The sequence below is a fragment of the Pseudomonas sp. SWRI99 genome (assembly GCF_014270125.1).
Lineage (GTDB): Bacteria > Pseudomonadota > Gammaproteobacteria > Pseudomonadales > Pseudomonadaceae > Aquipseudomonas > Aquipseudomonas hamedanensis.
Genome location: NZ_JABWQR010000036.1, coordinates 1 through 57671, shown reverse-complemented (window position 1 = coordinate 57671; position 57671 = coordinate 1). Strand labels below are relative to the sequence as shown.

The 57671-nt window shown below is 61.8% G+C and carries 51 protein-coding genes and 1 tRNA gene (1 of these 52 running past the window's edge); 37 read left to right on the top strand and 15 right to left on the bottom strand.

From position 1 onward, the window contains the following. The 10 genes from HU743_RS24085 to HU743_RS24040 form a co-directional block, all read left to right on the top strand. On the top strand, positions 1-717 hold the 3' portion of the coding sequence (locus HU743_RS24085) for an ABC transporter ATP-binding protein (protein WP_186632243.1). Its footprint begins 144 nt before the window's first position; only the last 717 of its 861 coding nucleotides appear in the window; its start codon lies off the left edge, out of view; it ends in the stop codon at positions 715-717. A gap of 20 nt (positions 718-737) precedes the next feature. After that, complete coding sequence (locus HU743_RS24080) at positions 738-1604, top strand: ABC transporter permease (protein WP_186651636.1); 867 nt, start codon at positions 738-740, stop codon at positions 1602-1604. Positions 1605-1713: 109 nt separating this feature from the next. Continuing rightward, positions 1714-2553 carry a hypothetical protein gene (locus HU743_RS24075; RefSeq protein ID WP_346656536.1) on the top strand — a complete coding sequence of 280 codons (840 nt, stop codon included), beginning with the start codon at positions 1714-1716 and terminating at the stop codon, positions 2551-2553. 72 nt (positions 2554-2625) lie between these two features. Beyond that, the gene (locus tag HU743_RS24070; protein ID WP_186548686.1) at positions 2626-3543 is read left to right on the top strand and encodes a LysR family transcriptional regulator; all 918 of its coding nucleotides are present in this window, start codon (positions 2626-2628) and stop codon (positions 3541-3543) included. 222 nt (positions 3544-3765) lie between these two features. Then, on the top strand, positions 3766-5304 hold the full coding sequence (locus tag HU743_RS24065) for an MFS transporter (RefSeq protein ID WP_186651634.1): 1539 nt from the start codon (positions 3766-3768) through the stop codon (positions 5302-5304). Positions 5305-5330: 26 nt separating this feature from the next. After that, positions 5331-6401 (top strand): HlyD family secretion protein, encoded by a 1071-nt coding sequence (locus HU743_RS24060; protein WP_186623810.1) that lies wholly within the window; start codon positions 5331-5333, stop codon positions 6399-6401. Continuing rightward, on the top strand, positions 6398-7978 hold the full coding sequence (locus tag HU743_RS24055) for an efflux transporter outer membrane subunit (RefSeq protein WP_186651632.1): 1581 nt from the start codon (positions 6398-6400) through the stop codon (positions 7976-7978). The genes HU743_RS24060 and HU743_RS24055 overlap by 4 nt, the downstream gene beginning before the upstream one ends. Positions 7979-8052: 74 nt before the next feature. Then, complete coding sequence (locus tag HU743_RS24050) at positions 8053-8292, top strand: DUF2789 domain-containing protein (RefSeq protein ID WP_186651630.1); 240 nt, start codon at positions 8053-8055, stop codon at positions 8290-8292. A 37-nt stretch (positions 8293-8329) separates the two neighbouring features. Next, positions 8330-8575 carry a type II toxin-antitoxin system Phd/YefM family antitoxin gene (locus HU743_RS24045; RefSeq protein ID WP_186651628.1) on the top strand — a complete coding sequence of 82 codons (246 nt, stop codon included), beginning with the start codon at positions 8330-8332 and terminating at the stop codon, positions 8573-8575. Next, positions 8565-8846, top strand: coding sequence for a type II toxin-antitoxin system RelE/ParE family toxin (locus tag HU743_RS24040; RefSeq protein ID WP_186651625.1), 282 nt, complete (start codon positions 8565-8567; stop codon positions 8844-8846). The genes HU743_RS24045 and HU743_RS24040 overlap by 11 nt, the downstream gene beginning before the upstream one ends. Positions 8847-8857: 11 nt before the next feature. Here the strand turns inward: HU743_RS24040 and HU743_RS24035 are convergent, their stop codons facing one another. Then, positions 8858-9100: an antitoxin of toxin-antitoxin stability system gene (locus HU743_RS24035; protein ID WP_186651623.1), complete on the bottom strand. Its 243-nt coding sequence runs from the start codon at positions 9098-9100 to the stop codon at positions 8858-8860. A 189-nt stretch (positions 9101-9289) separates the two neighbouring features. On the opposite strand from HU743_RS24035, the gene HU743_RS24030 reads away from it, so the two are divergent. The 11 genes from HU743_RS24030 to pgaD all read left to right on the top strand — a co-directional run bounded on the left by HU743_RS24030 (position 9290) and on the right by pgaD (position 23472). Further along, complete coding sequence (locus HU743_RS24030) at positions 9290-9718, top strand: MarR family transcriptional regulator (protein WP_186548673.1); 429 nt, start codon at positions 9290-9292, stop codon at positions 9716-9718. After that, on the top strand, positions 9715-11778 hold the full coding sequence (locus HU743_RS24025) for an FUSC family protein (RefSeq protein WP_186651621.1): 2064 nt from the start codon (positions 9715-9717) through the stop codon (positions 11776-11778). Before HU743_RS24030 ends, HU743_RS24025 begins: the two co-directional genes overlap by 4 nt. Next, positions 11775-11984, top strand: coding sequence for a DUF1656 domain-containing protein (locus tag HU743_RS24020; protein WP_027611129.1), 210 nt, complete (start codon positions 11775-11777; stop codon positions 11982-11984). The genes HU743_RS24025 and HU743_RS24020 overlap by 4 nt, the downstream gene beginning before the upstream one ends. Further along, on the top strand, positions 11981-12868 hold the full coding sequence (locus tag HU743_RS24015) for an HlyD family secretion protein (RefSeq protein WP_186651619.1): 888 nt from the start codon (positions 11981-11983) through the stop codon (positions 12866-12868). The genes HU743_RS24020 and HU743_RS24015 overlap by 4 nt, the downstream gene beginning before the upstream one ends. Next, positions 12865-14307, top strand: coding sequence for a TolC family protein (locus tag HU743_RS24010; RefSeq protein ID WP_186651617.1), 1443 nt, complete (start codon positions 12865-12867; stop codon positions 14305-14307). The genes HU743_RS24015 and HU743_RS24010 overlap by 4 nt, the downstream gene beginning before the upstream one ends. A 93-nt stretch (positions 14308-14400) precedes the next feature. After that, positions 14401-15036: an NADH:ubiquinone oxidoreductase subunit N gene (locus HU743_RS24005; RefSeq protein ID WP_186548665.1), complete on the top strand. Its 636-nt coding sequence runs from the start codon at positions 14401-14403 to the stop codon at positions 15034-15036. Positions 15037-15329: 293 nt separating this feature from the next. After that, positions 15330-16835 carry a YdgA family protein gene (locus HU743_RS24000; RefSeq protein ID WP_186632211.1) on the top strand — a complete coding sequence of 502 codons (1506 nt, stop codon included), beginning with the start codon at positions 15330-15332 and terminating at the stop codon, positions 16833-16835. A gap of 259 nt (positions 16836-17094) precedes the next feature. Beyond that, on the top strand, positions 17095-19575 hold the full coding sequence (gene pgaA / locus HU743_RS23995; protein WP_186651615.1) for a poly-beta-1,6 N-acetyl-D-glucosamine export porin PgaA: 2481 nt from the start codon (positions 17095-17097) through the stop codon (positions 19573-19575). Between the two features lie 12 nt (positions 19576-19587). Then, the gene (gene pgaB, locus HU743_RS23990; protein WP_186651613.1) at positions 19588-21585 is read left to right on the top strand and encodes a poly-beta-1,6-N-acetyl-D-glucosamine N-deacetylase PgaB; all 1998 of its coding nucleotides are present in this window, start codon (positions 19588-19590) and stop codon (positions 21583-21585) included. Position 21586: 1 nt separating this feature from the next. Next, positions 21587-22942, top strand: a complete 1356-nt coding sequence (gene pgaC / locus HU743_RS23985) for a poly-beta-1,6-N-acetyl-D-glucosamine synthase (RefSeq protein WP_186651611.1) — start codon at positions 21587-21589, stop codon at positions 22940-22942. Continuing rightward, positions 22939-23472, top strand: coding sequence for a poly-beta-1,6-N-acetyl-D-glucosamine biosynthesis protein PgaD (gene pgaD, locus HU743_RS23980; RefSeq protein WP_186651609.1), 534 nt, complete (start codon positions 22939-22941; stop codon positions 23470-23472). Before pgaC ends, pgaD begins: the two co-directional genes overlap by 4 nt. 34 nt (positions 23473-23506) lie before the next feature. Here the strand turns inward: pgaD and HU743_RS23975 are convergent, their stop codons facing one another. Next, complete coding sequence (locus HU743_RS23975) at positions 23507-25030, bottom strand: apoptosis inducing factor family protein (RefSeq protein WP_186651607.1); 1524 nt, start codon at positions 25028-25030, stop codon at positions 23507-23509. Positions 25031-25172: 142 nt separating this feature from the next. Here HU743_RS23975 and HU743_RS23970 point away from each other — a divergent pair, with 142 nt between their 5' ends. Both HU743_RS23970 and HU743_RS23965 read left to right on the top strand, forming a co-directional pair. After that, on the top strand, positions 25173-25733 hold the full coding sequence (locus HU743_RS23970) for a YbhB/YbcL family Raf kinase inhibitor-like protein (protein WP_186548649.1): 561 nt from the start codon (positions 25173-25175) through the stop codon (positions 25731-25733). Positions 25734-26175: 442 nt separating this feature from the next. After that, positions 26176-27597 carry a PLP-dependent aminotransferase family protein gene (locus tag HU743_RS23965; protein ID WP_186548647.1) on the top strand — a complete coding sequence of 474 codons (1422 nt, stop codon included), beginning with the start codon at positions 26176-26178 and terminating at the stop codon, positions 27595-27597. Here the strand turns inward: HU743_RS23965 and panB are convergent. From panB to HU743_RS23920, 9 genes are all read right to left on the bottom strand, one after another. Further along, positions 27582-28400, bottom strand: coding sequence for a 3-methyl-2-oxobutanoate hydroxymethyltransferase (gene panB, locus HU743_RS23960; RefSeq protein WP_186651605.1), 819 nt, complete (start codon positions 28398-28400; stop codon positions 27582-27584). The genes HU743_RS23965 and panB overlap by 16 nt on opposite strands. Positions 28401-28443: 43 nt before the next feature. Next, a complete protein-coding gene (locus HU743_RS23955; protein ID WP_186651603.1) occupies positions 28444-29697 on the bottom strand; it encodes an ATP-grasp domain-containing protein in 1254 nt (417 codons plus the stop codon). Continuing rightward, complete coding sequence (locus HU743_RS23950) at positions 29678-30937, bottom strand: methylaspartate mutase (protein WP_186651601.1); 1260 nt, start codon at positions 30935-30937, stop codon at positions 29678-29680. Before HU743_RS23950 ends, HU743_RS23955 begins: the two co-directional genes overlap by 20 nt. A gap of 2 nt (positions 30938-30939) precedes the next feature. After that, entirely contained in the window at positions 30940-32436 is a 1497-nt protein-coding gene (locus HU743_RS23945) for a hypothetical protein (protein ID WP_186651599.1), read from the bottom strand. Then, entirely contained in the window at positions 32433-33671 is a 1239-nt protein-coding gene (locus tag HU743_RS23940; RefSeq protein WP_186651597.1) for an ATP-grasp domain-containing protein, read from the bottom strand. Before HU743_RS23940 ends, HU743_RS23945 begins: the two co-directional genes overlap by 4 nt. 42 nt (positions 33672-33713) lie before the next feature. After that, entirely contained in the window at positions 33714-34169 is a 456-nt protein-coding gene (locus HU743_RS23935; protein ID WP_186651595.1) for a cobalamin B12-binding domain-containing protein, read from the bottom strand. After that, on the bottom strand, positions 34166-35410 hold the full coding sequence (locus HU743_RS23930; RefSeq protein WP_186651593.1) for an MFS transporter: 1245 nt from the start codon (positions 35408-35410) through the stop codon (positions 34166-34168). The genes HU743_RS23935 and HU743_RS23930 overlap by 4 nt, the downstream gene beginning before the upstream one ends. Beyond that, positions 35403-36473, bottom strand: coding sequence for an LLM class flavin-dependent oxidoreductase (locus HU743_RS23925; RefSeq protein ID WP_186619372.1), 1071 nt, complete (start codon positions 36471-36473; stop codon positions 35403-35405). The genes HU743_RS23930 and HU743_RS23925 overlap by 8 nt, the downstream gene beginning before the upstream one ends. Before the next feature lie 65 nt (positions 36474-36538). Beyond that, complete coding sequence (locus tag HU743_RS23920; RefSeq protein WP_186548626.1) at positions 36539-37468, bottom strand: asparagine synthetase A; 930 nt, start codon at positions 37466-37468, stop codon at positions 36539-36541. 238 nt (positions 37469-37706) lie between these two features. Between HU743_RS23920 and HU743_RS23915 the strand changes: the two genes are divergently transcribed. The 4 genes from HU743_RS23915 to HU743_RS23900 all read left to right on the top strand — a co-directional run bounded on the left by HU743_RS23915 (position 37707) and on the right by HU743_RS23900 (position 42190). Then, positions 37707-39020: an MFS transporter gene (locus HU743_RS23915; RefSeq protein WP_186619374.1), complete on the top strand. Its 1314-nt coding sequence runs from the start codon at positions 37707-37709 to the stop codon at positions 39018-39020. Positions 39021-39068: 48 nt separating this feature from the next. Beyond that, positions 39069-40463, top strand: a complete 1395-nt coding sequence (locus HU743_RS23910) for an amidase (protein ID WP_186651592.1) — start codon at positions 39069-39071, stop codon at positions 40461-40463. 75 nt (positions 40464-40538) lie between these two features. Then, entirely contained in the window at positions 40539-41897 is a 1359-nt protein-coding gene (locus HU743_RS23905; protein WP_186651589.1) for an OprD family outer membrane porin, read from the top strand. A gap of 29 nt (positions 41898-41926) precedes the next feature. Beyond that, positions 41927-42190: a hypothetical protein gene (locus tag HU743_RS23900; RefSeq protein ID WP_186619377.1), complete on the top strand. Its 264-nt coding sequence runs from the start codon at positions 41927-41929 to the stop codon at positions 42188-42190. Between the two features lie 71 nt (positions 42191-42261). Here HU743_RS23900 and HU743_RS23895 read toward each other — a convergent pair. Further along, positions 42262-42338 (bottom strand) — tRNA-Arg (locus tag HU743_RS23895). 432 nt (positions 42339-42770) lie between these two features. Here HU743_RS23895 and gabD point away from each other — a divergent pair. The 3 genes from gabD (at position 42771) to HU743_RS23880 (ending at position 47022) form a co-directional block, all read left to right on the top strand. Continuing rightward, positions 42771-44213 carry an NADP-dependent succinate-semialdehyde dehydrogenase gene (gene gabD / locus HU743_RS23890; protein ID WP_186548616.1) on the top strand — a complete coding sequence of 481 codons (1443 nt, stop codon included), beginning with the start codon at positions 42771-42773 and terminating at the stop codon, positions 44211-44213. 184 nt (positions 44214-44397) lie between these two features. Further along, positions 44398-45675 (top strand): 4-aminobutyrate--2-oxoglutarate transaminase, encoded by a 1278-nt coding sequence (gene gabT / locus HU743_RS23885; protein ID WP_186548613.1) that lies wholly within the window; start codon positions 44398-44400, stop codon positions 45673-45675. Positions 45676-45810: 135 nt separating this feature from the next. Then, positions 45811-47022: a response regulator gene (locus tag HU743_RS23880; protein WP_186548611.1), complete on the top strand. Its 1212-nt coding sequence runs from the start codon at positions 45811-45813 to the stop codon at positions 47020-47022. A gap of 123 nt (positions 47023-47145) precedes the next feature. Here HU743_RS23880 and HU743_RS23875 read toward each other — a convergent pair whose 3' ends face one another. Next, positions 47146-48135: a sensor domain-containing diguanylate cyclase gene (locus tag HU743_RS23875; protein ID WP_186651588.1), complete on the bottom strand. Its 990-nt coding sequence runs from the start codon at positions 48133-48135 to the stop codon at positions 47146-47148. A 238-nt stretch (positions 48136-48373) separates the two neighbouring features. After that, positions 48374-49552 carry a delta-9 fatty acid desaturase DesA gene (gene desA / locus HU743_RS23870; RefSeq protein WP_186548607.1) on the bottom strand — a complete coding sequence of 393 codons (1179 nt, stop codon included), beginning with the start codon at positions 49550-49552 and terminating at the stop codon, positions 48374-48376. 146 nt (positions 49553-49698) lie between these two features. On the opposite strand from desA, the gene dibA reads away from it, so the two are divergent. From dibA to HU743_RS23840, 6 genes are all read left to right on the top strand, one after another. Then, the gene (gene dibA, locus HU743_RS23865; protein WP_186651586.1) at positions 49699-51618 is read left to right on the top strand and encodes a phosphodiesterase DibA; all 1920 of its coding nucleotides are present in this window, start codon (positions 49699-49701) and stop codon (positions 51616-51618) included. A 293-nt stretch (positions 51619-51911) separates the two neighbouring features. Beyond that, positions 51912-52094, top strand: a complete 183-nt coding sequence (gene oscA / locus HU743_RS23860; protein WP_186548605.1) for a sulfur starvation response protein OscA — start codon at positions 51912-51914, stop codon at positions 52092-52094. Positions 52095-52255: 161 nt separating this feature from the next. Then, on the top strand, positions 52256-53269 hold the full coding sequence (locus tag HU743_RS23855) for a sulfate ABC transporter substrate-binding protein (protein ID WP_186651584.1): 1014 nt from the start codon (positions 52256-52258) through the stop codon (positions 53267-53269). A gap of 173 nt (positions 53270-53442) precedes the next feature. Continuing rightward, positions 53443-54261 (top strand): sulfate ABC transporter permease subunit CysT, encoded by an 819-nt coding sequence (gene cysT / locus HU743_RS23850; RefSeq protein ID WP_007917680.1) that lies wholly within the window; start codon positions 53443-53445, stop codon positions 54259-54261. 12 nt (positions 54262-54273) lie between these two features. Next, on the top strand, positions 54274-55146 hold the full coding sequence (cysW, locus tag HU743_RS23845) for a sulfate ABC transporter permease subunit CysW (protein ID WP_007917679.1): 873 nt from the start codon (positions 54274-54276) through the stop codon (positions 55144-55146). A 3-nt stretch (positions 55147-55149) separates the two neighbouring features. Then, a complete protein-coding gene (locus HU743_RS23840) occupies positions 55150-56139 on the top strand; it encodes a sulfate ABC transporter ATP-binding protein (RefSeq protein ID WP_186651582.1) in 990 nt (329 codons plus the stop codon). Between the two features lie 156 nt (positions 56140-56295). On the opposite strand, the gene HU743_RS23835 is transcribed toward HU743_RS23840, so the two are convergent. Then, entirely contained in the window at positions 56296-56823 is a 528-nt protein-coding gene (locus HU743_RS23835; protein WP_186651580.1) for an Mpo1-like protein, read from the bottom strand. A gap of 84 nt (positions 56824-56907) precedes the next feature. Here HU743_RS23835 and HU743_RS23830 point away from each other — a divergent pair, with 84 nt between their 5' ends. Beyond that, complete coding sequence (locus HU743_RS23830) at positions 56908-57585, top strand: Crp/Fnr family transcriptional regulator (protein WP_186651578.1); 678 nt, start codon at positions 56908-56910, stop codon at positions 57583-57585. Positions 57586-57671 lie beyond the last annotated feature (86 nt).

Sequence of the window (57671 nt, the reverse complement as noted above, 5' to 3'; positions counted from 1 at the left end):
CCGGCCGACCGCTATGTGTTGCTCGGCCCGTCCGGTTGCGGGAAATCCACATTGCTCAAAGCGGTCGCCGGGTTCATCCAGCCCTGCGAAGGCGAAATCCGCCTGCAAGGCCAGCGCGTCGATGCGCCCGGGCCGGACCGGATCGTGGTGTTCCAGGAATTCGATCAATTGCCACCGTGGAAAACCGTGAAGCAGAACGTGATGTTTCCGCTGCTCGCCTCGCGCACCTTGAACAAAAAAGACGCGGAACACCGTGCGCTGCACTATCTGGAAAAGGTCGGCCTGGCGGCGTTCGCCGACGCCTACCCGCACACCTTGTCCGGCGGCATGAAAGCGCGGGTGGCGATCGCTCGGGCGCTGGCGATGCAGCCGAAAATTCTGTTGATGGACGAACCCTTCGCCGCCCTCGACGCGCTGACGCGACGCAAGATGCAGGAGGAGTTGCTGCTGCTTTGGGAGGAAGTGCGCTTCACGTTGCTCTTCGTCACCCATTCGATTGAAGAAGCGCTGGTGGTGGGCAATCGCATTCTTCTGCTGTCGCCGCATCCGGGCCGGGTGCGCGCCGAAGTGCACAGCCATCAATACGATCTGCACAGCCTCGGCGGCGTGGCGTTTCAGGAATCGGCGCGCAGAATTCATCGTCTGCTGTTCGATGAAGGTCAGTCGCCGGAGACCGAGCGTGACCATGACTTCAACGATATTCGCATCGCCTATTGAGCGGCCGAGAGGATTACCCGATGAGCCATTCACCCTCCGTGCGTGAAGAATTCGAAACCGTGCTCGAGCCGCTGACCGCAGTGCCGGTCGAGCGCGAATTACCGCTCGGCACGCGGTTGTGGCAACAGGGCTGGCTGCGCAAAAGCCTGATCCTGATCGTATTGGCGATCGTCTGGGAAGTGGTCGCGCGGATTCAGAACAACGATCTGATGCTGCCGAGCTTTCTGCAAACCGCCCACGCCTTGTTCGACGGCCTGCTCAGTGGCGAGCTGTTGGCCAAGGTGTGGATATCGCTGGTGGTGCTGATCAAGGGGTACTTGATCGGCATTGTTCTGGCGTTTGCCTTGACCACCCTGGCAGTGTCGACGCAGTTGGGACGCGATCTGTTGAGCACGATGACCTCGATGTTCAATCCGTTGCCGGCGATTGCCCTGTTGCCGCTGGCCCTGCTGTGGTTTGGTCTGGGGCAGAACAGCCTGATTTTCGTGCTGGTGCATTCGGTGTTGTGGGCGCTGGCGCTCAATACTTATGCCGGTTTTCTCGGCGTCTCCGAAACCCTGCGCATGGCCGGGCGCAACTACGGACTCAAGGGGCTGCGGCTGGTGCTGTTCGTCCTGATCCCGGCGGCGCTGCCATCGATTCTCGCGGGGCTGAAGATTGGCTGGGCGTTTGCCTGGCGCACGTTGATTGCCGCCGAATTGGTGTTTGGCGCGACCAGTGGCAAGGGTGGGTTGGGCTGGTACATCTTCCAGAATCGCAATGAGCTGTACACCGACAAGGTGTTTGCCGGGTTGGCGGTGGTGATTCTGATTGGTTTGCTGGTGGAGAATCTGGTGTTTGCCACCCTTGAGCGGGTGACGGTGAAGCGGTGGGGTATGCAGTGCTAAGCCGAATCACTGGCGGGAAATGTCTCGCGATGTCTTTTCAGGCCGTAAAGTTTGATCCCTTGTGGCCGTTAAATCGGCATCAGCGACAACAATTCACAGGGGCTTGTCAGTGGGTCGATCCAAAAGTAAAGAGCCGCAACAAGGCGTTGTGGGCTGGGTTCTAGCACTATCGGTGGCACTTCTCATAGTCGCAATTATGATCGCCAACAGTGACGGGCTAACACCAGAGTTGTTTTTGTCTGTGATGTGCCTTTCTATGGGAGCAGCGCTTTTTGCTATTGCTTTGCTGATTGAACAAAGAATTCTGCGACCTCTAGTCAATTACGCTTCCGCTGCTGTTTTTTGGATAATTTTGATTGGAGTTGCAACCTTCTTCGCCAGAAGAAACGCGTTAAGTGACATAAACAGCATCTTTGCATTCGATGCATCGGCGCTGCCAATGACACTGTCAGCCGGTATAGCCTTTCATCTTGTGTACTTTTTGTTTTGGCCGCTGGTTATAGGCGCATTTATAAGCGCTGTCTATTGCATCGGTGCCTGGCGGGGCAGTGAGCCGGAGGGAGCTATCGGGGCTGGAGTGATTTGCTTGATGACATGCATAATTGCGTTTTTGGTTAACCAATGGTTTTCGGATGCAGCCCGGCGCGAACAAATTTTGTATAGGGTTGCGCACATGACGGATTTCAGTTCCAAGTTCAATTGTGCCGGCATTGACCCCGAAAAATTCCAAGTGCTTTTTGTCGGACCTGAGCAGCGCCGCATCTCGGTAGCGCCCATTATTCCGGAGACCATTCTTTTCTTTGGCAAGCGACCTCCTGTGCTCCTTCAGACCGTCACGCTGCCTGACAAAAAAAGCCTGGAACTTCGTGATTGCCTGCCAATTACCACGGATTCGCCTGATCCCGTTGCTGATCGTATCGACGAAATACACTTTGAGATAAAGCCCTAGCGTTGATCTTCGTAAACGTGGCTTTGCTAGCATTACGCTAAGATCAATCCTGATCAGCAATGAGTGCTTTGCATGCAACTCCCGGACATGAACCTTCTGGTCGCCCTCGATGCCTTGCTCGACGAGGGCAGTGTGGTCGGTGCGGCGCGGCGGATGAACCTCAGCCCGGCGGCGATGAGCCGCACGCTGACGCGCATCCGCGAAGCCATCGGCGATCCGATCCTGGTACGCGCCGGACGCGGTCTGGTGCCGACTCCCAAAGCTTTGGAATTGCGCGAACAAGTGCGCGACGTGGTCGAGCAGGCGGCGCTGCTGTTTCGTTCGGCCGACAGCGTGGAGCTGGGGACGTTGCGGCGGCGTTTCAGCATTCGCGCCAACGACTTTTTCATCGGTGTCTACGGCGGCAAGTTGTTCGACACCCTTGATCAACTGGCACCGCACTGCGAGCTGCGCTTCGTCCCCGAAGGCGATGGCGACGACGAGGCACTGCGCGAAGGACGGATCGACCTGAGCGTGAGCAATACCCGTCCCGTCACGCCGGAAGTGAAAATCCAGAATCTGTTCTCCACTCACTTCGTCGGGCTTGTGCGCGAAGATCACCCGTTGCTCGACGGCGAAATCACCGCTGAGCGCTACGCCGGGTTCTCGCATATCAGCATGTCGCGCCGGGGTATCGCCCGCGGACCTATTGATACGGCATTGAATGCTTTGGGGCTGGAGCGGCGGGTGGCAGTGATTGCGCCGAGTTTTCATGCGGCGATGTTCGCCTTGCCGGACTCCGACCTGATCCTGCCGGTGCCCAAGGAGGCGCTGCTCAGCGTACGACGGCTGGGTCTGAAGCTGCGCTCATTCGACCTGCCGATCCCGCTGCCGATGCTGATGCTGACCCAGGCCTGGCACCCGCGTTTCGACAAGGACCCGGCCCACCGCTGGCTGCGCGAAACGCTCAAGGCCTGCTGCGATGAGACATGGCTGGCGGCACAACCCTGATCCGAATTTCACACAAATCCCCTGTAGGAGTGAGCTTGCTCGCGATAGCGTTGTGTCAGCCTCTAAACATATCGACTGATGCACCGCTATCGCGAGCAAGCTCACTCCTACAGGGGATAACTGTTGTGTCTGATGCACTTATAACCTGCCAATAAGTCAATTTTCGTCAGCACTAAGCCCCACTAAAATGCTCCGGTATTTCACCCCCCGGAGTTTTCATTCATGACATCCCTGACGGTCACGGCACCCCTCGCCGCGGCCAGCCCGGCGACGGCGACCACGCCCCCGGTGTTCGGGGCGCGGATCATCATCGGTCTGGTCGGCGTGCTGTTGGCCGTGCTGGTCTCGGGCCTCAACGAGATGGTCACCAAAGTCGCGCTGGCCGATATACGTGGCGCGCTACACATCGGCTACGACGAAGGGACCTGGCTGGTCGCGAGCTACACCGCCACATCGGTCGCGGCCATGGCCTTTGCGCCGTGGTGTTCGGTGACCTTCTCGCTCCGTCGCTTCACCCTCTGCGCAATCGGCCTGTTTACCGCGCTCGGCGTCCTGTGTCCGTTCGCCCCGAATTACGAAAGTCTGCTGTTGATGCGCATCCTCCAAGGTCTGGCCGGCGGTGCGTTGCCGCCGATGCTAATGACCGTCGCGCTGCGCTTTTTGCCGGCAAACATCAAACTGTACGGACTGGCCGGCTACGCACTGACCGCAACGTTCGGCCCTGGCCTCGGCACGCCGCTGGCCGGTCTGTGGACCGAGTATGTCGGCTGGCAATGGACCTTCTGGCAGATCATCGTGCCGTGCCTGACCGCTATGGTCGCCGTCGCCTACGGCTTGCCGCAGGATCCGCTGCGGCTGGAGCGGCTGAAGTCGTTCAACTGGAAAGGCCTGCTGCTGGGCTTTCCAGCGATCTGCATGCTGGTGATTGGCCTGTTACAAGGCAATCGGCTGGACTGGTTCGAATCGAACCTGATCTGCGGACTGCTCGGCGCCGGTTCGCTGCTGCTGGTGGCTTTCATGATCAATGAATGGTCGCAGCCGATTCCGTTTTTCAAATTGCAGATGCTCGGCATTCGCAATCTGTCGTTCGCGCTGATCACCTTGGCCGGGGTGCTGGTCGTGCTGCTGGCGGTGGTGCTGATTCCATCGAGTTATCTGGCTCAGGTGCAAGGTTATCGCCCGGCGCAAACCGCGCCGATCATGCTCATCGCTGCGTTGCCGCAATTGCTTGCGCTGCCGCTGGTGGCGGCGCTGTGTAACTTGCGCTGGGTCGATTGCCGCTGGGTGCTCGGGATCGGGTTGAGCATGCTGGCGCTGTCCTGTCTGGGCGGTTCGCACCTGACGTCGGCGTGGATCCGTGACGATTTTTACGTGCTGCAGTGGCTGCAGATTTTCGGTCAGCCGATGGCGGTGTTACCGCTGCTGATGCTGTCGACCGGCAGCATCACGCCGCTGGATGGCCCCTTCGCGTCGGCGTGGTTCAACACTGTGAAAGGCCTCGCTGCGGTGGTCGCCACTGGGGTGATCGAAGCGCTGACCACCGCGCGCCTGCATTTCCATTCGACGATGCTGGTCGACAGCCTCGGCAACTCGCCGCTGGCCGACCACAGCGATCCGGGCCTTGCCCATCGCCTGCACGAACAGGCCGTGGTGCTGACTTCTTCCGATCTCTACGTGTGCATGGCCGGCGTCGCGGTGACGCTGATCCTGCTGATTTTCTGGCTGCCGACGCGGATTTATCCGCCGCGCGCGCCGACCTGATTGCTGCACTGAAACAGAAGGTTTTTATGACGACTCAATCCAAACAAAAACTCGCGGTGGCCGTGGCTGCCGCGCTGGCGGTCGGCGTGCTGGTGTACCTGGCAATGCCCGGGCTGTTCGGCAAACGCACCGAGCAAACCACCAATGACGCCTTTGTTTCGGCCGACTACACCCTCGTCGTGCCGCGCGTGGCCGGGTTCATCAAGCAGGTGCTGGTCGAAGATAACCAGCAAGTGAAGGCCGGGCAGTTGCTGGCGCTGATCGATGACCGTGACTTGCGTGCGGCAGCCGAAGCGGCGGATGCGCAAACCCTGGTGGCGCGGGCGCAGTTGCAGAACGCCAACGCGACCCTGGAACGGCAGGCATCGCTGATCGCCCAGGCGCAGGCTTCGGTGGTCTCGGCCAAGGCAGAAATGGCCTTCGCTCAGCAGGAATTGAACCGCTACAACCACCTCGCCGGTGTTGGCGCCGGTACGGTGCAGAACGCACAGCAGGCACGCACGCGAATTGATCAGGCCTCGGCACGCCTCGACACGGCAACGGCGAAACTGGCGGCCGAGCGCAAGCAGGTAGAGATCCTTACTGCCCAGCGCAACGCCGCCGAAGGCAATCTGAAACACGCGCAGGCGGCGCTGGAAATCGCCAGTTTCAACCTGTCCTATACGCGCATTACCGCACCGCAAGACGGCATGGTCGGCGAGCGCGCGGTGCGTGTCGGTGCCTATGTGACGCCGGGCAGCAAACTGTTGGCGGTGGTGCCGTTGCAGCAGGCCTATGTGGTTGCCAATTTTCAGGAAACCCAATTGACCGATGTGCAGCCGGGGCAGGACGTGCAAGTGCGTGTCGACAGCCTCGGCGGCGAAGCCTTGAGTGGCCGCGTCGAGAGCGTCGCGCCGGCAACGGGGGTGACTTTCGCAGCGGTGAAACCGGACAACGCCACCGGTAACTTCACCAAGGTGGTGCAGCGCATCCCGGTGAAAATCGTGCTGGAACCGGGGCAGCCACTGGCCGAGCGCTTGCGGGTAGGGATGTCGGTGGAGGCGAGCATTGATACGGCGAGTTCAGCGGCGTCCGGGCGCGAGGTGACGCAGCGATGAACCTGGGCAAAAACCTGTGGCGAGGGAGCTTGCTCCCGCTGGGCTGCGAAGTAGCTCCAAAAATCGCGAGTGCTGCGCACTCGAGCGGGAGCAAGCTCCCTCGCCACACAGGCCTGTTTCATTCTCTTGTTGTGGTGAGCTTTTTCGGCCTCAGCGCCTGCACCGTCGGCCCCGACTTCCAGAAACCCGAGGCCACGCAACCTGCCGACTGGGCTAAACCGGCCCGGTCGGCCCCCAGCCAGGCCGTCAGCGAACCGCTGAACGAACACTGGTGGGAAACGTTCCACGATCCGCAGCTTTCCGCGCTCACCCAACGCGCACTGAGCAACAACCTCGACCTGCAACTGGCCAGCAGCCGCCTGCAACAAAGCCGCGCTGCACGCCAAGTGATCACCGCCGAGCGTTACCCAAACAGCGCCGCCACCGGCAGCTACGGGCATAAACGCAACAGTGGCGAGGGCCTGAACGATCCGTCCGGGCATAACGGCGATTCCGCTTTCAACCTGTGGGACGCTGGCTTTTCGGCCTCTTGGGAGCTGGACTTCTGGGGCCGTGTGCGCCGTGAAACCGAAGCCGCCGACGCCAATCTCGAAGTGGCGGAAAACGATCGTCGCGGTGTGTTGCTCACGGTGCTCGCCGACACCGCGCAAAACTACATCCAGTTGCGCGGCGTACAGAACACTCGCGCCGTCACCGAGCAGAACCTCGACGTTGCCCGGCACAGCATGAAACTCTCGCAGTTGCGTCTGGCCGATGGCGTGGCGACCGATCTCGACGTCGCCGAAGCTGCCGCGCAAGTCGCTGCCATTGAGGCACGCCTGCCGGCACTTGAGCAGCGTCAGGCGCAACTGATCAACGCGATCAGTCTGTTGATGGGTGAACCACCGCAGGCCTTGGCGAAAGAGTTATCCACAGACGCGGCGGTGCCGCAGTCGCCGCTGGAAGTCGCTATCGGCCTGCCTTCGCAACTGGCCGAGCGGCGCCCGGATATCCGCCAGGCCGAAGCGCGCCTGCACGCCGCCACCGCCAACATCGGCGTAGCCAAGGGTGATTTTTATCCGCGCATCACCCTGTCCGGCAACCTCGGTTCGCAGGCGATGCAGCTCAGCGACTTCGGTTCCTGGGGCTCGCGCGCCTTTGCCATCGGTCCGCAGCTCAGCCTGCCGTTGTTCGACGGCGGACGCCTGCGCGGCATGCTGCAACTGCGTGAAGCCCAGCAACAGGAAGCGGCCATCGCCTACCAGCAAACCGTGCTGCGCGCCTGGCATGAAATCGACGACCAGTTGACCGCCTACAACGCCAGTCAGCGCCGTCGCGACAGCCTCGCCGAAGCCGTGCGCCAGAACCAGATCGCCCTGCGCACCGCGCAACAGCAATACGTCGAAGGCGTGGTCGATTTCGTCAACGTCCTAACCGTGCAGAGCGCCTTGCTCGCCACGCAGGAACAATGGGTGGAAAGCTCAACCGGCGTTTCCCTGGCGATGGTCGGTTTGTATAAGGCGCTGGGCGGCGGATGGCAGTCGGTCTATCCAGCAGCGCAACTGGCCGCAGGCTCGCCGGACGTCGCCAAACCCTGAACCCGCAGCGAAGCTATGATCAACTCCACTGCAGCAAACGGCGTAACGCCGGCCCGATTCCAGAGGAGTTGATCATGGAAAATCCGCAGCACAGCCTCCCGGCCCTGTTCAAACAGCTCGGCCTCCCTGACGACCCGATCAGCATCGACCAGTTCATCGCCAGCCATTCCCCGCTCAAGCCGGAATTGCACTTGGCTGACGCTTTTTTCTGGTCGGAAAGACAGGCGAAATTTTTGCGCGAGGAGATTCTTGAGGATGCGGATTGGGCAGTGGTAGTGGATCAATTGAATGTGATGTTGCACAGGAGGGCATAATTAGACCAAAATCACGTCCTAATTTGAGGTCATTATTATGCAAAACGTTCTCGCCGATATGGCTGTCAGTGTTTCTGAACTAAAGAAAAATCCTACTGCTGTGTTGAACGGTGCGCACGGTGGTGCCGTCGCTGTCCTCAACCACAATCGCGTCATGGGCTATATGGTGCCGGCCGAAGTTTACGAAGCAATGATGGAGCGGCTTGATGATCTCGAGCTGGCTGACATTGTTCGTTCGCGCCTTCACGAAACGCCCATTTCGGTAAGCCTGGATGACTTATAAGCTTGAGTTTCTGCCGTCTGCGCACAAGGAGTGGGACAAGCTGGGTCATACGGTGCGGGAGCAGTTCAAAAAGAAGCTGGGTGAGAGGCTGAAGCTTCCCAGAATCCCGGCTGACGCTCTCCACGGCATGCCGGACTGCTACAAAATCAAACTTAAAGCCTCAGGGTATCGGTTGGTGTATCAGGTCATCGATGAACGCGTCGTGGTTTCCGTGCTAGCGGTTGGCAAGCGTGAGCGCAGCGGCGTTTACGAAGCAGCCAAGAAGCGTTAGGCGAGGCCAGCTCACGCTGTTTTAGCAAGTCTGCGTTTGGCAGCAAACGCTGATTCCACACCATCACTGGTCAAGCCGTCGCCAGCGCGTACGAATTCCCGAGCGATTTCGACTTTGCGTTGCAGGAAGGCCTCGTATTCGTGCGCCGCTGGCATGATCAGTGAAACCGGCCAGTCTGCCGCGTTCAGTTCTACCATGTTCTCTTCTCTGAACTCTAAATCCCGCTTCGGTGTAAAAACCGCCTGCTTTGACATTTCCCGCTCCAGATAAAGTGAGGGCGATTGCTTTTCCTAGTATCTGCTAGAAAGTCTTTAGAACAGCCGGGCGACAAGTGGTGAGAATTGTTTCAAAACTTGACTGAAATTCCCCTCCAATGCGATATTGATAGTTAGCAAACTAACAGTGTCCGTTATCCCGTGTCCGATCCCCTCGACAGTCTCCAGATGAACATCAGCAGTGCCATGGTGGTGGCCGCCCGGCATTGGCGGAAGATCTGCCAGACCACGCTGGTCAATTATGGAATTTCCGAAGCCTGCGCCGTTCCATTGTTGATGATCGGGCGCTTGGGCGAGGGCGTGCGTCAGGTGCAGGTGGCGCAAGCGGCTGGGATGGAGAGTCCGTCGCTGGTGCGTCTGCTTGATCAGCTGTGCCAGGCCGGTTACGTCCGTCGCACTGAAGATGCCCAGGATCGTCGCGCCAAGTGCCTGAGCCTGACCGATACCGGCCGCGAGCTGGTGCAGGCGGTGGAGGCGGAACTGGTGCGCTTGCGCCATGAAGTGCTGGAAGGCATCGAGCGCAGTGATCTGGAGGCTACGCTTCGGGTACTCAGGGCTTTTGAGGCGGCGAGTTCGCCGGTGGTGGTCAATTCGTGAACGGTTTTTTCACTGGCATGCCGCCGGCCCGTGACTGGTTTTACGGGGTCCGTACTTTTGCAGCGTCGATGATTGCGCTGTACATCGCCCTGCTCATGCAAATGCCGCGTCCGTATTGGGCGATGGCCACGGTGTACATCGTCTCCAGCCCGTTTCTCGGCCCGACCAGCTCCAAAGCACTCTACCGCGCGGCGGGTACTTTTCTGGGTGCTGCGGCAGCGGTGCTGTTCGTGCCGATGTTTGTGCAGAGCCCGTATGTGCTGGTGGTGGTCATCGCCTTGTGGACCGGCATCTTGTTGTTCATGTCCCTGCACCTGCGCACCGCCAACAGCTACGCGCTGATGCTGGCCGGTTACACGTTGCCGCTGATTGCCCTGCCGGTGGTCGATAATCCGCTGGCGGTGTGGGACGTGGCCGAGGCGCGCACCGAAGAGATTTTCCTTGGCATCGCTGTTGCCGCCGTGGTCGGCGCGATGTTCTGGCCGCGGCGCCTGGCGCCGGTGTTCAACGATGCGGTGAGCAAGTGGTTCGCCGATGCGACGAGCTACAGCCTGAAGTTTCTCAGCCGCGACGTGCAGCCGGAAGAAGTCACCGCGCTGCGCATGGCCATGGTCGCCAATTTCAACAGCCTCGAACTGATGATCGGCCAGTTGCCCCACGAAGGCGCGCGGCCGCAAACCGTGCGCAACACCAAGGAACTGCGCGGGCGGATGATTCACCTGTTGCCGGTGATCGATGCGCTCGAGGATTCGCTGTACGCCCTCGAACGTCGCACACCGGAACTGGTGGAAAAGTTCCAGCCATTGCTCGCCGCGACCCGGGAATGGCTGAGCCATGCCGATGCCAATCTGGAGCGCTGGAAAGCGCTCAGGGATCAGCTCGAGGCGCTGCAACCGAACGCCGCAGCGCTGGAGGATCGCAAGCAACTGTTGTTCTCCAACGCCATTTACCGCCTCGGTGAGTTCATCGACTTGTGGCAGGACTGCCGCAGCTTGCAGGATGCGATTCTGTGCGAGCGCCAGGACAGCTGGCGCGCGGTGTATCGGCACTGGCGCCTCGGCCGTTTGACGCCGTTCATCGATCGCGGGCTGATGCTGTACTCGGCGGCCTCGACCATTCTGGCTATCATCGTCGCTTCGGTTTTGTGGATCCTGCTCGGCTGGCCGGATGGCGGCAGCGCGGTGATTCTGGCGGCGGTGGCGTGCAGTTTCTTCGCCTCGATGGACGACCCGGCACCGCAGATTTACCGGTTCTTTTTCTGGACCGGCATGTCGGTGCTGTTCGCCAGCCTTTATCTGTTTTTGATTCTGCCCAACCTGCATGATTTCCCGATGCTGGTGCTGGCGTTTTCCGTGCCGTTCATTTGCATCGGCACGCTGACGGTGCAGCCGCGTTTCTACCTCGGCATGCTGCTGACGCTGGTTAACACCTCGTCATTTATCAGCATTCAGGGGGCGTACGACGCGGACTTTTTTGCCTTCGCCAACTCCAACCTCGCCGGGCCGCTGGGGCTGTTGTTCGCCTTTATCTGGACGCTGGTGGCGCGGCCGTTCGGGGCTGAACTGGCGGCCAAGCGCCTGACCCGTTTCAGCTGGAAAGACATCGTCAGCATGACCGAGCCGGCCAATCTCGCCGAACATCGGCAACTGGGCGTGCAATTGCTTGATCGGCTGATGCAGCACCTGCCACGTCTGGCCCTGACCGGCCAGGACACTGGCATTGCGATGCGCGAAGTGCGCGTCGGCCTGAATATGCTCGACCTGCTCGCCTACACCCCGCGCGTCACTGGCGTGCCGAAGGCACTACTACAGCAAGTGGTGGCCGAGGTCGGCGAGTATTTCCGCGCCTGCCTCAAATCCGGCGAACGCCTGCCGGCGCCGAGCGGTCTGCTGATGACTCTGGACCGTGCCCGCCGTGCGCTGAATGGCCAGGGCGATGACGAAACCCGTCTGCACCTGTTGCACGCCTTGAGCGGTTTGCGTCTGGCCTTGCTGCCCGGCGTCGAATTCGTCTCCAGCGCCGAGCCCGAAGAACCGCTGCCCGATGGAGCGCCCCTATGATCGGTGATCTGGATATCAGCGGCATCTTCCTGCCGACCCTGCTGGTGCTGATGGGCATCACCTATGTGTTGTTTCTGCTGGTGCATGGCGTGCTCACACGTCTGCACTTTTACCGTCTGGTCTGGCACCGGGCATTGTTCAACGTGGCGCTCTATGCCGTGCTGCTGTACGGCGTGGACTCACTCAGTCGATACCTGATGACATGAAAAAACCGTTTTTGACCATCGGTCGCGTGGTTCTGACCTTGCTGATCGTGGCGTTTGCCGTTGTCCTTGTCTGGCGCATGGTGATGTATTACATGTTCGCGCCGTGGACCCGCGACGGCCATATTCGCGCCGACGTCATCCAGATTGCGCCGGACGTGTCCGGGTTGATCCAGCAGGTCGAGGTGAAGGACAACCAGTTGATCAAGCGTGGTCAGGTGTTGTTCAGCATCGACCAGGACCGCTTCAAACTGGCGTTGCGTCAAGCCAGGGCCGCCGTTGCCGACCGCGAAGAAACCCTCGCCCAGGCGCAGCGTGAAGCCAAGCGTAACCGCGGCCTGGGCAACCTGGTGCCAGCGGAGCAACTGGAAGAAAGCCAGTCGCGCGTGGCCCGTGCGCAATCGGCGCTGGCCGAAGCGCTGGTGGCGGTGGACAGTGCACAGCTCAACCTCGATCGCTCGGTGATCCGCAGCCCGGTCGACGGTTACGTCAACGACCGCGCGCCGCGTCCGCAGGAATTCGTCACCGTCGGACGTCCGGTGTTATCGGTGGTCGACAGCAATTCGTTCCACATCGACGGCTATTTCGAAGAGACCAAACTCGACGGTATTCACGTCGGGCAATCGGTGGATATCCGCGTGATCGGCGACCGGGCAAAACTGCGCGGGCATGTCGAGAGCATCGTCGCCGGCATCGAGGACCGCGACCGCACCAGCGGCAGCAACCTGCTGCCCAACGTCAACCCGGCGTTCAGCTGGGTGCGCCTGGCGCAGCGGATTCCGGTGCGCATTGCGTTCGATGATGTGCCGGCAGATTTCCGCATGATTGCGGGACGCACCGCCACCGTGTCGATCATCGACGATCAGCCGCAGGAGCCCCGGCCATGAGCAGGGCGCTTTTGGTCGCCGGTTTGGGCGTGATGCTCTCGGCGTGTCAGATGGTTGGCCCGGATTATCAGGTGCCCGCCGACGCGGCGGTGCAGCGCAAGGATATTCAGGGTGAACTGGCGGTCGCCGGCAAACCGGTGGTCTCGGCGCCAGTGCCGGCGGACTGGTGGCGGCTGTATAAAGATCCGCGCCTTGATCAGTTGGTGCAGCAGGCCATGGCGTCCAACACCGACCTGCGTGTGGCCGCGGCCAACCTGTCGCGGGCACGCGCTCAGGTGGATGAAGCCGAAGCGGCTGGCGGCTGGAGCGGCGGGGTGAAGATGGGCGCCCAGCGCTTGCAGGAATCCGGTCAGGCGTTCCTGTTGCCGGAAAAAGTCCCGGTGGCCAACATTGCCGATATCGGCATCAGCGCTTCGTATCAGTTCGACCTGTGGGGCACTTTGCAGCGCGGCATCGAAGCGGCAAAAGCCAATGCCGATGCGACCCAGGCCGCCGCCGATACCGCGCGCATCACTTTGGTGGCGGACGTGGTTCGTGCTTACACCCAGGTCTGCGCGGCCAACGAAGAGCGGGAAATCGCCGAGCATTCTCTCGACCTGCAATCGCAGAGCACCACGTTGATCCAGCGTTTGCGTGACGCCGGGCGTGGCGATGAAACCCAGGTCACCCGTTCGCAGACCCAATTCAAATCCCTGCGCGCCGATCTGCCACGCTATGAAGCGGCGCGTCAGGCCGGGCTGTTCCGTCTGTCGATGTTGCTGGCCAAGCCGGTCGAGCAATTGCCGACGGGCACGGCCACCTGCGCCGAACTGCCGAAAATCGCTCAGCTCGTGCCCGTCGGTGACGGCGCAGCGCTGCTCAAGCGTCGCCCGGATATTCGTCAGGCCGAACGGCGTCTTGCGGCGGCGACCGCCGGCATCGGTATCGCCACCGGCGAGCTGTACCCGGACATCAGCATTGGCGCGACGATCGGCACGGTCGGCATCATTGATGATCTCGGCGATCCGTCGACCAACCGCTGGGGCTTCGGTCCGTCGCTGAGCTGGAAAGTCCCGACCAACGGCGCCCGCGCGCGCATTCGTGAAGCCGAGGCCAACACTCAAGGCGCACTGGCGCATTTTGACGGCGTGGTGCTCAACGCCATCCGCGAGACCCAGACCGGTCTGGCCCAGTACAGCGCACTGCTGCAACGTCGCGATGCGCTGGCCGAGGCTGAGCAGTCGGCGAAGCTCGCCGCCGAGCAGACCCACCGCTTCTTCCAGGCCGGCCGCGAGTCGTTCCTCGCCGACCTGCAAGCCACGCGCACCTACACCGATGTCACCGCGCAGCTGGCCGCGGCCAACACCCAGGTCGCGATGAGCCAGATCGATTTGTTCCTCGCCCTGGGCGGTGGCTGGGAAAGCGGACGAACGCACGCTTCTGACGCCAGCAATCCCTGAGGCCGTTGCTATGCTTTGAGGTATTGAAGGGGCGCCCCGTGCAAAGCGCTCCCTGCATGCTCATTGCTCGTGCTGGTCTAGGGGAAACCAACGATGAAGAACCCTTACGCGCTCGGCTTCTGGTGTGTCCTGACGGCGCTCGTGCTGCTGTCGGCCACTTATTTCTACGGCATCATGCTGGCCCACCAGATCGACAAGGCGATGATTTTTCTCGACAGCGCCGTGGCGCTGATCGCGGTCATGGCAATCGTGGTGGTGGCATGGGCATCGGTCCAGGTTCAGCGGGTCAAGAAGCGCCAGTTGGAGCAGGGCAAAATGCTGGTGCTGATCTGGGACACCAAGGTCGCCCTGCGCCGGGTCGAAACGGTGTTCGACCGGTATTTCTGGGGCAGCTACTGGCAACCGGGGCGCACCTTCGCCGAAGTCATGGGCGAACTGACCGGAACGCCCTTGGAAAAAAGCCTCGAAGCGCTGAAAAAACAGTGTCTGGAACTCGACAAGCAGATTGCCGACGAGGGTTGGCACTGGCTGAACAATGCCCGTGAACTGTCCGACGTCGCCACGGCCATGGCCCGCGAGCGCTATCAGCTGGATTTTTGCGATGTGCGGGCTGACGGTGCGGGCGGGGCGGTGATCGACCGCGATTTTGAAGTGCTGGTGTACACCTGGACGGCGCGGCTCAAGAGCTTTGATCATCAGCTCGATGAAATCGAGGTTCAGTATTCCTGATGTGTTGTGAATTCACCGGCGCTATCGCGAGCAGGCTCACTCCTACAGGGGAATGCATTCCAAATTGTAGGAGTGAGCCTGCTCGCGATAGCGCCTTTCCAAACACTGAAACTCTTAAACCCTGTCAGCTGTCAATTCCTCCCATAGACACTCTTTAACCTTTAATCATTGGGCCGTCTCCCGCGCCCGGTGCTAATCTCCACCGCTCAATTGCGCACAGTCGAGCCGCGACCCGATCCCGGGTTCAAGGAAGACGACCCCATTCACAGCCACGGAAATCGATCAGGTCATTCATGAATAAATCAGCAGGCGTGCTTCTCGGAATTGTTGTTGCCATCGGCGCGATCAGCGCAGGCGGGGCCTGGTACACCGGGACCAAGATCGAAGGGGTGCTGAACAACGCCGTCGGCAACGCCAACAAGGAACTGCAGAGCGCCATGGCCGGCTCCAACGGCAGTGCCTCGCTGGAGCTGGTGTCGCTGGACCGCCACACGTTCACCAGCACCGCGCACTATCGCCTGAAGGGCGAAGGCGAGATGTTCGGCGACGCGCCGGTCGAACTGCTGTTTACCGACCGCATCGAGCACGGCCCGCTGCCCTTCTCGCGCCTGATCTCGTTGAAATGGCTACCGGTCATGGCCACCAGCAACTACGAACTGGAAAAGAGCCCGACCACCGAAAAATGGTTCGCCGCGACCAAGGGCGCCGCGCCGCTCAAGGGTGTGACCAACATCGGCTACGACGAATCGACCACCAGCACCCTCAACCTGCTGCCGTTCGAAACCGCACTGGATGAGCAGTCGAGCCTGAAATTTTCTGGCCTGACCATGGACATCGCCGCCAGCGCTCAGGCGCAAAAGGTCAAGGCTGACGGCTACATGGACAACCTGAAGCTGGTGACCGTGGCCGAAGACCAGACGCCGGTCCAGCTCGAACTCAATGGCCTGACCCTGGCCAGCAACCTGGCCAAGAGCAGCTTCGGCTACTACACCGGCGAAAACACCCTGGAAGTGACCAGCAGCAAAACCACGTTCGGCGCCAAGCAATCGGTGCTTGGGGTGAAGAATTTCGAAATGAAGAACCGCACCGAAGAAAGCGGCAGCAACGCCGCCGGCCGTGCCGACTACAAAATCGGCGAAGTGACGCTCAACGACAAGAAAATCGGTTCGGCCGCCATGGCCATGAGCCTGAAAAACCTCGACATCGCCTCGACGATGTCGCTGATGCAGATCTACCAGACCAAACTGCAGCCGTACGAAAAAGCTGCGGCCGAGGCCGAAGCAGCAGGCCTGCCGGCGCCGGAGCTGAATCTGACCGAAGCCGAGAACGCCCAAGTCAAAGCCGATTTGCAGAAGCTGCTGGCCGCCGGGCCGCAGTTTGCGCTGGAGAACCTGTCGTTCAACACCGCCAACGGCGAGAGCCGCGCCAATCTGGTGATTGACCTGACCAAACCGCAATCGATGGATCTGCCGCCGGATCAGCTAGGCAAGCAACTGATCGCACTGCTTGACCTCAACGTCCAGGTGTCGAAGCCGATGCTGGTCGATCTGCTCAGCGTGCAGGCACAACTCGATGGCCAGACTGACGCCAAAGCCATCGTCGACCAGTCCAAGGAAGCGGCCGATATGTTCGCTGGCATGGCGGTCGGTTCGCAATTGGCCGTCGCCGACGGCACCAACGTCGTGACCAAGCTGCACTACGCGGCGAATCAGGTTGAATTCAACGGCCAGAAGATGACCGTGGAGCAGTTTGTCAGCTTCCTGATGAGCAAGTTCGCTGGCGTCACCCAAGTGCAGTAACCCCACCGCGTGTCCTCAAGACGCCCGGCCCCTGTTTGACAGGCGCCGGGCGTTTTGCTGTCCGCCACCGCGGTTTTCGCTGACCTCGCTGAACCGCCCGCAGGATTCTGAACAATTATTGTGTTGTGAATTTTCGACTACGCTTGCGTGCAAGATTGCCCGGCTTTAAAGCCTGGCCGTGGATTGCACATCGCGGCCGCCGTTACGAATGGGCAAGGAGGGCATTGTGACCCGGCTGGCCATGTAAGGATGCTGACGAATGCCGCGTATTGATGTGCCTGTATTACATCGTGGTTTGCGCCCTTTGTTCCGAGTCGCCCTGTGCAGCCAGTTGCTCTGGCCGCTGCTGGCGCTGGCCGACACGCCCTACGACGAAATGGTCCGCGATGCCCGCGCCGGGCATTACACGCCGGCGCTGACGGTATTGCGCCAGGTGCCGCCGGGGCAGGCGAGCGACGGTCAGATCAGCGATCACCTGCAAATCGCCAGTTGGGCGGGGTTCGACGCCGAAGTCATCAAGGTCTATGAAACCCAGGGCCGCGACCGCGTCTTGCCGGTGCAGGCACTGACCGCCACCGCCCGCGCCTATCGCAATCTCAAGCGTTGGGATCAGGCCACTGAGGTTTACAACAAGGCCCTGGCACGGGAGCCGGACAACGCCGACCTGCAACTGGGTCTGGCGCTGACTCAGGCCGACGCCGGCAAACCCGACGAAGCCGTGACGCGGGCCAAGGCGCTGGTGGCGGCGAAACCTGATGACCCTCCCCGCCGCCTCGCCCTGGGCTATGCCCTCGGTCGCGCCGGCAAACAGTACGACGCGCTGTTCGAATTCGATCAGGCGTTTATCCGCGCCGGCAACAAACCGGAAGTGGCCCGCGAATACGTGGTTGCCCTGCAAAAGGCCCGTCTGCCGGAACCGGCGCTGCGTCTGGCCCGGCAGCGGCCGGGGCTGATCGATGCGGTGACCCTGCGCCGTCTCGAAGGCGATCTGGCGGCCGAGCGTGTGCGCCTCGCCGAGCTGGCCACGCGCAGCGAAAAAGAACGCTACGTGGTCGCCGACCGCGCGCTGGCCGATTACGACAAATTGCTCGCGACCTGGGCACCCGATGCCACGGCCCATGACGACGTGACCCGCTGGCGCATCGACCGCATGGGCGCGCTCAAGGCTCGGGCGCGGACCGCCGATGTCATCGCCGAGTACCAGAAATTGCAAGCCGAAGGCGTGGCGATTCCGACCTATGCCTTGCGTTGGGTGGCGGCGTCCTACCTCGATCAGCGCCAGCCGGACACCGCCACCGATCTCTACCGTCAGGTGCTGTCGGCCGCGGACGCGGATGCAGGCGATCGGCTCGTCGACACCACGGCACTGTATTACGCGTTGCTCGAAAGCGACCGCGCCGACGAGGCGCGCAAGGTCGCTGAAGACGCGGCGAAAGCCCAGCGCCCGCGCGTCGAGCTCAAAGGTTTGCCGATCGGCAACCCCAACGATGAATGGATGGACGCCCAGCAACTGGCGGCGCAGGCCGGCACCTACAGTGCCGACCTGCCCCACGGCGAGGAGCGCTTGCAGACCCTGGTCAATCAGGCCCCGGGCAACCTCGGGTTGCGTCTGGCCCAGGCAGACCTGTACCTGGCCCGGCAATGGCCGCGCCGCGCGGAAAACCAGCTCAAGGAAACCGAGAGCCTGGCCCCCCGCGATGCGGGTCTGGAAGTCGCTCAGGCGCGCACGGCGATGGAACTGCAGGAATGGCGGCAGAACGATGCGCTGGTCGACGACGTGGTCGCACGTTATCCGGACAACCGTCAGGTCCAGCGTCTGGCCCGCGAACGGCAAGTCCATGACATGGCTGAGTTGCGCGTCGAAGCCTACGGCGGCAAGGCCAACGGCGGTGGCAGCACCGATGCCGGTGCCGTCAGCGGCAGCCGTGATTTCGGCATTCAGAGCACGCTTTACAGTCCGCCAATCAATGAAGACTGGCGCGTGTTTGCCGGCGCCGGTTATGCCACCGGGGATTTCGCCGAAGGCACCGGCCACCACCGCTTCCAACGGGTCGGCCTGGAGCGGCGCAGCCGTGACATGACCCTCGAAGCTGAAGTGTCGAATCACGATTACGGCTTTGGCGACAAACAGGGCGCACGCCTGGCGATTGCCCGCGACATCAACGACCACTGGCAGTACGGCGGCAGCCTCGAATACTTGTCCGCCGAGACGCCCTTGCGCGCGCTCAACAGTGACATCAAGGCCAATGGCGGCAGTGCGTTTCTGCGCTGGCGCGCCAACGAGCGTCGCGAATGGCGCCTGTCGGTGAGCCCGTCGCACTTCAGTGACGGCAACAACCGCGTCGAAGCTTTGCTCACCGGTCGCGAGGGCGTCTACAGCGCGCCGAACCTGCAGGTCGACGCCGGTCTGGAAGTCGGCACCAGCCACAACTCCAAATCCGACGACGTGCCGTACTTCAACCCGAAATCCGACTTCAGCGTGATGCCGCTGGTCAACGTCAATCACGTGCTCTATCACCGCTACGAAACCGCCTGGAGCCAGCAATTCCAGGCCGGCGCGGGCACGTACAGCCAGCGTGAGCACGGTACCGGTGGCATGGCGCTGCTCGGCTATGGGCAACGGTATGCCTGGAACGATGTGTTCGAGGTGGGCGGCCTGTTCAGCGTGATCAACCGCCCTTATGACGGTGACCGGGAAACCGATCTGCGTCTGCTCGTCGACCTGACTTTCCGCTTCTAGAAGAGTTTGAAGATGCCTCTGATTTCGCGTTTCATCCTTTTGCTGGGAGCGCTGCTGATCAGCGCCTGCGCCCAGCAAGCCCCGGCCTTCGTGCCGCCCGCCGAGCGGACCGTGCCGGCCAGTGAAAAACCGTGGCCGAAAAACCATGTGCTGGGCATCGCCTATCACGATGTCGAAGACCGCGACCCCGATCAGGCGGTGGTGGCGGTGCGCACCGAGCGCCTGATCGAGCAGCTCGCCTGGCTGCGCGAGAATGGCCACCAGCCGGTCACGGTCGATCAGATCATGGCGGCGCGCAAGGGCGGTCCACAGCTGCCGGCGAAAGCGGTTCTGCTCAGTTTCGACGACGGTTATGCAAGCTTCTACACCCGCGTATTGCCGGTGCTACGCGCCTACAACTGGCATGCGTTGCTGGCCCCAGTCGGCAGTTGGGTCGACACGCCGCTCAACCAGCCGGTGGATTTTGCCGGCACACCGCGTGCGCGTTCCGACTTTCTGACCTGGGAGCAGGTGCGCGAGATTTCCCAATCCGGGCTGGTGGAAATCGCCGCGCACACCGATGCCAACCACAAAGGCATTCTCGCCAACCCGCAGGGCAACCTGCAGCCCGCCGCTGCGACCCGACGCTACGATCCGGTCAGCAAACGCTATGAATCCGAAGCCGACTTCCAGGCGCGGATTCGCACCGACGTCAACAACATCTCGGAGAAAATCCGCAAGGCCACCGGGAAACGACCGCGAGTCTGGGTCTGGCCATACGGTGCGGCAGACGGCACGTCGCTGGCCGTGGTGGGCGAGCAGGGCTATGAAATGGCCCTGACACTGGATGATGGTCTCGATGCCCTCGACAACCTGATGAGCGCTCCGCGCTTCCTCGTTGCCTCCGACCCCGACGGCGAGCATTTCGCCAACAGCATCGTCTCGGTGCAGGCCGAATCGGCCATGCGCGTGGTGCATGTCGACCTCGACAACGTCTACGACCCGGACCCGGCGCAGCAGGACATCAACCTCGGCAAACTGGTGCAGCGCATGGCTGACATGGGCGCCAACACGGTATTTCTGCAAGCCTTCGCCGATCCCAAGGGCGACGGCCTGGTGCACTCGTTGTACTTCCCCAACCGCCACTTGCCGGTGCGTGCGGATCTGTTCGACCGCGTCGCCTGGCAACTGCGCACCCGTGCGCATGTGAAGGTTTATGCGTGGATGCCGGTGCTCAGTTTCGAGCTGGATTCGAAGCTGCCACGCGTGACCCGCTGGGATCCGCAAACCGGCGTCACGTCAGTGGATCCGAGCCAGTACAAACGCCTGTCGCCGTTCAATCCCGAGGTACGGCGAATCGTCGGGGAAATCTACGAGGACGTGGCGCGCCTGGCCTCGGTCGACGGCATCCTCTACCACGACGATGCGCTGCTCTCGGATTTCGAAGACGCCAGCCCTGACGCCCTGAAGGCCTACGCTGCTCAGGGATTGCCGGGCTCGATTGCTGCGCTGCGTGACGATCCGGCGGCGATGCAACGCTGGACGCGCTTCAAGAGCCGTTACCTGATCGACTTCACCAACGAACTCACCGCCAGGGTTCGCGCGATTCGCGGCCCGCAAGTGCTGACCGCGCGCAACCTGTTTGCCGAGCCGATGCTCAATCCCGACAGCGAAGCGTGGTTCGCGCAGAACCTCGATGACTTCCTCGCCACCTACGACTGGACGGCGCCGATGGCCATGCCGCTGATGGAAAAACAGACCCGGGAACAGTCCGGCCCATGGCTGGAAAAACTGGTGGAAACCGTCAAGCAACGTCCGGGTGCGCTCAACCGCACGGTGTTCGAATTGCAGGCACGGGACTGGACGCAGAAGGATCAGGCCGACATCGATGGCGCGCAGTTGGCGGACTGGATGGGGCGTCTGAAACGTCTGGGCGCGACCAGTTTCGGTTACTACCCGGACAACTTCCTCGACAACCTGCCGGACCTGAAAACCGTCAGGCCTGCGCTCTCCAATAAATGGAATCCATAACATGCTGGATAGACTGCTGGCCCTGCTTGTTCTGGCGATTGTCCTCGGTGTGCCACTGGGGCTGATCTTCCTGCTCACCGGGCAGTTCCTGATGGACTTCGTGTTCTTCTATCCGTTGTTCATGTCCGGGCTGTGGATTGCCGGTGGCCTGTATTTCTGGCTGCACTGGGAGCGTCACTGGCCCTGGAAGGACGACACTTTGCCGCCGCCACTGGAAGGCGAGCCGCTGATCTCGATCCTGATCCCTTGCTACAACGAAGGCGACAACGCCGCCGACACCATTCATGCGGCGCTGGCCCAGCATTACCCGAACATCGAAGTTATCGCGATCAATGACGGCTCCAGGGACAACACGGCCGAAGTGCTCGACGCCCTGGCCAAGGAGGACCCGCGTCTGCGAGTGCTGCACCTGGCGGAAAACCAGGGCAAGGCTGTCGCCCTGCGCATGGGCGCGATTGCTGCACGCAGTGAATATCTGGTGTGCATCGATGGCGACGCATTGCTGGCGCCCAATACTGCGGCTTATCTGGTCGCGCCGATGCTGGATAATGCCCGTCTTGGCGCGGTGACCGGCAACCCGCGAATCCGCACACGTTCGACGCTTGTCGGGCGGGTGCAGGTCGGCGAGTTCTCATCGATCATCGGCCTGATCAAGCGCACGCAACGGGTGTTTGGGCGGATCTTCACCGTGTCGGGAGTGATCGTCGCGTTTCGGCGTACCGCGCTGAACCGCGTGGGCTACTGGAGCCCGGACATGATTACCGAAGACATCGACATCAGCTGGAAGCTGCAACTGGATCACTGGAGCATCTTCTACGAACCGCGCGCGCTGTGCTGGATTCTGATGCCCGAGACACTGGGCGGGCTGTGGAAGCAGCGTCTGCGCTGGGCCCAGGGCGGCGCCGAGGTGCTGTTCAAGAACATTCGCGGCATCTGGCAGTACCGGCACCGTTACCTGTGGCCCTTGCTGTTCGAATATTGCCTCTCGACCGGTTGGGCGTTCACCTTTTTGCTGTCGATGATTTTCTGGGCCGTGGGCAAGTTCGTGGTGATGCCGGACGCCATTGCCGTGGATCATCTGATGCCGCCGGCGTTTACCGGTTTGCTGCTGGCGTTTGTCTGCCTGGTGCAGTTCGCGGTGAGCATCGTCATCGACCGTCGTTATGAGCCGGGCCTGGGCAAGACCATGTTCTGGGTGGTCTGGTATCCGCTGGTGTTCTGGCTTGTCAGTCTGCTGACCACCTTGGTCAGCTTTCCAAAGGTTCTGTTCGGCCAACATCAGAAACGTGCGCGCTGGGTCAGCCCTGACCGGGGTATCAAACCGATTGGCGACGACCAGGAAGAGGTCATCAAATGAAAATTATCCGGACTCGTCAGCGGCCATTTCTGGTGGTGATCGATGTCATCCTCACCCTGCTGGCATGGATTGGCTTGTTGTTCTTGCTGGTGCGCGGGCTCTGGCCGCTGATCGAAACCCACGCCGGCGGGCCGCGTATCGACAACTCGGCGTTCGAAGCGCTGGGAACCTTGCAGGTCTATCTCTGGGTGGCGCTGGTCAACGCGGTGATTCTGATCGGCTGGGCGCGTTATCAACAACGAAAAAGCCGCAGCTTCGCCCAGCGCCGTTTGCCATCGCCAGTGATTGACGACCAAGGGTTGAGCAAAAGCTTCAAACTGTGCGACGAGCGTTTCCAGAAGCTGCGCACGCCGGGGGTGATGACCATTCACAACGATCAGGACGGTGACATCAGTCACGTGGAAACGCATTTCTGGCCGGTGCAGCCGGAGCAATTGCCGCCGCCCCTGGCGCCGCTACAGCATCCGCGGGTGATCTTTGTGCATGCCGAGAAAGACGACAATCGCGAGCCGCTGAATCCGCTGGCCTGATTGATACGACAGCGGCGCCCTGTAGGAATCAATTTCAGGCCTGAATCAGCGTCCAGGCCTCTTTCATCCGCAAAGGTTGCTTCATCCGCTCGGCCAGCAGCGCCATCGCGCGTTGCTTGTCACATGCCACCGCCGCGACGACGAGGCCGTTGTTCACGAACAGGCCAATGAACGGCGGTTTCTGCGGCTCGCCGCTGAACTCGACCTCGTTCCATTCTTCGGCATGTCCGAGATAGTCGTAGTTCTTGCCGAAGTGGTTCGTCCAGAAAAACGGCACATCCAGATAATGTTCCTCGCCGCCGAGCATGTTGGCAGCTGCGATGCGCGCGTGTTGCTGGGCCAGGCGCCAGTGCTCGATGCGTGTTGGCTGACCACCCAAGGGGAACGTGGCGATATCGCCGACGGCCCACAGCCCTTCGCATACGCGCATGCCATCGTCGACGCGCAACGACTGGTCGTCTTCTTTGGGCAACGACGCGAATGCCTCGGTGGCCGGATGAACGCCGATACCGGCCAGCACCAGATCCGCGGCAAGCCGCAGCCCGTTGTCCAGCAACACCGCCTCGACCTTGTCCTCGCCGAGGATTTGCGTGGTTTCATGGCCGATGATGAACTTCACGCCGTGCTCTTCGTGCAATGTGCGAATCGCTTGACCCACCGCTTCGCCAAATTGCGCGGCGAAAGGCGTTGCATGCCGCGCCAGCACCGTGACGTCGAGGCCGTGCTGGCGCAGTGCCGACGCACATTCGAGGGCGATGAAACTGTCGCCGATGATCACTGCACGTTGGCCCGGCTTAGCGGCACTCATGAGCTGTTCGGCGTGGGCCTTGGAGCGCAGAACGAAGACGTTGGCCAGCCCGGCACCGGGCAGTTGCAGCGCATTGGGCGCGCCGCCGGTGGCGAGCACGGCGGCGTCGTAAGGCAGGGTGCCGCCGTTGTTGAGCTTAAGGATTTTGTCTTGCGCGTCGAGTGCGCTGACTTCGCCTTGCAGCCGTTCGATGCGCTGCGCTTGATAGAACGCCTCTTCGCGCAGGTGCGGGACGTCTTTCGGCGACATCTGCCCGGCGAGAACGAATTTGCTCAGTGCCGTGCGGTCGTAGCCGGGATCCGCTTCGCCGTCGATCAACACGATGCGCCCGCCAAAACCTTTCTCCCGCAGGGCCGCGGCGCACGCGGTGCCTGCCGCTCCCGCGCCGACCACCACGAAGGTGCGCGGATCGTCAGCCGGCGGGGTGTGTGGATCGGGCAGGGGCTGGTCATCGACCCAGACGTCATCGCCGCGCAGCTCCAAAGGATAACGCTTGAGGCTGTCGAGCGACGGCGGCTCGCACAGGCCGCCGTCCTCGGCGCGGAATGCGGCTTTGTGCCAAGGGCAGATCAGCCTTCCATGACACAGCGCGCCTTCCGCCAGCGGGGCCCCGGCATGGGGACAGAGGCCTTGAAACGCACGCAACTGGCCGTTGGCACGCAACAGAACGATCTTGCAGTCGCCGATTTCGACTTGCAGGCCACGGTCTTGCGGGACATCGGTGAAACGGGCGACACGGTGCAGGGACATCGTTGGCTTCCTCGCAGGCAATTTCTCTTGTGAGTTTGCGTGGCTGCGCGAGGTTCAGCCATTTGCCACTGCCACGGCACGAACGGTACCGCTATAGTTTGCAGGCCGACGACGGCCCCACTGCACAAAGGTGCTCCCGGAAATGACCCGATTGACCTCTCTCAACCCTTGGCTGGCGGCCGTTGCCGTCGCCCTTTGCGTGCAGTTCCCGGCGCAGGCCCAGGAGCGTTTCACCCTCAGCATCCCGGGCGTGTCCGATAACCGCCTGTTCACCTCGGCGGCGGCCAGCGATGCGCCCGGTTGCGGCGGCAAGAACCAGTCGCCGGCGCTGAGCTGGAACGCAGGCCCTGCCGGCACCCAGAGTTACGCGATCGTCATGCACGACCCGGACGGCCAGAAAGGCCTGGGCGTCGATCACTGGATTCACTACGGCATCAAAGCCGGCACGCGCCAGATCGCGGCCGGTGTCGGTGCAAAATCCAGCCTGGAAGGTGTCGGCGGCACCAATAGCAAGGGCAACACCCATTACATGGGGCCGTGCCCGCCGGTGGGCGACAGCGCGCACCATTACATCATTCAGATCTACGCGCTGGATCTGGCCCCCGACGCCTTGCCGGCCGGGTTGACCCGCGCCGAGCTGATGGAAAAGATCAAAGGCCATGTGCTGCGCAACAGCAGTGCGGTGCGGCGTTATCACCGCTGATCGGCTGACCACACCGCGTGCAGCCTGTGGCCCACGCGGTGAGATTGCATTTGCTCGATGACCGCGAGCACTCGCCAGGTGCGTCGACACGCGCCTGGTGCCTTCCCGGGTGCGGCCACGGTCGCCACCGCATCGCGCCGATGGCGATGTGCGCTACCCTTTGCAACGGTTCAACCCTGAACGCTGGAATTTGTCACCCGGCCTGCTGAAGATATCGGGTGCCAGGCTAGCGACGCATGTTCATGGAGAACGCCGTGCCGACCACTCCCGGCACGTGGCGTGACGACTGAAAACGCCCATTGCTGATGACGCTTTTGCCCGACGGTATCGGTACGATGCCCGAGCGTTGGCATGGATGGCCGAGTGCAAGCGCTGGCCTCGAGGTTTTGACCTCGACGGGCGAGCGCAGTACCTAACGCACCAGGATTTGAAGCGATTGAGCATGAACCCAAGTAAAGATTCGACATTTGCCTACCAGGCTGTTTATCGCTATCTCGTCGAACTGATCGAAGCCGCCCATCCCGAAGGCGAGCAGAAACTGCCGTCGCTGCGGCAATTGGCGCAGCGTTTGAACGTGTCAGTCTCCACGACCAAATATGCCTATTCCCTGCTCGAGGATCAGGGGCGGATCTATGCGCGCCCCAAGCTCGGTTATTACACCCGGGCCATGCCTTCGGCGCTGGTCAGCGAGGGCTCGCCGAACCTGCTCGACAGCGTTTTCGCCAGTGCCCGGCAGCCCGGCATGCTGGCGCTGAGCAGCGATGCACCGGCGATGCTGCTGTCGCTGGAAAACCCGCTGCTGATGACCGAGCGCGAATTGACGCGCCAGTACCCGCGTTCCCACGCGCCGCTTTATCAGCCCTTTGGCGAGACCGAGTTGCGCAGCGTTCTGGCGGATCGCTACACCCGCTCGACGCGCTGCTACTGGCGCGCCGAGCACGTGTACATCGGCTCGGACCTGCGCAGCGTGCTGGAGTTATCCCTCGAAGCGCTGCAACTGACCGGCACCGTGGCGCTGGTGGAGTCGCCGTGTTCCTGGGCGATTCTGCGCCAGTTGCAGGCCGCGCGGATCCGCGTCATTGAACTGCCGTTGGGCGACGATGGGCGCTTTGACTTGCCGCAACTGCAGCTGTTGTTGCAGCGCGAGCCGATCAGCGTGGCGGTGCTGTCGTCGACGGTGAATATTCCCCATGGCAGCCTGATGCCGGGCGAGGACAAGAAACTGATCTGCCGCTGGCTGGCGGAACGGCGCATCTGGCTGTTTGAAAACGACAGCTACGGCGAGTTCTGTTTCGCGCCGGGAGCGACGCGCTACCGTGATTTTGCCGACCCCGAGCGTCTGGTGGTGTTTTCCACCTTCGACAAGATTATCGGTTCGGAAGCCCCCTACGGCTATGTGTTGAGCCGGTTCCAGGGGCCCGAACTGCATCGGCTGTTTCTTGAGCGGGCGTTCCGCTTGTCGCCGATCCGGCAAAAGGCGATCGCGCGCTTGTACACCACGCGCCGGATCGATCAGCACACGCAAATGTTGCGCAGTCTGTTGGTCGGCCGCATGCAGCGTATGCAGGAAATGCTGCACGAACACACCGACGGCCAGTTGCGCATCGTCGCCCCGCTGGGCGGCGCCGCATTCTGGGTCGAAGCGACGCGGCCAGTGAACATGCGCCGGGTGTTCGAGCGTCTGTTGGCCAAACGCATCGTGATTGCGCCCGGCGAGATATTCAGTCAGCAGGGCGCATGGCAGCATCACCTGCGCCTGAGCTACACCCTCGACTGGAGCAAGGACATTGCCCACGCGTTGAAGATGCTGACTCAGGCGATTCACGATGAGAGCGCCGTGTCCGCCGCTCAGTCGACGCCATAGCAGTGTCGGGCCTCGGGGAACGTGCCCTCGCGCACCTGCGTCGCAAAGGCGTCGCAGGCCTGAGTGATCAGGGCGCCGACATCGGCGTACTGTTTGACGAAACGTGGCACGTGCTCCCCGCCCAGGCCCAGCATGTCCTCGGTCACCAGCACCTGGCCGTCGCATGACGGCGAGGCGCCAATGCCGATGGTCGGCATTGGCGACAGCTCGGTCACCCGCCGCGCGACACCTTCGGCAACGCCTTCGAGCAGCAGGCTGAAAGCGCCGGCGGCAAGGTGCGCGCGCGCATCGGCTTCAATCGCCTGCGCCGCCGTTTCGTTCATGCCCTGTGCCTTGAAACCGCCCATGGTGTGAACGTATTGCGGCATCAGGCCGATATGCGCCATCACCGGTATGCCGCGCTTGACCAGAAACTCCACGGTTTCGGCCAGCACGGCGCCGCCTTCAAGCTTGATCGCGTCGCAGCCGGTCCGTGCCAGCACCTGCGCACAGTTACGGTAGGCCTGTTGCGGCGACTCCTGATAACTGCCGAAGGGCATGTCGGCAATCACACACGCCAGGCGCGTACTGCTGACCACCGCGCGGGTGTGCGCAATGATTTCATCCAGGCTCATGTCCAGGGTCGACGTGCGGCCGTAACCGACCATGGCGGTGGAATCGCCAACCAGGATGAAGTCGACGATCGGGTCCATCAACTTCGCCATATGGCTGGTGTATGCGGTCAGGGAGACGATTTTCTGTTGTCCCTTCATGGCGACCAATTGCGGCACGCTCAGTCGTTTGGTTCGGGTATGCAGGCTCATGCTCTCTTTCCTTTTCAAGCCCCGTTGGCGGGGTTGTCTGTGGTTACAACCAGTCGCGTTCCCAGCCTCGCCACGCGGCGTGATCGGCCTCGATACGCGCGGACAGCGGGTGCAACAGAAACACCGCACCGGGTGAACTGTTCAGGTCAATGGTGGGCGTAATCGCTGCCCCCTCGGCGCGGCGGAATCTGACGTTATGAAAACTCGCCAGGGTTTCCAGGCGTTGGCGTGCCTGGCCCTGCGCGAACAGACCCGAGCGATGGGCGATCAGGTTCAGGCACCTGGCGTGTTGCAGCAGCCGATAGCGCTTGGACCATTGGCCCAGACGCGCAGGCGCCAGATAGCTCAGACAGGTCAGCGCGACCTGATCGTTTCCAGTCGCCGCTTGCAGGGCAGGCGGGCAGGCCAGCCCGGAAAGCCGCGCGCCGGTTTCCAGCAGACGCGGGCCGTCGGCGGTCAGAATCAACTCGGTGTGCGCCGGGCCATGGACGATGCCCAGTGCGTCGAGTACGCCCTGCACGTACTCGATCAGCTGTGGCAATTGCGGGGCGTCGGCTGGCAGCAGGTCCTCGCAGTCATAGATCTTGCGACCATCAGCAGCGAAGGTTTTCGAGCTTTTCCATACGTCCGTAATCCAGTGCTCGCCCTCATGACTGACGCTGTTGATCACGTACTCGTCGCCGCTCAGGTATTCCTGTAGCAGCAGCGCCTGGTTGTCGAGCATCATCAGGTTGGTCGACCCGAGAATCGTTTCGACCGCAACCTGCAACTCCAGCGCGTCGTGGCAGATGAACACGTTGTCGGAGCCAGCACTGTCCAGCGGCTTGGCGACGACGCTGGCGCCGCCACGCGCCTTGAACCAGGCGAGCGCCTCGGCCATCGAGCGGGTGCGCAATTGCGCCGCCACCGGCAGTCCGGCCTGAGCGACCTGCTCGGCCATCAGCGATTTGTCGCGGCGGGCCGCCGATGTTGCCGGGTCATTGCCGGGCAGGCCGAGGCGGGCGGCGAGCAAATCGGCCAGCTCGACGCCAAATTCACTGCCAGTCAACACCGCCGCCGGCTGGTGCGCGGCGAGCTTGGCAATCAGCGCTTCCAGGCCTTCGTCGGCGACGCTGTAATCGGCGACGAACAGCTCCGTCGGGCAACTTGCGGCAAACGCCGCCGGCATCTGCGCGCGGGAGCGTACATGCAGCAAGCGCCGCTCGCCGGCCAATGCACGGGCCAACAGGGCACCCGTGGAATACGCGTCGACCAGAATGAACGGCGCGAGGCTGGAATCAATGCAAGGGTTGGTCATAACGATTCACCGTGTAATGCAACATCTGAAACAGTTCGCTGGAACTGACGCCGGGGCCGTTCAGCGACCCGCCGCTGCCACGCGGCAACGGCAGGCCGCCGGTATTGCCCCAGCGCAGCGCACCGCGGTCGTCGATGCGGGTGGTGGCGCGTCCGGGGTTGTCCGGATGCAGGCAATAAGGGATGTCGAGCAAGCCGCGAGCGAATGCCTGAATCAGCGCCAGACCAATGTCGGCATGCAGGTCCAGCACGGTTTCCACCAGTCGTCGCGCTTCGAAGAGGGTTTGCTCGTAATAGCCAGCGCCGCCCGCGTCCATCGCCGGCAGTTCCCCGGCCGCCGCTTCGGCCGCCATGCGCAAGGCATCGAGGTTGTCGTCGACACTGGGGATTTGCCGCGATTCGGCGACGGTCTTGACGATCAGCCGTTCGCAACCGGCGGCCTGAGTCAGGCGCGCGCTGTCGCCAATCAAACGGCGGGCGCCGTGCTGTGTGGTCGGAAAGACGCCCATGTAGGAATACACCACGACATGCCAGTGGGCACCGTCCAGATAGTCGGCGGCCAACTCGCGTAATGCCTGCAACGCGCCGAAGTCCTGCTCCAGCGAAGTGCCCTGGGCGTAGCTGAGCGAAACACTGCGAATCCCGTGCTGGCGGAAGAACAGCGCTTCGAGCAGGGTCATGGCGACCAGCAGCGACGGCGGGCACAGCTGCCCTAGCAGGCAGCCACCGAAACTCTCGATGTGCGCATGCTCGGTCGCGTCGGCCAGTAACCGGCAGCTGTCGGCCCAGGCGCTGACCGCCTCGGCCAGCGGCAAGCGGCTGTAAGGCATGCAATACGACACCGGGCCGCCTTCCGTAGCGTCCAGCCCCAGGGCTGCGAGGCGCTGGAATACGTTTTGCGGTTTGGCCGTGCCGTGGCGGATCTGGATCGGAAACTGCGCACCGTACAGCCCGGCGAGCATGCTGCGCACCGCTTCAATCGGGTGGCTGATGATCGGAAAACCGTTCATCGGCGCAGCACTGTTGAGACACTGCAAGGCGCTCTGGTAATCGCCGACGCGGGTGTAGCTGTCCAGGGTGATGGTGCCGATGGCCGCGCAGGGCAGGTCGGCGACACTGGCCAGCCCGGCGCGCATCTGCTGAAGGGTGCCAAAGCCCATGCGCGGTTGCACCACCAGTTCGCCGCGGGCGCGGGCACGCTCGATGAACTGCTCAAAATAGCCGCCGCAAGACGTGGTCATGCCTAGCGCCCCGAGACCAGTTCGACCACGGTTTCACCGGTGGCCGGGTCGTAGCGACTGATGCGGCCCTTATGCGGATCGCCGGCACGGACCCGGGCGATCAGCGTGGCATCGCTGTCGAAGTCGATCCGTTGGTGCGCATACAAGCTGCGCAACGCCGGCAACGGCAGACCGCTGACCTGGCTCAGCCACTGGCCGAGGCCCGGTTCGTTGTGTTCGCCGGCGAGGATCTGGTGCAGCAGGTCGATGTTGCCCAACTGCTGCGGGTGGCAAAGTCCTAGAAAACTCGACAGCTCGCGGCCGCGGTCGACGAACGGGGCAAACTGCATGCAGACCAGTTGCGCCTCATCCAGTCCGAAGGCCTGCTCGGCAAAGCGCGCGGCAAGTGTGCGACGGGCTTGCATGCCCTGTTCGTCGGCATACGCAGCCATGGCCAGATCGATCAGGCGCTGGGGCATTTCTTTTTTGCGCATCAGCGCCTGCGCCAGTTCGAGGTATTCGGCAATCCCCTGGTTGTAGCGGCGGCCTTGTACGTACTCGGCTTTAAGCCCGCGAAAGTGCGCCATCAGCATTGGGTTGGCGCAGTCCGATTCGGTGAAACTGAACGCCAGCTCCTCGAAGCGGAAATCGAGAAACTCGGTGATCAGCTCCCAGTGATCCTCGACTTTGTAGCTGACCAGATCGTAAATACTGACGAACGCCGGGTCGGCATGCTCATCGCCGCAGGCGACGCGACGCTCCTCGCGCTGCTGGTCGAAGCCTTCGCCGAACAGCTCGATGAAATAGCTCTGGGCCACGCCATCGAGCGCTTGCAGCAGTCCGCGAAAACCCTGGCGGCGACACTCGTCGACGTTCAGGCCCAGGCGCTGCGCCAGACGCATGATCCAGGTGAAGTAGTGTTTCTGTTCCTTGCGCGAGTCGCCGGTGACGACCGCGTCGACCCCGCCCTGCCACCACGCCGCGCGTCCATAAAAATCGGCCACGGCCAGGTTGCAGCTATTACAGAACGTCGGCCGACCGTCGCCAGCGGTACGGTGGCCGTTCATCAACACGTCAAAACGGTTCATCGCCTGCACATCATCAGGGAACGGCAGGTGGCGTTCGAACGGGCGGATTTGCTGATGATCGACCACCAGCATTTCCACTCGCGAATCGTCGAACAGGTGCAAGGCGCGGTAGACCCGATCAATGTTGGCCATCACCGCATCCGGTACGCCGGCGTGGCGCATGTTGGCGATGCGCAGCTGAAAGGTGCGACCGTGCAACACCGACAGATGCAACTGCGTGGCGCGCAGCATGGCCACGGTGTAGGAGCTGTCCTTGCCACCGCCGTAGGCGACCATCAGTTTGTAGTCGGTCAGCCGGTCGAGGCCACCTGCCGCGGCGATCAGGCGCTCGCCGATCGTGGCGACGGCGCGGCGTTCGTCGGCCTTCAGATAACGATTGAGTTCGCCCAGCAACGGTTCGTCGTGACTGGCTTGCAATTGAATGGCGTTCATAGCGCTTCAGCCTGGAATTGGTACGTCTGGGTGGTGTGGCGGATATCGCGCTCAGTCGCGACTTCGCTGCCGCCGACAAAAATGAAGCGGCCACTGTGCAGGGCGTCGTAACTGCCGCCGGCCTCGAGGATTTCTCCCGGTTGGGGCAACAGCTCGCGCCACAGGTTGGGCAATGCTTCGCGCAGTGATTGCGCCTTCACCACGCGGCAAGGCAGCTGTGCGGGTTTGGGAATGACCAGCCAGCCGCCACTCGGATCGTCGTCGATGGCGGGCACGGGCACCTTTTCGCCTGCGAGGCGGCGCAGCCAGTGTTCGTAAAGATTGACCCCGAATACCTTGTTGATCAGGTGCGGCACTTCACTGCCGCCAACCCGCGCGCCGATTTCGAGGAACACCAGTGACTCGTCCGGCTCGACGAAAATCTCCAGGTGGAACGCGGTACAGCGCAGGTTCAAGGCGCGCAGGATCTGTTGGCTGAACGCTTCGATGCGTTTGCGCAGGGGCGACGCCTGAACGATGACCGAGCCCAAAGGCTGGGCCTTGGCGAAATCCAGACAACTGTTGATGTAGCGCGACACCACTTGAAACGGCACGCTGCCGTCGACATCGGCGAAGCCGTCGATGTGGTAGGTCTGGCCGTGCATGAAGGCTTCGATCTCATAACGGCTGAGGTCGAGGGTGGCGAGCAGACGGCGCAGGTCGGCTTCGTTCTCGACTTTTTCCACGCCCATGCTCGCGGCACCATCGACCGGTTTGATGATCAGCGGAAACCCGATGTCGTCGGCAAAGTGCAGGGCCTGCTCGACCGATTGGCAGCGGGCAAACGCCGGCACCGGCAGACCCTGAGCCTGAAGGATTTCCTTCATGCGCGCCTTGTCGCGGTAGACCGCCACTTCATCCGGCCCGTCTCCCGGGATATTCAGGGCCTGGCGTACCCGCGCGGCAATTTCCAGGGTGAACTCGGACAGCGCGATCAACTGGTCGACCGGCCCGACACGCGCGATGACCTCTTGGACCGCTCCCAGCAATTGCTCGTATTGATTGACGTCCTCGACCTGCACCTGATGGGCAATCTGCTGCGCCGGGGCGAGCACGCCCTGGGCGCCGGGCGCATCGACCACGTAACTGATGCGGTGCTGTTGATGATCGAAGAACGCCTCGTAGCGAGTCAGTTCATTGTCCCAGCGGCGCTCATCATGAAAACGCGGCCAGCGGTTGACGATAACGATGTGCATCGTAGTGATCCTTGAATGGGCGAAGTCGGCGGCGGTCGGGGATCAGCCCCAGGACGGCGCACAGAGGGCAGGTGCAGGTCCAGCGTCGGGTTGCGTGGGCAGGGCGCTCAGGTACGCGCTGAATTGCTCGATCGCATCGGCGCCGACGAACACCTGGTTGTAGCCGGCGTCGATCAACGCCCGGCGCACCGCCAGGGTTTGCGCCTCGGAAGTGGTCAGCTTGCCGCCGATCACACAGCGCAGTTGGGGATACCGCTGGCGCACCTGACGAATCAGTTCCAGGCCCTGCGAATACCCATGGCCATTGACGCTGCTGACCACCAGCAGGTCGCTGCGACGCTGTTCAAGCGCGCCGAGTACGGCGTCGATCGGCGTGCAGCTGCCCAGGTTTTTCACCTTCAGGCCGTGTTCGCCGAGCCACAATTGCAAGTACACCAGGTTCCACATGTGCGAGTCGGACTCGACGGTAGCGAGCAGGCAGTGCGGCAGGACTTTCATTGGGACGCCTCCATGGCGAGCGACGGAGCACCCAGCGCCAACTGGAAGCGCCGAGTGGTCAGGATGAACAGCAGAGTGCCGGGCACGGTCAGCACCAGCGCCAACACCAGGATCAGCACCTGCGGGCCGTAGACGTGGCCGACGCTGGCGGTGAGCAGACCGCCCAGCGGATAGGACAGCAGATTGACCAGGTAAAACGGCCCCATGACTTTGCCCAGATGGGCTTTGTCGATGGCTTTGATCCGCTGCGTGCGATTGAACACGTTGAACCACGCACACCCGGCCATCGCCAGCAGAAAGCTCAGGGCATACAGCACCACGCCGTTGGCCACGCCCATGCAGATCAGGCCCAGGCACAGCAAGGCGAAGCCCAGCGCGCCCAGTCGATAGATCGACAGCCGGGCCAGCAGGCGCGGCACCAGAATGAAATTCAGCAGGCCGAGGGCGCCGGCGCCGGCGTTCATCAGACCGAACACGCCGTCGGCAGCGCTGAAGACTCCGCTGATGACAAACGCGTTGGCGCTCAGTACCGCGGCAAACGCCAGGTTGATGGTGAAGTTCAGGCCGGCCAGCGTCAGCACCGGCCGGTTGCCGAGCAACAGTCGCCAGCCCAGAGCCAGATCCTTGAGCACGCTGCCCGCACCGCTGGCAGGGGTTCGCGCCGTCGGCAGGTTTCTCCAGCACAACGCGGCGGCGAACAGCGCCAGCGCGGCGAGGCCCAACAACCAGCGCTTGTCGGTGTACATCGCCAAGCCGGCCGCGAGTGCCGGGCCGAGCGCCATCGCCAGCAGCTCCATGTTCTGCACCAGCGACTGACAATGGGCGAGGCGCTCGGGGCCGGCGATCAGCGGTACGCTTTTCTCCACCGCCATGCGCACCGGAGCCATCAGCACCGACAGCACGATGCCGTTACCGATCAGGGCCCAGATCGTCCATTGCGGCGCAAACCAGCAAATCCACAAGGTGACGCCCAGGCTCAGTCCGCGGGCCGTGTTGGCTGCGCGGAACAACAAGCGGCCGCCAAAGCGGTCGGCGAGTAACCCGGCAAACGGGTAGGCGATCAGCGCCGGCAGCCATTCGAGGGCGAAGGCGATACCGGAGTAGCGCACGTTGCCGGTCAGTTGAAAAATCATCAACGGAACGGCAAACAGCACGGTCTGCTCTGCCAGCAAGGCGCATAACAGTCCGGCACCGAACAGGCGAATCGCCCTGCGCCGGGCATCGGCGCTGACCTCAGGCATGATCGCGATCCCACACCGTTTCCAGCTCGCGCAGGTAAGGCAGCACGTACTTGCAGAACCGGCGCATTTCATCGCGGGTCGGCCAGCCGGAGAAAATGAACTCGCTGACGCCAACCTTTTTGTACTCGAACAGGTACTCGGCGACTTCCTGATAACTGCCGACCACGCACAGTGCCGGGCCGCCGCGATAAGCCACCGCGCCCGACCAGAGCATCGGCGACAGCCAGTCGTGCTGAGCTTTTTCCGCCAGCTGGAACGAAGTCTTCACCGCCTGGGAATCGCAGCGCCCGACAAATTCGCGGACCCATTCGCGGTGCTGCTCGTCGGGGTTTTCCATCATGCTTTCGACGGCGGCCAGCGCTTCTTCACGGGTTTCGCGGGCCAGTACGTGCATGCGGATGCCCACCGAGCAACCGGCCTGCAACACGGTGCGGCTGGCCTCGGCAATCCCCTCGGGAGTATCGCCGTAACGTAGCCAGCAATCGCTGTGCGCGATGGCGATCTGCTGGGCAATGTCCGAAGCGCCGCTGAGGTAAATGCGCGGCCGCTCGGCATCTTTGAAGGGCAGGCCCAACTGGGCTTTTTCGATGCGGTAATGGGCGCCGTGGTAAGTCAGCGGCGATTCGCCTTTCCAGAACCGATGCAGGATGTCGAGGAATTCGCCGGTACGTTCATAGCGACCGTCGTGGGCAACGAAGTCGCCGTAATAAGCTTGTTCATCCGGCGAGATACCGGCCACCAGGTTCAGCGCAATGCGCTTGTCGGACATCCACGAAACGGTGTTGACGATCTGGGTGAACAGCGTCGGCGGCAGCAGGCCGGGACGGTAGGCAAGGATGAATTTGACCCGCTCGGTTTCACGCACCAGCGCGCCGATCATTGGCAGCGGATCGGGCATGTGGTAGCTGATTCCCATCAGCAGCGAGTCGATGCCCAACTCATCGGCTTCCTGGGCAAAGTCGACAATGCCGGCGAAATCGAGGGCACCGGTGTTGTATTTTTCCGAAGCCTTTTGCTGACCGCTATCGAGCGGTGAGCACCAGTGAATGCGCAGTGCAGGCATAGTGTTTCTCCATGGCGCAGCCGGCCATCGCCGAAGCGGGGCAGGCGTTGCGATTCAGATGCGGATCAGAACAGGAAGCGGGTACCGACGGTGCGGTCGAACAGCGCGACGTCGCGGATGCGCCGCTTGCCGCAAATGAACTTGAGCAGGCGCTCGATGCCCAGACCGCCGCCGGCGCTCGGGTGCAGCAAGCCACGGCGAGCCACTTCCAGGTAGTTGGCAAACGGCTGCAAGTCCATCGACAGCTCGTTCATGCGATAGACGATCTGCTCGTATTCGAACTCGCGCTCGGCACCCGACAAGGCTTCGCCATAGCCATCGGGATAGATCAGGTCATAGTTGTTGTACGTACCGCGCTTGCCCGGGGTTTCGCGGTCGTAGAACTCCCGGCGGTAGTTAGTGACGAAGAACGGCGTGTGCGCTTGCGCCGACATGATTTTTTCGAAGTCGTCGCCATGCTCGGCGCGCAGTTCGTCGGAACTGTAGATCGGGAAAGCCGTGGCAAAGTGCGGCAGTTGCCGACCCAGTTGCTTCAGCTCGCCAGCGCAATGCTGGTTGACCTCGCTGAAGACATGCTTGATCAGACCTTCGATCAGCGCCATGACCTGGTGCATGTCGCCATCGCGGATCTCGAAATCGAACTGGGAAAATTCCAGTAAGTGGTTTTCCGAGTCCTTGATTTCGGCCTTCTCCAGGCGAATGTTCGGCGCGACGATGAAGATCTTGTCGTGGCCCTTGGCAGTCAGCGCCAACTGCTTGTGAAAGATCATGCTCGCCGTCAGTTTCAGGCGCCGTTGTTCGTACTGGATCTCTGCCGGATACACCGCATGGTTCAACGGATCGGTGATCGGCGACATCAGGATCGGCATCAGCTGTTTGAAGTCGCGTTCCAGCAGATAGTGTTGCAAGGCTTGTAGGACGCGGCCTCGGATGATGGCAATGGACTCTGTGTCTGGATGCGCAAAATCGGCGAAGTTACTGGTGATTTCTTCCATGATTGGCCAAATATCCGGGGATTAGGGAGGGCCTGATTATTGTTTAAACAAGCGAAAACTCAATGTACAGATTTCCTCTAAAAAGCAGCACAGAGCTTGGGTTTTGTTGTCCGGCGTTGCGTTTGCATAGACGATACCGCGCTGTTGAAACTGATCAGGTGGCGCAGGAGCAAGCCGATTCGCAAGGGCGCTTCGTGCGCCGGTGTCGCTCCTTTACTGGCCTATTCAGAGCTCATCCATGACTGCTCTTAATGTCTCGCCCCCTCACCGATTTTCCCGGTCCGACTACAAGACCCTGGGCCTTGCCGCCCTTGGCGGTGCCCTGGAAATCTATGACTTCATCATCTTTGTCTTTTTCGCCCTGACCCTCAGCCAACTGTTCTTTCCGCCAGACATGCCGGAATGGCTGCGCCTGCTGCAAAGCTTCGGCATTTTTGTCACCGGCTACCTGGCGCGCCCGCTGGGCGGAATCCTGATGGCGCATTTTGCCGACCAGTCGGGCCGCAAACGCGTGTTCAGCCTGAGCATCCTGATGATGGCGGTGCCTTGCCTGGTGATCGGCATCATGCCGACCTACGCCCAGATCGGCTATTTCGCACCGCTGTTGCTGCTGCTGTTGCGGGTCCTGCAAGGCGCCGCCGTGGGCGGCGAAGTACCCAGCGCCTGGGTGTTCGTGGCCGAGCATGCCCCAGCCGGGCATCGTGGTTATGCGCTGGGGTTCCTTCAGGCCGGATTGACCTTCGGTTATCTGCTCGGCGCGCTGACGGCGACCCTGCTGGCGCAAGTGTTTACCCCGGCGGAGATTCTCGATTACGCCTGGCGCCTGCCGTTTTTACTGGGCGGGGTGTTCGGCGTTATCGGCGTCTGGCTGCGCCGCTGGTTGAACGAGACACCGGTTTTCGTGGCATTGCAGGCACGCCGTGCGGCGGACGCCGAACTGCCGTTGCGCACCGTGCTGCGCGAACATCGCAAGACTTTGCTGCCAGCGTTCATCCTGACCTGCGTGCTGACATCGGCCGTGGTGGTACTGGTGGTGATCACGCCAACCGTCATGCAGAAAAGTTTCGGCATGACGCCCGGCCACACCTTTGCCCTGAGCAGTCTGGGCATCGTTTTTCTCAACATCGGCTGCGTGATCGCCGGGCTGATCGTCGATCGCATCGGCGCCTGGCGTACGGTCAAGCTGTACAGCGTATTGCTGCCGGTCGGCATCGCACTGCTTTATGGCTGCCTGATCAGTGGCGGCGCCTGGCTCGGGCTGGCTTACGCGCTGGCCGGGTTGAGCTGCGGCGTGGTCGGCGCGGTTCCGTCAGTGATGGTCAGCCTGTTTCCCGCGCATATCCGCGTCTCGGGCATTTCGTTTACCTACAACATCGCCTACGCGCTGTGGGCGAGTACCACCCCGCTGTTGCTCATCGCCCTGATGCCGTGGAGCCCGTGGGTATGTGTGGCCTATGCCGCGATCATGGGCGCCGTGGGGGTTGGCTGCGCCCTGTTTTTCGGTCGGCACGAGCCGGCCTGGACGCGGCCGGCGCTGGTCCCGGAACGTTAAGGCAAGCGAAGCAGTTACGCACCACGGCTCTGGCACGGATGGCTATCGATGATGGAATTACACGATTTATCGGCGACGCAATTGCTCGACCTGTACGCCCGCCGCCAGTTGTCGCCGCTGGAGTATTTCGATCACCTGCTGGCCCACATCGAACGCTGGGAGCCGAGCATCGCAGCGCTGTGTGCGTTCGATCCGCAGCGCATACGCGAGCAGGCACGAGCGTCGAGCGAACGCTGGAGCCGGGGCGCGCCGCGCGGCGGCCTCGACGGCGTACCGGTGACTCTCAAGGAGTTGATTGCCACTCAGGGCGACTGCGTTACTCAAGGAACCGCTGCCATATCTGCGGTGCCGGCGAGCGAAGATGCGCCGCCGGCTGCGCGTCTGCGTGAGAGCGGGGCGATCATTCTGGGCAAAACCACCGTGCCGGACTTCGGCATGCTGTCCTCGGGCTTGTCGAGTCTGCATGGCATCACGCGCAATCCCTGGAGCCCTGCCTGTAACCCCGGAGGTTCGAGCGCCGGTGCAGCTGCAGCGGCCGCCGCCGGTTACGGGCCGCTGCATGTTGGAACCGACATCGGCGGATCGGTGCGGCTGCCGGCGGGCTGGTGTGGCCTGGTCGGTTTCAAGCCAACCTTGGGCCGGATTCCGATTGATCCGTATTACACCGGTCGCTGCGCCGGGCCGATGACCCGCACCGTCGATGATTGCGCGTTGATGATGGGCTACCTGACGCGCCCGGACCGCCGCGACGCAACCAGCCTCGCCGCGCAAACGCTGGACTGGCAGTTGCAAGTGCCGGCGCTGCGGGGTGTGAAAGTCGGCTTGATGCTGGACCCTGGTTGCGGCTTCCAGCCCGACAGCGAAGTGTGCGACGCGGTGCGTCAGGCGGCGCGGCTGTTCGAGGCACACGGTGCGCAAGTGGTGCTGATCGGGCCGGTGATGGATCGTCGTTTGCTGGATGGCCTCGATGATTTCTGGCGCGCCCGACAGTTGACGCAATTGCAGGCCCTGAGCCCGGAGCAGCGCAGCAAGGTCTTGCCGTACATCGAGGCGTGGGCGGCCCCCGCCGCAACGATGAGTGCGGTGCAGGCGGTCGACGGCTTCAACCAGACTTTCGAAATGCGGCGCCGCTGTGCAAGGGTCTTTGACGATCTCGATCTGGTCTTGTCTCCGACCAATCAGGTCAGCAGTTTCCCGGCCGAGTGGCCCTCGCCGGGCGACGATCCGCGCCAACCGTTCGAACACATCGTGTTCACCGTGCCGTGGAACATGGGCGAGCAACCGGCGCTGTCGATCAACTGCGGCTTCACCACCCAGGGCATGCCGATCGGTTTGCAGATGATTGCTCCGCGCTTCGCCGATCAGTGGCTGTTGCGCTGCGCCAAGGCATACGAGAGCTGGCGCGGACCGATCGAGCGCTGGCCGTCCGTACCGTTGCGCTGATGCCCTGCGCTTGTGTGTATCGCCCAAGCGTACCGCGTCGCAGCGGTGCGTCTTTTCTTTTGCAGGCACGTTTTGATGAAAGCACATGTATTTCGCGCGGTGGTCGCAACCCTGGCCGTCGTGCCATCCGGCTGGGCCGCCGAAGCGGTATCACCGCAGGATCAGGCCACAGGCCTGCTCGACGGTAGCCAGCTGAACCTGAACTTGCGCCACTACTATTCCAATCAGCACACCCAGCGCAGCACGCACCTGGTGATCAAGAAAAACGGCGTGGCACAGCCAACCCGCGAGCGCATCACCTGGGTGCAGACCGGCATGCTCAATTACAGCTCCGGCTACACCCAAGGTGATTTGGGATTGGGTGTGGATGCCTCATTGTTCAGCGCGGTCACCCTCGAACGCGGCCACGGCGCGGTTGCCAATGGCGGCGACCGCGTACTGGTCGACAGCGCGGGCGACGCCGTGCCGACCTGGAGCCGGCTGGGGGTAGGGGCGATGAAGTTGCGGATGTCGAGCACCGAGCTCAAGGCCGGGCGCATGCTCACGGAAAATCCGATCCTGCGCTACAAAGACAACCGCGCCCTGCCTTCCACCTTCCAGGGCGTTGCCCTGAACAGCAACGAACGCGACTGGCTGGCGCTGCAGGCAGGAAGTTTCGAGCGCGCCATTCCGCGCACCGGCAGCGGTAGCGAACGCCTGACCACCACCTTCGGCAATCGCGCCTACAGCGGCTCGCGCATCAGCTACGCCGGTGGCACTGCCAAGAGTCCGGGCGGCCTGACCTTCAGCGCCTATGGCTCGCGCTTCGAAGACATGTGGCAGCAGTATTATCTGGGCGTGATTCATCAGGCCGGCAGCCGCGCGGATCTGGCCGTGAAAACCAGTTTCAACTATTACCGCACCCGCGATCAGGGCGAGCAGCATCTGGGCTTTATCGATAACGACGCCTATAGCCTGGCGGTGACCGCCGCCCACGGTGCCCATGCGCTGACCGCCGCCTGGCAGCAGGTGTCCGGCGACGAATACTTCGACTACGTATGGGAATCGACCGGCAACTACATGGCCAACTCGCTGTACTCGGACTACAACGGCCCCAACGAAAAATCCTGGCAGATGCGCTATGACCTTGATCTGGCCACCTACGGCATTGCTGGCCTGACCGCCAGCCTCTGGCATGCCAAGGGCTGGAACATCGACGGGACTCACTACGACGGCGATCGCGTAGGTCGTAACACGGGCTACAACGTGCGCGGCCTCGACGGTGCCAAACACAACGAGAACGGTTTGATGGTCGCCTATGTCGTGCAGTCCGGGACTCTGAAAAACACCGTGCTGCGCAGCATCGTCTACAACCACCGGGCCAGTGGCGGGCAGATTGACGGCAGCTACGACGAGTTTCGGCTGGTGGCGAACGTACCGTTCAATCTGTTCTGAGCATTTGTCGGTTTTTCGTACCCAGCCATTTGGCATTGCCTCGCAAAAACGCGCACTATCGGCCTATTGCCGATGCGCTGGAGGACACCGTGGCACCGAAAATCGACCGCATCGCCCAGTTACTCAACTGCCCGCAAAAGGGCGAGGACATGCGGCGAGCGATTACCGAGACGCGTAAGGAATTTCTGCTGAATCAGCAAAAGGAAGCGCTGGAAGAAGAGGACATCCTCGAAGAAGAGGTCGAGGATGAAGACGATGATGATTACGACGAGTTTGACTGGACGACGGAATAAAGCCGACGTGTTTGCATCAGCCACAAAAAAGCCCCGGACCATCACAGTCCGGGGCTTTCTCGTTTGATTCGTGGTGCACCAGGCGGGATTCGAACCCACGACCCCTGCCTTCGGAGGGCAGTACTCTATCCAGCTGAGCTACTGGTGCAGCGGGCGACATCATACCTAGGTCGGCTCGGGGCGTCCATGCTGGGTTTCGGCGGGTTTTGTCAGTGCGCGTGTCGGCGCAAATCGTCGCATTCCATAAAGCGGTAACGTTCTGCAAAACCCTCGCTTGGCGCTTTGCCGGGACTGTTCTATGGTTTTTCCTGCAGCAAGGGCGTTGGGTGCGTTGATCTGAAAAACGGCAATTTTGTTCTTTTTTTCGAACGACCTATTGTCCTTTACCCCCTTTGAACCTACGATCCGTTTGAGATTTCAAACGCTCTCTGGTCGGGTGTTGCAGCGCCGGTGTCACCCATCGTGCACGGTTGAGGCGCCACACCCGGTCGCTGATTTCCCTGACGGCAGCCTTGCGAGGCGCCTTTCTACAATCATAATTTGCTCCGCGCCGGTCGCGGTGCTGTTAAGGAAAGCCGACATGCAGCTTAAAGACACCCTGTTGTTCCGCCAGCAAGCCTTCATCGATGGCGCTTGGGTCGATGCGGACAACGGTCAGACGATCAAGGTCAACAACCCGGCCACTGGCGAAATCCTCGGCACCGTGCCGAAGATGGGCGCGGCTGAAACCCGCCGTGCGATTGAAGCGGCCGACAAGGCGCTGCCGGCCTGGCGTGCACTGACCGCCAAGGAGCGTGCCGGCAAGCTGCGTCGCTGGTTTGAGCTGATGATCGAAAACCAGGACGACCTCGCGCGCCTGATGACCCTTGAACAGGGCAAGCCGCTGGCTGAGGCCAAGGGTGAAATCGTTTACGCCGCGTCGTTCATCGAATGGTTCGCCGAAGAAGCCAAGCGCATCTACGGTGACGTGATCCCGGGCCATCAGCCGGACAAGCGCCTGATCGTGATCAAGCAACCGATCGGCGTGACCGCTGCCATCACCCCGTGGAACTTCCCGGCGGCGATGATTACCCGCAAGGCCGGCCCGGCGCTGGCCGCCGGTTGCACCATGGTGCTCAAGCCGGCTTCGCAAACCCCTTTCTCGGCTTTCGCCCTTGCAGAACTGGCGCAGCGCGCCGGCATTCCGGCAGGCGTGTTCAGCGTGGTCTCCGGCAGCGCCGGCGACATCGGCAGCGAGCTGACCAGCAACCCGATCGTGCGCAAGTTGTCCTTCACCGGCTCGACCGAAATCGGTCGCCAGTTGATGGCCGAGTGCGCCAAAGACATCAAGAAAGTCTCGCTGGAGCTGGGCGGCAACGCGCCGTTCATCGTGTTCGACGACGCCGATCTGGATAAGGCCGTCGAAGGCGCGATCATTTCCAAATACCGCAACAACGGCCAGACCTGCGTTTGCGCCAACCGTCTGTACATTCAGGATTCGGTCTACGACGCGTTCGCCGAGAAGCTGAAAGTGGCTGTGGCCAAGCTGAAGATCGGCAACGGTCTGGAAGACGGCACGACCACCGGCCCGCTGATCGATGAAAAAGCCGTGGCCAAGGTTCAGGAACACATCGCCGACGCAGTGAGCAAAGGCGCGACCGTGCTGGCTGGCGGCAAGCCGATGGAAGGCAACTTCTTCGAGCCGACCATCCTGACCAACGTGCCGAAAAACGCAGCCGTGGCCAAGGAAGAAACCTTTGGTCCGCTGGCGCCGCTGTTCCGTTTCAAAGACGAAGCTGAAGTGATCGCGATGTCCAACGACACCGAATTCGGTCTGGCATCGTACTTCTATGCGCGTGACCTGGGCCGCGTGTTCCGTGTTGCCGAAGCGTTGGAATACGGCATGGTCGGCGTCAACACCGGGCTGATCTCCAACGAAGTCGCGCCGTTCGGCGGCATCAAGGCCTCGGGCCTGGGCCGCGAGGGCTCCAAATACGGCATCGAAGATTACCTGGAAATCAAATACCTCTGCCTGGGCATCTAAGCCCTGCAAGAGATCGCTGTAAACGCAAAGGGCACGAGAGCGCTGTCCCTTTGCGTCGTTTCAAACCGAAATTTCTCTGCGGCCGGGAACGCCGTGGCAGTCGATCATCGCATGCTGCCACCGCCGATTCCTCCCGCTTCATCCTTGAACCACGCCGCCCGATGAGCGGCGAATGAGGACTGTAATGAGCAAGACTAACGCTGAACTGATGGCCCGTCGCACCGCAGCTGTTCCACGTGGTGTCGGCCAGATTCACCCGATCTTCGCCGAGTCGGCAAAGAACGCCACCGTGACCGACGTTGAAGGTCGTGAATTCATCGACTTCGCCGGCGGCATCGCCGTACTGAACACCGGCCACGTACACCCGAAAATCATCGCCGCCGTGACCGAGCAGCTGAACAAGCTGACCCACACCTGCTTCCAGGTGCTGGCCTACGAGCCGTACGTGGAGCTGTGCGAAAAAATCAACGCCAAGGTGCCAGGTGATTTCGCCAAGAAAACCTTGCTGGTGACCACCGGTTCCGAAGCCGTGGAAAACGCCGTGAAGATCGCTCGCGCCGCCACTGGCCGTGCCGGCGTGATCGCCTTCACCGGCGCCTATCACGGCCGCACCATGATGACCCTGGGCCTGACCGGTAAAGTCGTGCCGTACTCGGCGGGCATGGGCCTGATGCCCGGCGGCATCTTCCGCGCGCTGTACCCGAACGAGTTGCACGGCGTGAGCATCGATGACTCGATCGCTTCCATCGAGCGCATCTTCAAGAACGACGCCGAGCCGAAAGACATCGCCGCGATCATCATCGAGCCGGTGCAGGGCGAAGGTGGTTTCTACGTCGCGCCGAAAGAGTTCATGAAGCGTCTGCGCGCGCTGTGCGACCAGCACGGCATCCTGCTGATCGCTGACGAAGTGCAGACCGGCGCTGGCCGTACCGGCACGTTCTTCGCCATGGAACAGATGGGCGTTGCCGCTGACCTGACCACCTTCGCCAAATCCATCGCAGGTGGCTTCCCGCTGGCCGGTGTCTGCGGCAAGGCCGAATACATGGACGCCATTGCACCGGGCGGTCTGGGCGGCACCTACGCCGGCAGCCCGATCGCTTGCGCGGCTGCGCTGGCGGTCATGGAAGTGTTCGAGGAAGAACAACTGCTGGACCGCTGCAAGGCTGTCGGCGAGCGTCTGGTCACCGGCCTGAAGGCGATCCAGGCCAAGTACCCGGTGATCGGTGAAGTGCGTGCGCTGGGCGCGATGATCGCGGTCGAGCTGTTCGAAAACGGCGACAGCCACAAGCCGAACGCGGCGGCCGTTGCGTCGGTCGTGGCCAAGGCGCGCGACAAGGGTCTGATCCTGCTGTCGTGCGGCACTTACGGCAACGTGCTGCGCGTACTCGTACCGCTGACCTCGCCGGACGAGCAACTGGACAAAGGCCTGGCGATCATCGAAGAGTGCTTCGCTGAACTCTGATCCGATGGTGTGACCTGCTCTACAAAAACCCGCTTCGGCGGGTTTTTTTACGGCCCTTGAACCACATCGGACGCGTTTGCGCTGTATCGAATGGCCAGCATTGGCTAAGGTTCAGGCATTGCAAGGAGAGCGCGCATGAATGCCGTCGATTTACCCGCCGCACCCAGGGTGCTGATTGCCGAGGCGGACCCGTGGTCTCGCGACCTGCTCAAGCAGGTGCTGCTGAACGTGCGTTGCGACGCCCGCCTGGATCTGTGCGCCGACGGCCAGCAAGCCATGTCACTGCTCAGTGAGGTGCCGTATGACTTGGCTATCGTCGACTGGGAGCTGCCCGGTGTCGATGGTCTGAACGTGCTGCGCAGCGTGCGCCAGCGCAAGCGCAATCCGCCGCTGCCGTTCATCCTGATGAGCAGTCGCAACGACAGCGCCAGTGTCCGCGAAGCCATCCCGCTGGCGCCGACGGCGTACCTGACCAAACCGCTGAACATGGAAGGCCTGACCGAGCGCTTGCAGGGTTTGTTGCTCAATGCCGGCGAAGCCGTGGTTTGCGAAGTGCCGGTCCTGGCGCCGGGTATGACTCTGGCGGTGTTTCTTGAACGGCGTCGCGAGCAGGCGGATGGCGCGCCGCTGATGACCGACGTGCAGGTGGCGGTCAAGCGCAGCCTCAATCCCGAGGGGCTGGATCTGAAGCTGCTGGAACAAGAAGTTCGTACCGATCCGCAGATTACCGCCGTGTTGATCGCGGCCGCCAACAGTGCAGCACAGCACCATGGCGCGCCGGTGCAGACACTGGCTCAAGCCCTGCATCGACTCGGCACCGGCCAGAGCATGAATCTGATCCTGGGGTTGGCGCTCAAGCGCAGTGCCCGCCTCAGCGATCCGTGTCTGGCCGATTACGCCGAGCGTTACTGGGGCCTGTCGCTGCACACCGCAGAATACGCGCGCACCTTGGCGCGCTTGCTCGATCTGGATCAGGAGCGCTGCTATTGCGCCGGGATGCTGCATCGGCTCGGCGATCTGGCGTTGCTGCGTTGTTTGCAAGAGTGGCAGCAGGCGGGCGGTGCGCTTGATGATCAGGAAGAGGTCGGCGAAGCATTGGCGCAGTTCGGTGCGGCGTATGGATCGGCGCTGCGGACACGCTGGCGCCTGCCACTGGAACTGCGCGAGTTGATTGCCTCGGTTTATGCGCTGGGCGGCGGGGTTTACTCCCGCGAGGCACTGGTGATGAACATGGCCGCGCAGATGGCGCGGCTGACTGAACATGAAGGTGTCGAAGAACTGGCGAAGAGCCGCACGGCGCGGTTGCTGAAGATCGGGTTGCCGGAATTGATACGGATGCGAAAGTAACCGGTCTACACAAACCCCCTGTAGGAGTGAGCCTGCTCGCGAAGCGGAGTGTCAGACGAAACTTTAATAACTGACACTCCGCTATCGCGAGCAGGCTCACTCCTACACGGGATGTGTTGAATTTCAGGCAGAGACAATCCGGTTCTTGCCCTGGCGCTTGGCTTCGTACATCGCCGCGTCCGCCCGGGCGAACAGGCTGTCGAGGCTTGCGTCGGCCTCGGTGAGGCTGGTCAGACCCTGGCTGACCGTGATGCCATACGTCTGTCCTTCATGGCTGAAGCGCAAACGCTGGATTTCCTGTTGCAAGCGTTCGGCCACCTGAACCGCCATGTCTGGCGCGCAGCCGGGAAATACCGCGGCAAATTCTTCGCCGCCAATGCGCCCGAACAAGTCGCCACGCCGTAAAGATCCGCGCCCGCAATCGGCGATCCGTTGCAGCACATGGTCGCCCTCCGGGTGTCCGTAGCTGTCGTTGATCACTTTGAAATCGTCGATGTCCAGCAGCAGGAATGCCAGCGGGGTGCCTTGCAGGCGGGCCTGTTCGAACTCGCGGTGGGCACATTCGAAGAAGTGGCGGCGGTTGCTGCTTTGCGTGAGCACGTCGGTCGTCGCCAGACGCTGCAGCTCGGTCTCCATGTGCTTCTTGTCGGTGATGTCTTCGGCGATGCCGACGATGATCACCGGTTGTCCCGGCTCGTCCTGACGGTTGATGAAGCACTTGTCGCTGAGCCAACGCACCTGGCCATCGGCCGCGATGATGCGGTACTCGCGATCTTCCACCGCACCTTTGTGCAGGACTTCGGCGAGGCTCTGTTCGGCATATTCCAAGTCATCGGGATAAATACTGTCACGCCACTGGTTGTAATCAGCCAGCAGCAGTGCGGCGGAACGGCCGAAGACCCGTTCGTAGGCGGGACTGACGTACAGCACTTGTCGGGTTTCCCAATTGAAGGCCCATAACACGGCGTTGACGCTGACCAGCAGCGAACTGATCAGTTGTTCGCGTTCGCTCAGTCGGGCGACTTCGCCCTGGGCGTGCATGAGCGCCACAAGGGTTTGCGCGGCTTCGGGCCACTGCGCAAGGGGGGTGTCTTTCTGGTTATTGTTGACCATCGGCACAGATCTCAAAGGGCGTGCCGCAATATCGACAACGGCCACGGAACAGCCCGCCGGGATGGCGAAGTGCTTTTGAGATAGGGGAATTTTGCCGAAGTTCCGCGCTTTTGGTTGCGAGGTGGTGTGCTTCCGCCGGGTGGTACGGGCGACGCGTTTTTTGGAAAAACGCGTCACCCGATTTCGCGACTGCTGCGCAGCCGAACGGGGATAAATCCCCTCGCCACAGGGGCAGCGTTTACGCTGGACGCAGCGAGTAGGTTTTCAGCTGATCGGCAAATTCACGCAGGGACTGGATGCCACTGGCCTCCGCCTCGTGAATCCACTCCTTGATGGCTGCGAGCATGTCGTGACCATTGGAGCTGGTCTTGACCCAGATCTGCTGCAATGCCAGGCGTTTTTCGTAAATGACCTTCAGCGCCTGACTGTGCTCGAGCATGCTCTGTATGCGCAGGTGATGACGATCTTCCAGCAGGCTGGTTTCCCGCGACAGCAGGCGCTTGGCCCGGTGGAACTGGTGGCGCACCGAATGATCGACCTTGGCCAGCTCCTGCGTGACCAGCGGACCGATGACCAGCTTGCGGTACTGGGCCATGATCTGGAAACGGTTGTTGAGGATCGCCATCGCGGTGTCCATGTCCAGGCTGCCCTTGCCTTCGACGCGGTGGGCAATCGGGGCGACGCGCTGCACCTTGGCCAGACCCAGGAAGCTGAAGACTTTGATCCACGCCCAACCGAGGTCGAATTCCCATTTCTTCACCGACAGCTTGGCCGAGTTGGGGTAGGTGTGATGGTTGTTGTGCAGTTCTTCGCCGCCGATCAGGATGCCCCACGGCACCAGATTGGTCGCCGCGTCGCGGCATTCGAAGTTGCGGTAGCCGACGGCATGGCCCAGGCCGTTGATCACGCCGGCGGCCCACACCGGGATCCACATCATCTGAATCGCCCAGATGGTGATGCCGATGGTGCCGAACAGCAGCAAGTCGATCACGCCCATGATCGCCACGCCGAGCAGCGGGTAGCGGCTGTAAACGTTGCGTTCGACCCAGTCTTCAGGGCAGTTCTTGCCGTAGATGCGCAGGGTTTCCGGGTTCTGCGCTTCGGCGCGGTACAGCTCGGCACCGGTGCGCAGTACTGTGGAAAGGCCTTTGACGACCGGGCTGTGCGGGTCATCTTCGGTTTCGCATTTGGCGTGGTGTTTACGGTGGATAGCGGTCCACTCGCGGGTGTTCTGCGCCGTGGTCAGCCACAGCCAGAAGCGGAAGAAATGTTTCAGGCCAGCGTTCAGCTCAAGCGAACGGTGCGCCGAATAGCGGTGCAGATAGACCGTGACGGCGACAATCGTCACATGGGTCATCAGCAGGGTGACTGCGACCAGAGACCAGGCCGACAAGCCAAGAAAACCTTCGTACCACATAGGCTATAGGGCCCTCGATAAAGATAAAAACAGCCGTTGCATTATCACTAAGCACACAGATAAAACCAGTCGCCCTTCAAGAGAAGCGTCGCTGGATGTTTCTTGACCTATAATTCCAACCTTTTTGTAGGGACATGGACAGTCGAATGCCTGCCACTTATCGCGATGCCTTGCGTGCAGCGCTGCTCTATCTGGTACTTGCCGTGGTCTGGCTGCAAGGCACTGATCATTTATTAAACAATTTCTTCCATGACCCCGTCGATGTTGTCCGATGGCAACTGATCAACGGTTATGTGCTGGCCGCGATCAGTGCCGGGCTGATTTTCGTGGCGCGGGCACGCCTGTGTGCGTTTATCGGCATCGGTGCGCGCTTGCGTGAGCGCCACGCTGACCGCGAGCGCCTGCGGCAGGCCGCCGCCGTGTTCGATTGCACCCGCGAGGGGGTGCTGGTCACCGATCGTCAGGGATTGATCGTTCACGTCAATCGCGCCTTTATGGCGATCACCGGTTATCAGCGCGACGAAGTGATTGGCCAGCAGCCCAGCCTGTTCAAGTCCGGCCACCACCCGCCGGGTTTCTATCAGGCGATGTTCGCCACGCTGAGCGCGTCCGGCGAGTGGAGCGGCGAAATCTGGAACCGTCGTAAAAGCGGCGAGATCTATCCGCAATGGCAAACCATCCGCGTCATTCACGATGACCAGGGCCGGCTCAGCCATTACGTGGCGGTGTTTTCCGATATCACCGCCATCAAGAATTCCGAGCAGGAACTCAAGCACCTCGCCCACCACGATCCGCTGACGGACCTGCCCAACCGCCTGCTGTTCAGCGACCGCGCCGAACAGGCGCTGGCGTCGGCCCAGACACACAGGCACGGTTGTGCGCTGCTGATGCTCGATCTGGATCATTTCAAGCTGATCAACGACAGCCTGGGGCATAACGTCGGCGATCGCCTGCTCAAGGCTGTGGCGGCGCGCTTGCAGGGTCTGTTCGGGGCGGGCATCACCCTGGCGCGGCTTGGCGGCGATGAATTCGCGCTGCTGCTGGAGCGTTGTCCACAGCCGGGACAGGCGGCGGCGTTGGCCCAGCGCATGCTCGATGCGCTCAAAGAGCCGTTCTGCATCGACGGCAATCAACTGTTCATCAATGCCAGTATCGGCATCAGCCTGTTTCCCAGTGACGCGCTGAACGCCGAGCAGTTGCTGCGCAATGCCGATGCGGCGCTGTCCAAGGCGAAAACCAGCGGGCGCAACGGTTATGCGCTGTACACCGAGGAACTCACCGCCCACGCCCAGCAGCGGGTCGAAATCGCCTTCGAATTGCGCCGCGCACTGGAGCAGCAGGAACTGCGGGTGTACTACCAACCGGTGCATGACTTGCAAACCAGCCGACTGATCGGCGTCGAGGCACTGGTGCGCTGGCAGCATCCGCAGCGAGGGCTGGTGTCGCCAGCGGAGTTCATCCCGATTGCCGAGCGCACCGGATTGATTGCCGACATCGACGCCTGGGTGATGCAGCAGGCCTGCCGGCAGATGTGCCAATGGCAGCAGAGTGGCGTAGTGCTGTCGTTCGTCGCCGTGAACGTGTCGTCGCGTTTGTTTGCCCGGCGTGAGCTGTACCAGCAAGTGGCGCAGGTGCTGCACGACACCGGGCTGGATCCGGCCTGCCTGGAACTGGAAGTCACTGAAAGCGCGGTGATGGATGATCCGGAAGTGGCGCTTGAGCAGATGCATCGTTTGCGAGAGCTGGGCGTGCGCCTGGCCATCGATGATTTCGGCACGGGTTATTCGTCGCTGCTGCGGCTCAAGCGTCTGCCGGTACAGAAGCTGAAGATCGATCAGGGTTTCGTCGCCGGGCTGCCGTGGGACGAAGACGATGCGGCGATTGTCCGGGTGATTATCGCACTGGCCCGGAGCATGGGGATGCAGGTGCATGCCGAGGGGATCGAGCAGGTTGAGCAGGCGGCGTTTCTGCTGGATCAGGGGTGTGAGTTGGGGCAGGGGTATTGGTTTGCACGGCCCACTCCCGCCCATGAAATTGATTGGGCGCCCGCGCCAATGATCGGCTGAACCCCCCCCCTGTGGCGAGGGAGCTTGCTCCCGCTGGGCTGCGTAGCAGCCCCCTTAAAAACGGCGAGCGCTTCGCACTCGAGCGGGAGCAAGCTCCCTCGCCACAGGGGGCGGCGGTGTTTTTAGGAACCTGCGACAGCGCGCAAACCCTTGCCCGGCCACATATTGTTTTTCCGGTTATATAAACATTCTTAAATAGTCTTTTTAAGAATATCTGTGGCTCTCTTATATTGCTCCCACGCCGAACGCAGTGCCGCCACTGCCAGGCAAATCCCCTTCAAAGGAGCAGCACCATGAGCGCATCCCTTCGCAGCGTTGACGGTCAGGACGAAAACACCATCTTGCGTGAAATCCAGAGCGCCCTGCGCGATCTGCGGTTCGGCGCGGTGGAGATCACTGTGCACAACGCCCAGGTCGTGCAGATAGAACGCAAAGAGAAATTCCGTTTGCAGCAACCGGGCAAACAACCGGGCTGAGCTGACGATCAAAAGATCGTCCGATCGCGGCCCGAGCCTCGGCAGTTCCTGCGGGGAGCTTGATGCGGGAGCTGCCGCAGGCTGCGATCTTTGAACCGACACACCCGATCTTCGCAATACATAAGAAAAAGCCACCACCGAGAATTCCAGGAGCTTTCACCATGTCGTCGATTCGCCGTTACGCTTTGGCCGCGCTGGCCAGTGCCGTGTTTGCCGGTTCCGCCGTTGCCAAGGATTACGAGCTGCTCAACGTGTCGTATGACCCGACGCGCGAGCTGTATCAGGATTACAACGCCGAATTCATCAAGTTCTGGCAGAAAGACCACGCTGGCGACACGGTGAAAATCCAGCAGTCGCACGGTGGCTCGGGTAAACAGGCGCGAGCAGTCATCGATGGTCTGCGTGCCGACGTGGTGACCCTGGCGCTGGCCGGCGACATCGACGAAGTGGCGAAACTCGGCAAGTCACTGCCTGCCGACTGGCAGACACGTTTGCCGCAAGCGAGCACGCCGTACACCTCGACCATCGTGTTCCTGGTGCGCAAGGGCAACCCGAAAGGCATCAAGGACTGGGGCGATCTGATCAAGAATGACGTCTCGGTCATCACCCCTAACCCGAAAACCTCCGGCGGTGCCCGCTGGAACTTCCTTGCCGCGTGGGCCTACGGCCTGAAAGCCAACGGCGGTGACGAAGCCAAGGCCAAGCAATACGTGCAAACCCTGTTCAGGCACGTGCCGATCCTCGACACCGGCGCCCGTGGTTCAACCATCACCTTCGTCAACAACGGTCAGGGTGACGTGTTGCTGGCCTGGGAAAACGAAGCGTTCCTGGCGCTGAAAGAAGACGGCGGCGCGGACAAATTCGATATCGTCGTGCCTTCGCTGTCGATCCTCGCCGAACCGCCGGTGGCCGTGGTCGACAAGAACGCCGAGAAGAAGGGCAACGCGCAGATCGCCGAAGCCTACCTCAAGCACTTGTACAGCCCGGCCGGCCAGGAAATTGCCGCAAAGAACTTCTATCGTCCACGGGACAAGGACGTCGCGGCCAAATACGCCCAGCAGTTCCCGAAACTGGAGCTGGTGACCATCGACAAGGACTTCGGCGGCTGGAAAAGCGCGCAGCCTAAATTCTTCAATGACGGTGGCGTGTTCGACCAGATTTATCAGGCGCAGTAAGCTGACTTCAGCCTCACATCAAGCCTGAAGCCAGGCGCGGAAAATGTGGGAGCGAGCTTGCTCGCGAAAGCGGAGTGTCAGACGACGTACAGTTGATTGATACTCCCTCTTCGCGAGCAAGCCCGCTCCCACATTGGTGCGTTCAGCGGAATGCTTTTTAACCAAGGACTTATATGTCGCGTCGTATCTCCCCCGTCATACCCGGCTTCGGGCTGACGCTGGGTTACACCTTGGTGTACCTCAGCCTGATTGTGCTTATCCCGCTGGCGGCGATGTTCGTCCACGCCGCCCAGCTGACCTGGGATCAGTTCTGGACGATCATCTCCGCACCGCGGGTGTTGGCGGCGTTGAAGCTGAGCTTCGGCACCGCGCTGTGCGCAGCGATCATCAACGGCATCATTGGCACGCTGCTGGCCTGGGTGCTGGTGCGCTACACCTTCCCCGGGCGCAAGGTGATCGACGCGATGATCGATCTGCCGTTCGCCCTGCCGACCGCCGTGGCCGGCATCGCCCTGACCGCGCTATACGCGCCGGCCGGACTGGTCGGGCAATTTGCCGCTGACCTCGGCTTCAAGATCGCCTACACGCCGTTGGGCATCACCCTGGCGCTGACCTTCGTTACGCTGCCCTTCGTGGTGCGCACGGTGCAGCCGGTGCTGGCCGACATTCCTCGCGAAGTCGAAGAAGCTGCCGCCTGCCTCGGTGCGAAGCCGTGGCAAGTATTCCGCCACATCCTCGTACCCGCGCTGCTGCCCGCCTGGCTGACCGGTTTTGCCCTGGCATTTGCCCGCGGCGTCGGTGAGTACGGTTCGGTGATTTTCATCGCCGGCAACATGCCGATGAAAACCGAAATCCTGCCGCTGCTGATCATGGTCAAGCTCGACCAGTACGATTACACCGGCGCCACGGCCATCGGCGTGTTGATGCTAGTGGTTTCCTTTGTCCTGTTGCTGCTGATCAACTTGCTGCAGCGGCGCATCGAAACCCCATAAGGAGGCGCGAACATGTCCCAATCGTCTATTGCGGCCGCTTCCTCGGCCAATGCTGCGCGGCGCGGCAGCGCCACTTCGCGCAGAATCCTGATCGGTCTTGGCTGGCTGATCTTTTTCCTGTTTTTGCTGCTGCCATTGTTCATCGTCGTATCGCAAGGTTTGAAGAATGGTCTCGGTGCATTCTTCACCGCAATCTTTGAACCGGATGCACTGTCGGCATTGAAACTCACCGTGTTCGCCGTGCTGATTTCGGTGCCGCTGAACCTGGTGTTCGGCGTCAGCGCAGCGTGGTGCGTGAGCAAGTACTCGTTCCGCGGCAAGAGCATGCTGGTGACGCTGATCGATCTGCCGTTCTCGGTATCGCCGGTGATCGCCGGTCTGGTCTACGTGCTGATGTTCGGCGCCCAGGGCCTGTTCGGGCCGTGGCTGCAGGATCATGACATCCAGATTGTCTTCGCCCTGCCGGGCATCGTGTTGGCGACGATTTTCGTCACCGTGCCGTTCGTGGCCCGTGAACTGATCCCGCTGATGCAGGAACAAGGCACTCAGGAAGAAGAAGCCGCACGGCTGCTGGGCGCCAATGGCTGGCAGATGTTCTGGCACGTCACCGTGCCCAACATCAAGTGGGGCCTGATCTATGGCGTGGTGCTGTGTACCGCGCGGGCCATGGGTGAATTCGGTGCGGTGTCGGTGGTGTCCGGGCACATTCGCGGGGTGACGAACACCTTGCCGCTGCACGTCGAGATCCTCTACAACGAATACAACCATGTGGCCGCGTTCGCCGTGGCGAGCCTGTTGCTGATCCTGGCGCTCTTCATCCTGCTGCTCAAGCAGTGGAGCGAAAACCGTATCAACCGCCTGCGCGCCAGCGCCGCGGAGGAATAACTCATGTCGATCGAAGTGCGTAACGTCAGCAAGAATTTCAATGCGTTCAAGGCGCTGGACAACATCAGCCTGGACATCCAGAGCGGTGAACTGGTGGCGCTGCTCGGCCCGTCGGGCTGCGGCAAAACCACCTTGCTGCGGATTATCGCCGGTCTGGAAACTCCGGATCAGGGCAACATCGTGTTCCATGGCGAGGACGTCTCCGGCCACGACGTGCGTGATCGCAACGTTGGTTTCGTGTTCCAGCATTACGCCTTGTTCCGCCACATGACGGTGTTCGACAACGTCGCGTTCGGCCTGCGCATGAAACCGAAAAACCAGCGCCCGAGCGAAAGCCAGATCGCCACCAAGGTTCACGAACTGCTGAACATGGTGCAACTGGACTGGTTGTCGGATCGCTACCCGGAGCAGTTGTCCGGTGGCCAGCGTCAGCGCATCGCCCTGGCCCGTGCCCTGGCGGTGGAGCCGAAAGTGCTGCTGCTCGACGAGCCGTTCGGTGCCCTCGACGCCAAGGTGCGTAAAGAACTGCGCCGCTGGCTGGCGCGGCTGCACGAGGATATCAACCTGACGTCGGTGTTCGTGACCCACGATCAGGAAGAAGCGATGGAAGTCGCCGACCGCATCGTGGTGATGAACAAGGGCGTGATCGAGCAGATCGGCTCACCGGGCGACGTCTACGAAAACCCGGCCAGCGATTTTGTTTATCATTTCCTCGGTGATTCCAACCGTTTGCTGCTCAGCGACGACAACCACGTGCTGTTCCGCCCGCACGAGGTGTCGCTGTCCAGACATGAACTCGAAGATCACCATGCCGCGGAGGTGCGCGATATTCGCCCATTGGGCGCGACGACGCGGGTGACGCTGAAGGTGGAAGGGCAGACGGATCTGATTGAGGCCGAAGTGGTCAAGGATCATGACAGCCTGATCGGCCTGGCCAAGGGTGAGATCCTGTTCTTCAAACCCAAGGTCTGGCAGAAAGTCGCCAACCTTTAGAAGCAAAGCTTTGATCGTTCCCACGCTCTGCGTGGGAATGCATCCCGTGACGCTCCGCGTGACAGTGGACGCGGAGCGTCCATGGCGGCGTTCCCATGCAGAGCGTGGGAACGAGCGGATGTAGGAGCTGCCGCAGGCTGCGATCTTTCAAGCGGCCTAAGCCGCCGCTTTTCGATTCGGATTGACCCGCACCGCTCCTGCCCGCGCTTCGATCGCCTGCTTCAACTCCTGCCGCATCCCGAGCAAAAACGCCAGTTCCGCCACGACAAACAGCGGCCCGACAATCAACCCGCTGATGTCATCGACAAACGCCGGTTTGCGCCCTTCGTAGTGGTGCCCGACAAACTGGATCACCCAGCCCACCACAAACATCGCCAACCCGCTGCTCAGCCAGACCATCGTGCTCTGCTGCGCCAGGGCATGCCCGGCCCAGACCGACAGGCCCATCAGCACCGTCATCAACACGCCGAGCTTCAGCTCCAGGCGCAGGTAAAACCACGCCGAGGCCAGCGCCACCACAACGGCGGGGGACAGCCACAACGCGCCCAGCGACCACTGCGGTCGCGACAACAAGACAGCCACCGCCACCACAATCAGCGGAATACCGATAAAGTGGCTGGCAATGTTGCGCGGGTCGCGGTGGTAGGCGGCGTATTGACTGAGGTAATCGGCGAGGCTTTTCATTGTTGGTCCTCCAGTAGGGTTGACCGCATCATCCCTCGGGATCCGCGTTCGCTCTGTCGGGCAGGCGACACTCCAGGAGTGGTTATGGAAATTCGTGCACGGCTGCTGAGCGGCCAGTGGTTCAGTCATCTGCCGGTGTCCTTTCAGGATAGCCTGCTGGCGCTGGCCCGCGAGCGGCGGCTGACGGCGGGGCAGCGTCTGTTCCAGCGTGGCGATGCGCCGTGCGGTCTGTACGCGGTGCTCGACGGCGCCGTGCGCATCGGCGCGGTCAGCGAGCAGGGTAAAGAGGCGTTGCTGAGCCTGGTGGAGGCGCCGCACTGGTTTGGTGAAATCTGCCTGTTCGACGGCCAGCCACGCACCCATGACGCCTATGCCGTCGGCTCGTGCACCTTGCTGAATATTCCGCAGGCAGCGTTGCTCAAGCTGCTCGATGAACAGCCGCTGTATTGGCGGCATCTGGCGCTGCTGATGAGCCATAAGTTGCGCCTGGCCTTTATCAACCTTGAACAGCTGAGCCTGTTGCCAGCCCCGGCGCGTCTGGCCCATCGCTTGCTGATGATTGCCGAAGGCTACGGCGAACTCGAGGCGCCACGTCGGGTGCTGCAACTGCCGCAGGAGCAATTGGCGGCGATGCTTGCGCTGTCGCGGCAGACCACTAATCAGATCCTCAAGGATTTGCAGGGGCAGGGGATTATTGGCCTGGCGTACGGCGAAATCGAAATCCTCGACGCGGCGCGGTTGCGTGCCCTGGCCACACTTTAAGGTTTCACACCGACCCTTGTAGGAGTGAGCCTGCTCGCGATCGCGGTGTATCAGTCAAAGATGAATCAACTGACAGAATGCTATCG

What these genes read in the sequence shown, in the direction of transcription:
- HU743_RS24080 (WP_186651636.1), top strand. Translation starts at nt 738, where the DNA reads ATGAGCCATTCACCCTCCGTGCGTGAAGAATTCGAAACCGTGCTCGAG.
- HU743_RS24070 (WP_186548686.1), top strand. Translation starts at nt 2,626, where the DNA reads ATGCAACTCCCGGACATGAACCTTCTGGTCGCCCTCGATGCCTTGCTC.
- HU743_RS24065 (WP_186651634.1), top strand. Translation starts at nt 3,766, where the DNA reads ATGACATCCCTGACGGTCACGGCACCCCTCGCCGCGGCCAGCCCGGCG.
- HU743_RS24060 (WP_186623810.1), top strand. Translation starts at nt 5,331, where the DNA reads ATGACGACTCAATCCAAACAAAAACTCGCGGTGGCCGTGGCTGCCGCG.
- HU743_RS24055 (WP_186651632.1), top strand. Translation starts at nt 6,398, where the DNA reads ATGAACCTGGGCAAAAACCTGTGGCGAGGGAGCTTGCTCCCGCTGGGC.
- HU743_RS24050 (WP_186651630.1), top strand. Translation starts at nt 8,053, where the DNA reads ATGGAAAATCCGCAGCACAGCCTCCCGGCCCTGTTCAAACAGCTCGGC.
- HU743_RS24045 (WP_186651628.1), top strand. Translation starts at nt 8,330, where the DNA reads ATGCAAAACGTTCTCGCCGATATGGCTGTCAGTGTTTCTGAACTAAAG.
- HU743_RS24040 (WP_186651625.1), top strand. Translation starts at nt 8,565, where the DNA reads ATGACTTATAAGCTTGAGTTTCTGCCGTCTGCGCACAAGGAGTGGGAC.
- HU743_RS24035 (WP_186651623.1), bottom strand. Translation starts at nt 9,100, where the DNA reads ATGTCAAAGCAGGCGGTTTTTACACCGAAGCGGGATTTAGAGTTCAGA.
- HU743_RS24030 (WP_186548673.1), top strand. Translation starts at nt 9,290, where the DNA reads ATGAACATCAGCAGTGCCATGGTGGTGGCCGCCCGGCATTGGCGGAAG.
- HU743_RS24020 (WP_027611129.1), top strand. Translation starts at nt 11,775, where the DNA reads ATGATCGGTGATCTGGATATCAGCGGCATCTTCCTGCCGACCCTGCTG.
- HU743_RS24015 (WP_186651619.1), top strand. Translation starts at nt 11,981, where the DNA reads ATGAAAAAACCGTTTTTGACCATCGGTCGCGTGGTTCTGACCTTGCTG.
- HU743_RS24010 (WP_186651617.1), top strand. Translation starts at nt 12,865, where the DNA reads ATGAGCAGGGCGCTTTTGGTCGCCGGTTTGGGCGTGATGCTCTCGGCG.
- HU743_RS24005 (WP_186548665.1), top strand. Translation starts at nt 14,401, where the DNA reads ATGAAGAACCCTTACGCGCTCGGCTTCTGGTGTGTCCTGACGGCGCTC.
- HU743_RS24000 (WP_186632211.1), top strand. Translation starts at nt 15,330, where the DNA reads ATGAATAAATCAGCAGGCGTGCTTCTCGGAATTGTTGTTGCCATCGGC.
- pgaA (WP_186651615.1), top strand. Translation starts at nt 17,095, where the DNA reads ATGCCGCGTATTGATGTGCCTGTATTACATCGTGGTTTGCGCCCTTTG.
- pgaB (WP_186651613.1), top strand. Translation starts at nt 19,588, where the DNA reads ATGCCTCTGATTTCGCGTTTCATCCTTTTGCTGGGAGCGCTGCTGATC.
- pgaC (WP_186651611.1), top strand. Translation starts at nt 21,587, where the DNA reads ATGCTGGATAGACTGCTGGCCCTGCTTGTTCTGGCGATTGTCCTCGGT.
- pgaD (WP_186651609.1), top strand. Translation starts at nt 22,939, where the DNA reads ATGAAAATTATCCGGACTCGTCAGCGGCCATTTCTGGTGGTGATCGAT.
- HU743_RS23975 (WP_186651607.1), bottom strand. Translation starts at nt 25,030, where the DNA reads ATGTCCCTGCACCGTGTCGCCCGTTTCACCGATGTCCCGCAAGACCGT.
- HU743_RS23970 (WP_186548649.1), top strand. Translation starts at nt 25,173, where the DNA reads ATGACCCGATTGACCTCTCTCAACCCTTGGCTGGCGGCCGTTGCCGTC.
- HU743_RS23965 (WP_186548647.1), top strand. Translation starts at nt 26,176, where the DNA reads ATGAACCCAAGTAAAGATTCGACATTTGCCTACCAGGCTGTTTATCGC.
- panB (WP_186651605.1), bottom strand. Translation starts at nt 28,400, where the DNA reads ATGAGCCTGCATACCCGAACCAAACGACTGAGCGTGCCGCAATTGGTC.
- HU743_RS23955 (WP_186651603.1), bottom strand. Translation starts at nt 29,697, where the DNA reads ATGACCAACCCTTGCATTGATTCCAGCCTCGCGCCGTTCATTCTGGTC.
- HU743_RS23950 (WP_186651601.1), bottom strand. Translation starts at nt 30,937, where the DNA reads ATGACCACGTCTTGCGGCGGCTATTTTGAGCAGTTCATCGAGCGTGCC.
- HU743_RS23945 (WP_186651599.1), bottom strand. Translation starts at nt 32,436, where the DNA reads ATGAACGCCATTCAATTGCAAGCCAGTCACGACGAACCGTTGCTGGGC.
- HU743_RS23940 (WP_186651597.1), bottom strand. Translation starts at nt 33,671, where the DNA reads ATGCACATCGTTATCGTCAACCGCTGGCCGCGTTTTCATGATGAGCGC.
- HU743_RS23935 (WP_186651595.1), bottom strand. Translation starts at nt 34,169, where the DNA reads ATGAAAGTCCTGCCGCACTGCCTGCTCGCTACCGTCGAGTCCGACTCG.
- HU743_RS23930 (WP_186651593.1), bottom strand. Translation starts at nt 35,410, where the DNA reads ATGCCTGAGGTCAGCGCCGATGCCCGGCGCAGGGCGATTCGCCTGTTC.
- HU743_RS23925 (WP_186619372.1), bottom strand. Translation starts at nt 36,473, where the DNA reads ATGCCTGCACTGCGCATTCACTGGTGCTCACCGCTCGATAGCGGTCAG.
- HU743_RS23920 (WP_186548626.1), bottom strand. Translation starts at nt 37,468, where the DNA reads ATGGAAGAAATCACCAGTAACTTCGCCGATTTTGCGCATCCAGACACA.
- HU743_RS23915 (WP_186619374.1), top strand. Translation starts at nt 37,707, where the DNA reads ATGACTGCTCTTAATGTCTCGCCCCCTCACCGATTTTCCCGGTCCGAC.
- HU743_RS23910 (WP_186651592.1), top strand. Translation starts at nt 39,069, where the DNA reads ATGATGGAATTACACGATTTATCGGCGACGCAATTGCTCGACCTGTAC.
- HU743_RS23905 (WP_186651589.1), top strand. Translation starts at nt 40,539, where the DNA reads ATGAAAGCACATGTATTTCGCGCGGTGGTCGCAACCCTGGCCGTCGTG.
- gabD (WP_186548616.1), top strand. Translation starts at nt 42,771, where the DNA reads ATGCAGCTTAAAGACACCCTGTTGTTCCGCCAGCAAGCCTTCATCGAT.
- gabT (WP_186548613.1), top strand. Translation starts at nt 44,398, where the DNA reads ATGAGCAAGACTAACGCTGAACTGATGGCCCGTCGCACCGCAGCTGTT.
- HU743_RS23880 (WP_186548611.1), top strand. Translation starts at nt 45,811, where the DNA reads ATGAATGCCGTCGATTTACCCGCCGCACCCAGGGTGCTGATTGCCGAG.
- HU743_RS23875 (WP_186651588.1), bottom strand. Translation starts at nt 48,135, where the DNA reads ATGGTCAACAATAACCAGAAAGACACCCCCCTTGCGCAGTGGCCCGAA.
- desA (WP_186548607.1), bottom strand. Translation starts at nt 49,552, where the DNA reads ATGTGGTACGAAGGTTTTCTTGGCTTGTCGGCCTGGTCTCTGGTCGCA.
- dibA (WP_186651586.1), top strand. Translation starts at nt 49,699, where the DNA reads ATGCCTGCCACTTATCGCGATGCCTTGCGTGCAGCGCTGCTCTATCTG.
- oscA (WP_186548605.1), top strand. Translation starts at nt 51,912, where the DNA reads ATGAGCGCATCCCTTCGCAGCGTTGACGGTCAGGACGAAAACACCATC.
- HU743_RS23855 (WP_186651584.1), top strand. Translation starts at nt 52,256, where the DNA reads ATGTCGTCGATTCGCCGTTACGCTTTGGCCGCGCTGGCCAGTGCCGTG.
- cysT (WP_007917680.1), top strand. Translation starts at nt 53,443, where the DNA reads ATGTCGCGTCGTATCTCCCCCGTCATACCCGGCTTCGGGCTGACGCTG.
- cysW (WP_007917679.1), top strand. Translation starts at nt 54,274, where the DNA reads ATGTCCCAATCGTCTATTGCGGCCGCTTCCTCGGCCAATGCTGCGCGG.
- HU743_RS23840 (WP_186651582.1), top strand. Translation starts at nt 55,150, where the DNA reads ATGTCGATCGAAGTGCGTAACGTCAGCAAGAATTTCAATGCGTTCAAG.
- HU743_RS23835 (WP_186651580.1), bottom strand. Translation starts at nt 56,823, where the DNA reads ATGAAAAGCCTCGCCGATTACCTCAGTCAATACGCCGCCTACCACCGC.
- HU743_RS23830 (WP_186651578.1), top strand. Translation starts at nt 56,908, where the DNA reads ATGGAAATTCGTGCACGGCTGCTGAGCGGCCAGTGGTTCAGTCATCTG.